This is a genomic window from Pantoea sp. alder81 (genome assembly GCF_020179835.1).
Lineage (GTDB): Bacteria > Pseudomonadota > Gammaproteobacteria > Enterobacterales > Enterobacteriaceae > Pantoea.
On record NZ_JAIUDA010000007.1, the window covers coordinates 230111 to 284958 of the forward strand.

Consider the following 54848-nt stretch of genomic DNA (forward strand, 5'->3'; position numbering starts at 1 on the left):
CTCCGTTTCGCTCGCAAGCGTAAGGGAGACGGCTGTTAATGAAAGTGATGCGGATCTCAGCACTCGGGAAAAAACGGAAGTAAACAAAAGTGAATGCAGATGTTTTTCAAGGGAAAAGAAGATTGTCAGGCGGATAACAAAATAAGGGGAATAAAAACCCTTCCCGGTTGGGAAGGGTTGAGGTGACAAATCAGATATCGATGTTAGCGGCTTTCAGCGCATTCTCTTCGATGAAGGCACGGCGCGGTTCAACCGCATCGCCCATCAGCGTAGTGAACAGCTGGTCAGCAGCGATGGCGTCTTTAATGGTGACGCGCAGCATGCGGCGGCTGTCTGGATCCATGGTGGTTTCCCACAGCTGCTCTGGGTTCATCTCACCCAGACCTTTATAGCGCTGAACTGACAGACCACGGCGCGACTCTTTCACCAGCCACTCGATAGCTTGCTCGAAGCTGGTCACTGGCTGACGGCGCTCGCCACGTTCGATGAATGCATCTTCTTCGATCAGGCCGCGCAGCTGCTCGCCCAGAGCACAGATCTTGCGGTATTCCGGCCCATCGATGAACTCGCTGTCCATCGGATAGTCGGTGTCCACACCGTGCGTACGCACACGCAATACCGGTTCGAAAACGTTCAGTTCGCTGTTGGTGCGCACGTGCGCCATGTAGCTGCTGCCGTGCGCTTCGCGCTCGGTCAGGTACGCGACTAAGCCATCAATCCAGCTCTTAACGGTGGCCTCATCATTGAGGTCGCTCAGAGTCGGATGGTAAATCAGGCCACGCAGCATCGCCAGAGGGAAACGACGTTCCATACGCTTGATCATGCGCTGAGTGCTGTTGAAATCACCTACCAGATTTTCCAGCGGCTGGCCGCCAAGCGCTGGTGCACTGGCGTTGGTGTGCAGCGTAGCACCATCAAGCGCGATAGCGATCTGATACTGATCCATCGCTTCGTCATCTTTAATATACTGTTCTTGCTTGCCTTTCTTCACTTTGTACAGTGGCGGCTGAGCAATGTAGACATGGCCACGTTCCACGATTTCCGGCATCTGACGGTAGAAGAAGGTCAACAGCAGCGTACGGATATGCGAGCCATCGACGTCAGCATCGGTCATGATGATGATGCTGTGATAACGCAGTTTGTCCGGGTTGTATTCGTCACGACCGATACCACAGCCCAGTGCGGTGATCAGGGTGGCCACTTCCTGAGAAGCGAGCATCTTGTCGAAACGCGCTTTCTCTACGTTGAGGATTTTACCTTTCAACGGCAGGATCGCCTGGTTCTTACGGTTACGTCCCTGCTTGGCAGAGCCGCCCGCTGAGTCCCCTTCCACTAAGTAGATTTCAGACAGTGCAGGGTCACGTTCCTGGCAATCCGCCAGTTTGCCCGGTAGGCCGGCCAAATCCAGCGCGCCTTTACGACGGGTCATTTCACGGGCGCGACGAGCCGCTTCACGTGCACGAGCCGCATCGATAATTTTACCGACTACGATTTTCGCGTCTGACGGGTTTTCCAGCAGGTATTCGCTCAGCAGTTCGTTCATCTGCTGCTCAACCGCGGACTTCACCTCTGAAGAAACCAGCTTGTCTTTGGTCTGTGAGGAGAACTTTGGATCCGGCACTTTCACCGAGACAACCGCAATCAGGCCTTCACGCGCATCATCACCGGTGGCGCTGACTTTGGCTTTTTTGCTGTAGCCTTCTTTATCCATGTAGGCATTCAGCGTACGCGTCATTGCCGCACGGAAACCGGCCAGGTGCGTACCGCCGTCGCGCTGTGGAATGTTGTTGGTGAAGCAGTAGATGTTTTCCTGGAAACCATCGTTCCACTGCAGCGCCACTTCCACGCCAATACCGTCTTTCTCGGTAGAGAAATAGAACACGGTTGGATGAATCGGGGTTTTGTTCTTGTTGAGGTACTCAACGAATGCCTTGATGCCGCCTTCATAGTGGAAGTGGTCGGCTTTGCCGTCACGTTTGTCTTCCAGACGGATCGAAACACCTGAGTTCAGGAACGACAGCTCGCGCAGGCGTTTCGCCAGGATTTCGTACTCAAACTCAATCACGTTAGTGAAGGTTTCGTAGCTCGGCCAGAAGCGAACGCGTGTACCGGTTGCTTCGGTATCACCCGATACCGCCAGCGGAGCCTGCGGCACGCCGTGCTGATAAACCTGCTGATGCACCTTGCCTTCACGACGAATGGTCAGCTCCAGCTTCTGCGACAGGGCGTTAACCACTGACACACCCACGCCGTGCAGACCACCGGACACTTTATAAGAGTTATCGTCGAACTTACCGCCGGCGTGCAGCACGGTCATGATCACTTCCGCCGCAGATACACCCTCTTCCGGGTGAATGCCGGTCGGAATACCACGGCCATCATCCTGAACAGACACAGAATTGTCCGCATGGATGGTGACGACGATGTCACTACAGTGACCCGCGAGCGCTTCGTCGATTGCGTTATCCACGACCTCGAATACCATGTGATGCAGACCGGTGCCGTCATCGGTATCACCGATATACATACCCGGGCGTTTGCGTACCGCATCAAGCCCTTTAAGGACTTTGATACTTGAGGAGTCATAAGAATTCGACATCAACGTTTCTCGCTCATTTAATCTTCAGGTTGAACCGCTATTTTACCCTGTTCCACGCGGAACATCTTGCCCTTTTCGTCACTCATATCGATTACATGCTCGACACCAATGGCACTGACAAATACCTGAGCCTGCGTGGCTTTCAGGCGCTCGGCAAGCAACCGACGACGGGTGTCATCCAGCTCCGAAGCGAAGTCATCAATCAGGTACAAACAGCGACGTCCGCTACTGCGTGTCAGATATTCACCCTGCGCTAAACGCAGTGCACACATCAGCAGCTTTAATTGACCGCGTGAGAGTAAATCTTCCACCGGCGTACCTTCTGCACGAATGCGAAAATCCGCTTTATGCGGGCCGCTGGCGGTGTAGGTGAGCGCGCGATCGCGCTCAAAATTGCGTTCCAGCAGTTCGCCGTAGTCGCTCTCTTTATCCCAGCCGCGCTGGAAGGAAAACGACAACTCAAACTCTGGTAAAAATTGACCACAGGTGGCGATGATCTCCTTCGAGATCGCCGCACTGTACTCGGCGCGCCACTGGCTGATCTGTTCGGCCAATGGCACCAGTTCCTGATCCCATGGGCGGATCTGGCTGTAGCGTGAAACTTGTCGCAGTGCAGCATTACGCTGTTTCATCAATCGACGCAGATTATTCCACGCGTTGAAGAAGCCGGGCGCAGAGTGAAAACAGCCCCAATCAACATAGGCTCTACGGTATTTGGGGCCGCCGTTGAGCAAAGTAAACCCTTCAGGGGTGATCAGTTGCATTGGCAGCAATTGCGCCAGCTCCGCGACTTTATGGCCGTCACTGCCATCAATGCGTACTTTGCTGTCGCCCGCGCGATTCTTGGTAAGGCCGACCGCCAACTCTCGCTCGTTGCCTTCAATACGCCCATGCAGCACAAAGGCGTCCTGATCGTGGCGGATAACACGTCCGGCCTGCAAACTGCGGAATGCGCGACCGTGTCCGAGGGTATAGATCGCTTCGAGCACGCTGGTTTTACCGCTGCCGTTAGCGCCCACAAGGAAATTGAAGCCCGGCGCTAGCGTGAGATCGGCTTGCTCGATATTGCGGAAATCTTTAATCAGGAGGCGGGTTAAAGCCATGAATCATTCCAGCCAGAAGGGGGTTGCCTAACATTAACAATCCAGGCCGTCGGCGGCGCAGGCAGTCTGGTCACGGCCAGCGCGCAGGCCCTGGGAGCATACTGAAGTATGTGACCAGGGACGAGCACTGCCCGGACCCAGAATGGCAAGCAAGCCAGGCCGATATTTTCTACTACAAGCGCATAGGCATAACGACGTAGGCCGCTGCTGGGCTGGCGACATCTTCAATCTGCACACTGGAAACCGAATCGGTCAGCAGCAAACGCACGTTCTCACACTTCAGCGCATTCAGCACATCCAGCACGTAACTGACGTTAAAACCAATTTCCAGTTCGGTGCCGCTGTACGACACATCCAGCATCTCTTCCGCTTCTTCCTGTTCAGGGTTATTAGCGGTGATCTTGAGCTGATTTTCAGTGATATAGATGCGAACGCCGCGGAACTTCTCATTAGAGAGGATTGCTGCGCGGGCAAATGCCTGCTTCAGCAGATCGCAACCCGCTTCCAGCGCTTTATCTGGGTTCTTCGGCAGTACGCGGCGATAATCCGGGAAACGGCCATCAACCAGCTTAGAAGTGAAGATAAAGTCACCGACGTGCGCGCGAATGTTGCTGCTGCCGATCTGCACCTGCAGTGGGGTTTCGCCACCGTCGAGCAAACGCACCAGCTCAATCACACCTTTGCGCGGCACGATCACCGAATGGTTAGGCAACGCCTGACCAATCGGCATGGAGCATACCGCCAGACGGTGACCATCGGTGGCGACGGTGCGTAACTCCTCACCTTCTGTCTCAAACAGCATGCCGTTAAGGTAGTAACGTACATCCTGATGTGCCATCGAGAACTGCGTTGCTTCGATCAGTCGTTTCAGCGTGGCCTGCGGCAAGGTGAACTCCACCTCGCTCTGCCAGTCATCCAGATTAGGGAAGTCAGTCGCGGGCAGCGTCGATAATGAGAAACGGCTGCGGCCAGAACGCACCAGCATTCTGTCACCTTCCAGCGTCAGGCTGATTTCAGCCCCCTCTGGCAAACCGCGGCAAATATCGAGGAATTTACGCGCGGGCACGGTGGTTGCGCCCGGTTCGTGGGGCTGCGTTAGCGCAACGCGGGCCACCATCTCCATTTCCAAATCAGTGCCGGTCAGACGCAGTACGCCTTCACTGACCTGCAACAGTAAATTTCCGAGGATCGGTAAGGTCGGGCGTCCACCAAGCGGGCCGCTAACCTGTTGCAGTGGTTTCAGCAACTGCTCACGTTCTACAATAAATTTCATATGCGTCAGGAAGATAATGTTCGAATGAGGTTAGAGAAATCTTCTTTGATGTCGTGGCTCTCTTCACGCAACTGCTCAATCTTACGGCAGGCATGGAGCACGGTGGTATGGTCACGGCCACCAAACGCATCGCCAATTTCCGGCAGGCTATGGTTGGTCAGCTCTTTCGCCATCGCCATCGCCATCTGACGCGGACGAGCCACCGAACGCGAACGGCGCTTCGACAGCAAATCCGCTACTTTGATTTTGTAGTACTCGGCCACCGTTTTCTGGATGTTATCGATGGTGACCAGCTTTTCCTGCAACGCCAGCAGATCGCGCAGCGCTTCGCGCACGAAATCGATGGTAATGGCGCGACCGGTGAAGTTGGCATTCGCGATAACGCGATTCAGCGCCCCTTCCAGCTCACGCACATTAGAGCGCAGGCGTTTAGCAATAAAGAAGGCGACTTCACCCGGCAGACGAATATCATTCTCGTCGGCTTTCTTCATCAGGATCGCCACGCGTGTTTCCAGCTCAGGCGGCTCGATCGCGACAGTTAATCCCCAGCCAAAACGCGATTTCAGGCGATCTTCTACGCCGTTGATCTCTTTTGGATAACGATCCGAGGTCAAAATGATCTGCTGATTACCTTCCAACAATGCATTGAAGGTATGGAAAAACTCTTCCTGCGAGCGCTCTTTATTAGCAAAGAACTGAATGTCATCGATCAACAGTGCATCGACGGAACGGTAATAACGCTTAAATTCTTCAATGGCGTTGTTTTGCAGCGCTTTTACCATGTCCTGCACAAAACGTTCGGAGTGCATGTAAACCACTTTGGCATTTGGCTTACGCGCAATAATGCCATTCCCCACCGCATGCAACAGGTGAGTTTTACCTAAACCGGTGCCGCCATAAAGGAAGAGAGGGTTATAGGCGCCGCCAGGATTATCCGCCACCTGACGTGCCGCCGCGCGCGCCAGTTGGTTAGATTTACCTTCAACGAAGTTATCGAAGTTATGGCGGTTATTCACATTTGAACGATAGGTCACGTCTGCAGGTGCTGGCACCGAATCCCAGCTTGGACGCAAAATTTGCGCCGGAGCAGGACGATTTTCAACGGGAGCACGTGTGCTGTAAGCCGCCATTGCAGGCTGGCTGGTCGTTACTTGCGCAGCCGGGCGCGTGCCCACTTCGAAACGCAGCAAAGGCACGTTCGGGCCGCAGAATTCATTCAGCAGCCCATTAATACTATTGAGGTATTTATCCCGAACCCAGTCGAGTACAAACCGATTTGGTGCATACAAGGTCAGCGTATTGTCGTTTAATTCAGCCTGCAGCGGACGAATCCACATGCTGAATTCGGTGGCAGGAAGCTCATCCTGCAAACGGGCAAGACACTGTTGCCAAAGCGTAAGTGACACGGCGGACTCCACTCGTACAAAATCGATAAGAATTTCAGGCGCTAATAATAGAAACTGTCTTTTTTGACACAGGCGGTCAGAAAGCGCCTGCGACCGCTGTTCGCGGTAGTCATCCCCCGGCGATCTCATTGAGGATCGTCAGCGGAAGGGCGGATCATAGCGCAAAGCGGCACAGAGATCTTCCCTTTCTACACAGTTTTGATCCAATTTATCCACAGGCTGATGAAGCGCTAATGAGTTTACGCTTTCTGCGGAAAAAGCGAGCGGTGATCTCGCTGAAAGAGGCAATTTTTCTGGTCGCCTCTCGTTTCCGCGCAATAAATCTGCAAATTGATCGCAAGAAGATCCTGCGCGATCCTTGCGCTTTACCCTATAGCCCGTATAATTCCCCACCCGGCATTATTGCGTGAAGCCTTGATGTACGGAATCAGCGGGCTGTATCTGGTTTCCAGGTGCCGCGAACTGCGAAGTAAATTGACTCTGGACTGTACAATTATTACAATCCCGCCTCTTTATTAAAGACACATTGAGGCGTCGGTCGATTTACTGGCCCGAAAACGCGTCACCCAGTGAAAATTTTCAAGTTTAGGTAGAAATCGCCATGAAACGCACTTTTCAACCGTCCGTACTGAAGCGCAACCGTTCACACGGTTTCCGTGCTCGTATGGCAACAAAAAATGGTCGTCAGGTTCTGGCACGTCGTCGTGCTAAAGGCCGTTCTCGTCTGACCGTTTCTAAGTAATAAAGCTAACCCTAGTGGTTAAGCTCGCATTTCCCAGGGAGTTACGTTTGTTAACTCCCACTCATTTCACTTTCGTCTTCCAGCAGCCACAAAGAGCCGGTACGCCGCAAATCACCATCCTCGGCCGACTTAATTCGCTGGGGCATCCCCGCATCGGTCTTACCGTCGCTAAAAAGCATGTGAAACGCGCCCATGAACGCAACCGGATCAAGCGATTGACCCGCGAAAGCTTTCGTCTGCGCCAACATGAGCTGCCTGCGATGGATTTTGTCATCGTGGCGAAAAAAGGGATTGCTGACCTCGATAACCGTGCGTTAACGGAAGCGTTGGAGAAACTATGGCGTCGTCACTGTCGCCTGGCTCGCGGCTCCTGATTGCCCTGATACGCGTTTATCAACGCGCCATCAGCCCACTGCTTGGACCTCATTGTCGGTTCCATCCCACCTGCTCGCAGTATGGGATTGAGGCCTTACGTCGCTTCGGCGTCGTAAAAGGTAGTTGGTTGACGATTAAACGCGTATTAAAATGCCACCCTTTGAACCCGGGTGGTGACGATCCTGTGCCGCCAAAAACCTTTGATACCAGAGAACATTAACGATGGATTCGCAACGCAATCTCTTTCTCATCGCTTTTCTGTTCGTGTCTTTTATGATCTGGCAAGCCTGGCAGACGGACCACGCTCCGCAGCCACAGCAGACTCAGACCACGCAAAACACAAGCAGCGCAGCGGGTGATGCCGCCACTACCGGCGTCCCGGCTAGCGGTCAGGGCCAAACGATCACCGTTAAGACTGATGTCCTGTCACTCAGCATCAATACTCGCGGTGGCGATATTGAGCAGGCACTGCTGCTGACTTACCCTGATAAACTGGGTTCAGACGCACCGTTCCAGCTGCTGGAAACCACTCCTGCTTTCGTTTATCAGGCACAAAGTGGCTTAACCGGTCGTAATGGTCCGGACAACCCGAACAATGGCGCACGTCCACTGTTCACCACCTCACAAGGTCACTTCGAGATGGCCGATGGCCAGACCGAGCTGCGTGTGCCACTGACCTGGACCGACGAAAAAGGTGTGGTTTACACCAAAACCTTCGTGTTCAAGCGTGGCGACTTCGCGGTTAACGTTGACTACAACATTAATAACGCCTCACAGCAGCCGCTGGAAGTGTCGATGTTTGGTCAGCTGAAGCAGACGATTGATCTGCCGAAGCATCGTGATACCGGCAGCAACAACTTTGCCCTGCACACCTTCCGTGGCGCAGCGTACTCGACCAGCGAAGCGAAATACGAAAAATACAAATTCGATACTATCGCGGATAACGAGAACCTGAATGCGACCACCAGCAATGGTTGGGTGGCGATGCTGCAGCAGTACTTTGCCACCGCTTGGGTGCCACGTACTCAGGGTAACAACACCCTGTATACCAGCAACCTCGGTAACGGCATTGCGGCAATCGGTTATAAATCTTCACCGGTGACCGTGGCTGCAGGCGCACAGCAAGACCTGGGCGCAACTTTGTGGTTAGGCCCGGAAATTCAGGACAAGATGGCCGCTATCGCGCCTCACCTGGATCTGACCGTAGATTACGGTTGGTTGTGGTTCATCTCTCAGCCACTGTTTAAGCTGCTGAAATTCCTGCACAGCTTTATCGGTAACTGGGGCTTCTCGATTATTGTTATCACCTTCATCGTTCGTGGCATCATGTACCCGCTGACCAAAGCGCAGTACACCTCCATGGCGAAGATGCGTATGCTGCAGCCGAAGATTCAGGCGATGCGTGAGCGTCTGGGCGATGACAAGCAGAAGCAGAGCCAGGAAATGATGGCGCTGTATAAAGCAGAGAAAGTGAACCCGTTGGGTGGCTGCTTGCCTCTGGTTATCCAGATGCCTATCTTCCTGGCCTTGTACTACATGCTGTCAGGTTCGATTGAGCTGCGTCATGCACCGTTCATTCTGTGGATTCATGACCTGTCCGCACAGGACCCGTATTACATTCTGCCGGTTATCATGGGTATCACCATGTTCTTCATCCAGAAGATGTCACCGACCACCGTGACCGATCCGATGCAGCAGAAGATCATGACCTACATGCCGGTTATCTTTACCGTGTTCTTCCTGTGGTTCCCTGCGGGTCTGGTGCTGTACTACATCGTCAGCAACCTCGTGACCATTCTCCAGCAGCAGCTGATCTATCGCGGCCTGGAAAAACGTGGTCTGCATAGCCGCGACAAGAAGAAAGCGTAACGTCTGACTGCAACAGCAGCAGCGTATACTCAAGGGGCGGCATTTATGTCGCCCTGTTTTTTTATGTGAAAAGTGAGAAAGACATGAGCCACAGCGACACTATTGTTGCCCAGGCGACGCCTCCCGGCCGTGGCGGCGTCGGCATTCTGCGTATTTCCGGTGCCAAAGCCGCTGACGTCGCGCAAGCCGTGCTCGGCAAGTTGCCGAAACCGCGCTATGCCGACTATTTGCCGTTCAACGATGCGGATGGCAGCGTGCTGGATCAGGGCATTGCGCTGTGGTTTCCTGGACCAAATTCTTTCACCGGCGAAGATGTACTGGAGCTGCAAGGGCACGGCGGCCCGGTCATTCTGGATCTGTTGCTGAAACGCATCGTCGCGCTGTCGGGTGTGCGTATCGCCCAGCCGGGTGAATTCTCCGAACGCGCCTTCCTCAATGACAAACTCGATCTGGCGCAGGCGGAAGCCATTGCCGACCTGATCGACGCCAGCTCAGAGCAGGCCGCACGCTCCGCCGTGAACTCATTGCAGGGCGCGTTTTCACTGCGCATCAATACCCTTGTGGAAGCACTCACTCACCTGCGTATCTATGTGGAGGCTGCTATCGACTTCCCGGATGAGGAGATCGATTTTCTGTCTGACGGCAAAATCGAAGGTCAACTCAATGTGGTGATCGGCGACCTTGATAACGTGCGCGCCGAAGCGCGTCAGGGCAGCCTGCTGCGTGAAGGGATGAAAGTGGTGATTGCCGGTCGCCCTAATGCCGGTAAATCCAGCCTGTTGAATGCCCTCGCCGGCCGCGAAGCCGCGATTGTCACCGATATCGCCGGTACCACGCGTGACGTGCTGCGTGAGCATATTCATATTGACGGTATGCCGCTGCACATCATCGATACTGCAGGATTGCGTGAAGCCAGCGATGAAGTTGAGCGCATCGGGATTGAACGCGCCTGGCAGGAAATCGAGCAAGCCGATCGCGTGCTGTTTATGGTAGATGGCACCACCACCGATGCCACTGAAGCCGCTGCTATCTGGCCTGATTTCGTCGCACGTTTACCGGCACAACTGCCGATCACCGTGGTGCGTAACAAAGCCGATATGACCGGTGAAGTGCTGGGCCTGACAGAAGTGAACGATCACTCACTGATTCGCCTCTCTGCGCGCACTGGCGAAGGCGTGGATGCACTGCGCGATCATTTGAAACAAAGCATGGGCTTCTCCGGCAATATGGAAGGCGGATTCCTGGCGCGTCGACGCCATCTGCAGGCATTGGAGTTGGCGGCTACTCACTTACAGCAGGGCAAAGACCAGCTGCTGGGTGCATGGGCGGGTGAACTGCTGGCGGAAGAACTGCGTCTGGCACAGCAGGCACTGAGCGAAATCACCGGTGAGTTTACCTCCGACGATCTGCTTGGCCGGATTTTCTCCAGCTTCTGTATTGGTAAGTAGTCTTTCCCCTGTTTCCCCCATCACTGTTTGGTTGGGGGAAACATGCGTCTTTGTTATTTGGCTCACTCTCTCCTTTACAGTATAACGATCGCTGGCCTGTGCTAAAGCGCACCGGCCGCATTCACTATTCATGCTAAAAATCAGGCGCTGATGGCGGCCTGAACAGGAGAGAAACATGAGTACACCGCTCGACAGCGTGGCGCTGAACGCGCTGTTCAATGACGCTCGCACCCACAGCTACTGGCAGGACAAACCGATTTCTCATGATGTATTGCAGCAGCTCTACAACCTGACCGCGCTCGGCCCGACTTCAGCTAACTGTTCACCAGGACGCTTCGTGTTTGTCACCTCACAGGAAGGCAAAGAGAAGCTGAAACCTGCGCTCTCCTCCGGCAATGTGGATAAAACCATGGCGGCACCGGCAACGGTGATTGTGGCGTGGGATCCGGAATTTTATGAAGCACTGCCAAAACTGTTCCCGCATGGCGATGCACGTAGCTGGTTCACCAGCAGTCCGGATCTGGCGAAAGAGACGGCCTTCCGCAACAGCAGCCTGCAGGCGGGTTATTTGATTCTGGCGGCACGTTCGCTGGGGCTGGATGCCGGCCCGATGTCCGGTTTTGACCCGTCGAAAGTCAATGAAGCCTTCTTCAGCGAAAGCAAATGGCAGGTGAACTTACTGATTAATCTGGGCTACGGCGAAGCCAGCAAACTGCATGCGCGCTTGCCGCGCCTCGGCTTTGATGAAGCGAGCAAATTTGCCTGATTGAGCGTAGGCGTCGCAATCAATGCGACGCCCACTTTTCATATTTAGCCCAGCGAGTGAAAACCGCTGTTGAAGTAGACCATCGGTTCAGCCGCTTCACCTGGCAGTGAAATGCCGACAATACGCGCCAGCAGCACGCTGTGCGTATTCCACTCCACCACCTTCTCCAGCTGGCAGTCAAAACTCACCAATGCATCAGCCAGCACCGGCGCACCGGTGTTCAGCGTTTGCCACTCACCGCTCTGGAAGCGTTCTGCACGACGTGCAGACTGACTGAACTGCGCACACAAATCGTCATGCTGTTCACGCAGGACGTTGACGGCAAAGTGGCCTGCATTTACAAATGCATCATGGCTGGATGCGCTACGATTCACACACACCAGCAGACTTGGCGGCTCGGCAGCCAGTGAGCTAACGGAAGTCGCAATCAATCCCAGCTTTTCGCCCTGAAACTCGGTGGTCACTAAAGAAACGCCTGCGGTCAGGCGGCGCATACCATGACGAAATTCATCAAGTGAGATTGATTCCTGGCGAGTAAGTGAGGTTACTGACATAAAAAAACTCCGACGTGCCTCTGTTTGCGATGAGCACGATGACTTGAGGTGGATTGTTTGCGCACTTCGATGTGCTGTTTTGCTGCCCAAATCCTACACCACATCACGCTTTGCATCACCCTATCTGAGCGAATTCAGCAAAAGCGTTATATGCAAAGTCGCAGAATGGGAATGTCCGCCGCTTCGGTCTTATCTGATTTTTGGTCATTAGATGTTATGCCGGATGCAAACCACTGAGAAAATTCCTACAATAGCCCTGATGATTATCTGACCATTTTCACGGAGCGACAGATGGCTAGTCATTTTGTACGTTGGATGGGTAACTCGCCGCTCTCTTCAGAGCTGTTGCGGGTTCCACAGGATGTGATTAACAGCGCCGAGCGCTTCCCTGACAAGCGCCGTAGCCGTTTTCTTGCCGCACGCGAATTGCTGGCTCAGCTGATGCTGCGCGTCTACGGCATTCGTGAACTGCCACCGCTCGTCACCACCAGCAGCGGGCGCCCTTGCTTTGCCGATCCTAACCTCCCTGACTTCAGCATTGCGTATGCCGGTAATATGGTCGGTGTGCTGCTTGCCGAAGAAGGTGGACGTGCAGGGTTGGATATGGAGATTGTACGCGCCCACAGCCGGCAGACGCAGGACACGCTCACGCAGGATCTCTCATCAGGTGAGAAGGCGTGGATCAACGCGCAGCAGGATTTCATGGAAGCGGTGACGCAAATCTGGACGCTGCGCCAGAGCATCCTCAAATTAACCGGTGAAAGTGAGAACGGTGCCGGTTCGCTGCAGCTGCATCCTGCTGCCGGTCGTCTGCGCTCTAGCGTATTTCCGGATATTCAGGCGGTGTGTGATGCCGAGCCGATGCTGGTGTGGTCGTGCGCGCTCTCTCCCGGCACTGAGCGCTTATGCCTGTGGGAGATTGATGCGCAACAGCAGTGGCAGCCGCTGCGCGATGTTGAAATGAGCAAACCGAATATTGGCCCGCGCTCGCTGCGCCTCACCAGCCTCACTCCCACGCTGCAAGAAATTGGACACCTGTCATAAAACAGGCCGCAATTGCGGCCTGTTTTTTTAGTGCGCGTCGATAAACGCGATTTTCAGTACAAACAGTAGCGCCACCACCACCACGCACGGGCTGATTTCACGCCAGCGGCCGGTCCCAAGTTTCATCACGCAGTAAGAGATAAAGCCCAGCGCGATACCTTCGGTGATCGAGAAGCTAAATGGCATCATCGCGGCGGTTACAAACGCGGGCACCGCTTCAGTGAGATCGTCCCAGCGCACGCGTGACAGCGACGCCGTCATCAACACGCCAACATAAATCAACGCACCTGCCGCCGCATAGGATGGCACCATCGCGGCCAGCGGTGACAGGAACATCACCAGCAGGAACAGAATCCCGGTGACGACCGCCATCAAGCCGGTACGGCCACCAATCGCCACGCCGGAAGAGCTTTCGATATACGCCGTCACCGAAGAGGTGCCGATTAGCGAACCGGTTACCGAGCTGATGCTGTCGACATACAGCGCCTGCTTCATACGCGGGAATGTGCCTTTCTCATCGGTCAGTCCGGCTTTATCGGTGACACCGATCAGCGTGCCGGAGGAGTCGAACAGATTGACCAGCATAAAGGAGAAGATCACCCCTGCCATGCCGATGTTAAAGGCACCTTTGATATCGACCTGACCCACGACCGAAGTCACCGCTGGCGGCGCTGCAAACACGCCGCTGAACTGCACATCGCCAATCGCCAGGCCGATCGCGGTGGTCACCACAATCGACACCAGCACTGCCGCATGAATATTGCGTGAGGCCAAAATCGCGATGATAAAGAAGCCCAGCGCACCCAGCAGCACGCTGTGTGAGGTAAGATTACCCACCGTCACGATGGTATCGGCATTTGGCACGATAATACCGGCGTTCTTCAGGCCCATCATGGCGATAAACAGGCCGATCCCGGCGGTGATGCCGACACGCAGGCTCATTGGGATATTCGCAATCATCCAGTAGCGCACACGCAGCAGCGTCAGGATCAATAGACCCAGTGCGCCCCAGAAGATAGCACCCATGCCAACCTGCCACGAATAACCCATGGCGCCTACCACCACAAACGCGAAGAAGGCGTTTAATCCCATCGCCGGTGCCAGCGCGACCGGCAAATTCGCCACCAGCCCCATCAGGATGCTGCCAAAGGCGGCGATCAAACAGGTGGTGACAAAGACGGCCTGGGTATCCATGCCCGCAACACCCAAAATCTGCGGGTTAACAAAGACGATGTACACCATCGTCAGGAAAGTCGTGAAACCGGCGATCACTTCGGTGCGCGCGGTTGTGCCGTGTTCCTGCAGCTTAAAGATGCGCTGCAACAAGCCCTGATTGTTCATTCAACTGTCCCGAAAAAAAATTTATCGCCGCGTATCCTATAGAGTTTAGCTATGCAAAACACTGATTATTCGCAAACGGTTGCCGGGGTCGCTTTCTGCGCTCAGTGCGCTAGAGTGTCAGCTGGTTGTTTAATAAAAGGATGATGTGCGATGTCAGTTGAATGTGTGTTTTTCGATTGCGACGGTACGCTGGTCGACAGTGAAGTGATCTGTACGCAATCTTACGTCAACACCTTTGCCCAATACGGTATTGAGCTCTCTTTGCAGCAGATGTTTGAGCAGTACAAAGGGGTGAAGCTCTATGACATCGTGCGGGATGTACTGGCGCAGCATCAAAAAGCAGTGCCCATCGAAGAATTTGAAACTGCCTATCGCGCTGACGTCGCCCGCCTGTTTGACCTCGACCTGAAACCCATTGCCGGAGCTAAGGCGCTGGTGGAGAGCGTCAAAGTACCGATGTGTGTGGTCTCCAACGGTACAGTGAAAAAGATGCAGCACTCGCTGGGCTTAACCGGCATGCTGCCGTACCTCGAAGGCCGCCTGTACAGCGGATACGACATCAACCACTGGAAGCCCGATCCGGAATTGATGTATCACGCGGCGGAACAGATGCAGGTGCCGATTGAGAAGTGCATTCTGGTGGATGATTCAGAGGCCGGTGCGCGTGCGGGGATCGCTGCGGGGATTCCGGTATTTTATTACTGTGCCGATGCGCATAATCCGGAGTTGGATCATCCACTGGTGACACGCTTCGACGATATGGCGCAGCTGCCGGCGTTGTGGCGCGCAAGAGGCTGGGATTTGGTGTAAGCCAGGGCGGCATAAATGCCGCCCCTGCAGAGACCTGCGCATTATGCGCCGGGTAGTAAAGATAATACCCGCATCGACTGACCACAAAAGTGTTACCCATGTGGTCAGTCGTATCTGATACCTGTGTGGTCAGACTGAACGGTTACCTACGTGCCCGGTTGTACCTTTCTGTGCATCCGGCAACCGATACGCCTTAACCAATCGCGCCCAGCGAATCCTCGTTGCTCTGCTGCTTCGGCAGCAGGAACAGCGTGGCAACGATATCCAGCAGATAAATCAGCGCCAGCAGGGTGATCGCCGCCGTGAATGAGATTTTCGCGGCCAGCAGGCCGATCACCAGCGGACCAAAGCCGCCTACACCACGCCCAAGGTTAAACAATACGTTTTGCGCGGTGGCACGCGCCTGTGGCGGGAAGGTGTCCGAGATCAGCGCGCCATAGCCGCCAATCATGCCATTCACAAACATCCCCATGATCGCGCCAGTGAACAGCATCACAGTAGGATCACGCAGCTGCGCATACACCACCACCATCACCACCGCACCAAACTGGTACAGCAGGAAAATCTTCCAGCGCGCGAAGCGATCGGCCAATACGCCGAACAGCCAGATACCAAAGGTCATGCCGACCACGGTGACAGCTGTCCACAAGCCGGACTTAGTGAGACTGAAGCCAAAATTCGATGACAGATAGCTCGGCATCCAGATCATCAGTCCGTAGTAACCGAAGTTCTGCACTGAGCAGAGGATGAAAATCCCGAGGCTGGCTTTGCTGGTGGCACGGTCGGCGAACAGCAATTTGATGCGCGCGGCAAATGACAATTGCGGTGTTTTTTCCACATGCTGAGTAAAGCCTTCAGGCTCGCCCATGCTACGACGGATCACAAACGACACCAGCGCCGGCAGCAGTCCCACCAGGAACATGCCGCGCCAGCCAATCACGCTTAACAGCGGTGGAGTAATAAACGCCGCCAGCAATACACCCAGCTGCCAGCCAATGCCAACCCACGCCGAGGCACGATTACGCTTCTCTTTTGGCCAGGCTTCCGCAATCAGCGCCATGCCGATACCAAACTCACCGCCTAAGCCGACGCCCGCTAGCGTGCGATAGGCCAGCAGATCCCAGTAACCCTGCGCCACGGCGCACAGTCCGGTGAACACCGAAAACATCAAAATAGTGACGGTGAGAATGCGGATACGACCATAGCGATCGCTGAGATGGCCAAACACGATGCCACCGATCACCGCGCCAATCAGCGTCCAGGTGACCAGCGAACCCGCCTGAGAAGGATCGAGCGCCAGCGACACGCTGATAGCGGGTAACATAAAGCCCAGAATTAATAGATCGAAGCCGTCCATCGCGTAGCCACTAATGGCGGCGAGCATGGCTTTCGCCGGAGTAACGGCGTTCTTTTTCGTTATTGGGGAAGACATTTAACAGCACCTGGCAGAAAAAAGTGCGCCAAGTATAAAGAGAGGGGTTCGCGGAGACCAATCAGAAATGAAGATGGCTGCCTGTCAGCCACAGTGGCAACAGGCAGCCGAAACGGCAATTAAGAGGGTTTATTGCTGCCGTCGTCGCCTGACAGCAGTTCATCCAGCTTGTCGCCGCCAACGTGACGGAAATCCTGACCTTTGACGAAATAGAAAATAATTTCGCAGATGTTCTGGCAACGGTCACCGATACGCTCGATGGCGCGGGCACAGAACAGGGCCGTCAGTACGCTTGGGATGGTGCGTGGATCTTCCATCATGTAGGTCATCAGCTGACGCACAATGCCTTCGTACTCTTTATCGACTTTCTTGTCTTCACGATAGATCTTAATGGCTTCATTAAGGTCCATGCGCGCGAAGGCATCCAGCACGTCGTGCAGCATCTGCACGGTGTGGCGGCCAAGAGACTCCAGGCTCACCAGCAGAGGCAGGTGCTGCTGGCTGAACTTCTCCAGCGCCGTGCGGCTGATTTTCTCTGCAACATCACCGATACGTTCCAGCTCAGAGATGGTCTTGATGATCGCCATGACCAGACGCAAATCAATCGCGGTAGGCTGACGTTTGGCGATGATGCGCACGCAGGCTTCATCAATCTCCACTTCCATCATGTTGACCTTCTGGTCACCGTCGATGACGCGACGTGCCAGCTCGCCATCCTGGTTGTGCATCGCGGTAATGGCGTCGGTGAGCTGCTGCTCAACCATGCCACCCATGATCATCACCTGAGTGCGAATGTGCTCCAGCTCCGCGTTGAACTGACCGGAGATGTGTTTATTCAGATTCAAATTATCCATGTGCGTCTCCTGAATCAGCCGTAACGACCGGTGATGTAATCTTCGGTCTGCTTCTGTGCGGGCTTGGTAAACAGTGTATCGGTGTCGCTGAACTCAATCAGCTCGCCCAGATACATGAAAGCGGTATGATCAGAACAACGCGCGGCCTGCTGCATGTTGTGCGTCACGATCACCACGGTGTAATCCTGCTTCAGCTCGGTGATCAGCTCTTCGATACGACCAGTGGAGATCGGGTCAAGTGCTGAGCATGGCTCATCCAACAACAATACTTCCGGGCGAATCGCGATGCCGCGTGCGATACACAGACGCTGCTGCTGTCCACCTGAGAGACTGTAACCGCTCTGATGCAGCTTGTCTTTGGTTTCATTCCACAGTGCGGCTTTGGTCAGCGCCCACTGCACACGCTCGTCCATATCTGCACGTGACAGCTTTTCAAACAGACGCACGCCAAACGCGATGTTGTCATAAATCGACATTGGGAACGGCGTTGGCTTCTGGAACACCATGCCGACGCGTGCGCGCAGCAGGGCGATATCCTGATGGGAAGCCAGAATATTGTCGCCATCCAGCAGAATGTCACCTTCAGCACGCTGCTCAGGGTAGAGCGAGTACATTTTGTTGAAGGTGCGCAGCAGGGTGGATTTACCACAGCCTGATGGTCCGATGAAGGCGGTGACCTGGTTCTTCGCGATATCCAGGTTAATGTTCTTCAGAGCGTGAAACTTTCCGTAATAGAAGTTCAGATTGCGAACCTGAATTTTACCGGCAGAAGTCGTTGCCATACTCATTGCTCATCTCTCTTGTGCAGCGCCGCCGAAGCCGCGCCGGGAAATTAGTGTTTGCCCTTGGCGAAAACCACTCGCGCGACAATGTTCAGCAGCAGCACACACAGGGTAATGATCAACACACCCGCCCATGCCAGGCTTTGCCATTCCGCAAACGGGCTCATGGCGAATTTGAAGATCGTCACTGGCAAGTTGGCGATTGGCTGCATCATGTCGGTGCTCCAGAACTGGTTCGACAGTGCAGTAAACAGCAGCGGTGCGGTTTCGCCGGCGATACGCGCGACGGCCAGCAGCACACCAGTGATAATCCCGGATACTGAGGCTTTCAGCGTGATGGCCGAAATCATCTTCCACTTCGGCGTACCCAGCGCATAAGCCGCTTCACGCATGCTGTCTGGTACCAGACGCAGCATGTTTTCTGAGGTACGAATCACGATCGGAATCTGCAACAGCGCCAGCGCCACCACACCCGCCCAGCCAGAGAAGTGCTGCATCTGTGCGACCACAATGGTGTAGACAAACAAGCCCACTACAATCGACGGTGCTGACAACAAGATGTCGTTGATGAAGCGAATCACTTCCGCCAGCCAGTGCTTGCGACCATATTCTGCCAGGTAAATACCCGCCATGATGCCCAGCGGCGTACCGATTACCGTTGACCACAGAATCAATAATCCACTGCCCGCCAGGGCGTTGGCCAAACCACCGCCTGCGGTATTTGGCGGCGGCGTTGATTCGGTGAACAGTGACCAGCTCAGACCATCGATGCCTTTGGTGACGGTGGTGAACAGAATCCACACCAGCCAGAACAGGCCAAAGGCCATGGTCAGCATCGACAAGGTCAGAGCGATTTTGTTTTTGGTGCTGCGCCACGCCTGCATTTTGCGGCGAGAGGCTTCCAGCTCAGCGCGAGCCTGCATTTCAATAGCTGTCATGAACGGGCTCCTTCACTCTTCGCCAGACGCAGGATCATCAGTTTAGAGATCGCCAGCACGATAAAGGTAATCACGAACAGGATCAGTCCCAGCTCCATCAGCGCGGCTACGTGCACACCTGATTCGGCTTCGGCGAACTCGTTCGCCAGTGCGGAGGTGATACTGTTGCCCGGCATAAACAACGATGCGCTGTCGAGCTGGTAGGTGTTACCGATGATAAAGGTCACCGCCATGGTTTCACCTAGTGCTCGGCCGAGTCCCAGCATCACACCACCGATCACGCCGTTTTTGGTGAATGGCAGCACGATGCGCCAGATCACTTCCCACGTGGTGCAACCGATGCCATAAGCGGACTCTTTCATCATCACCGGCGTCTGCTCAAACACATCACGCATCACCGAAGCAATGTACGGAATGATCATGATGGCGAGGATCACACCTGCGGCCAGAATACCGATACCGAAAGCCGGGCCTGAGAACAGGGTGCCCACAATCGGAATGTTCGACATGACGTTGCCGACCGGCGTCTGGAAGTACTCAGCGAACAGCGGGGCGAAGATAAACAGGCCCCACATGCCGTAAACGATACTCGGGATTGCTGCTAACAGTTCAATCGCGGTACCCAGCGGGCGACGTAGCCAGTTAGGCGACAGTTCCGTCAGGAACAGCGCAATGCCAAAGCTCACCGGCACCGCGATGACCAGAGCAATAATGGAGGTGACGAGGGTGCCGTAAATCGGTACCAGCGCACCAAATTGTTCGTTTGGCGCATCCCAGGTTTTGGTCCATAAGAAGGAAAAACCAAATTTTTGGATGCTAGGCCAGGAAGAGAAAATCAGGGAGACGATAATGCCACCCATCAACAACAACACGATAAGCGCGGAAAGTTTCACCAGCGCGCCGAAAATCATGTCACCTTGTTTACCTGGGGCTTTGAACGTCGGCTTAGTGGCAGCCATAAGTTTCTCGGTTCTCAGAGGAAGTTCAGGGCGGCATACCATGCCGCCCATCGGGTTGGTCAGTCAGGGGAGACTAACCGGGTCATTCGCTTACTTATAAATCGCTTTGCCGGAGCTGTCTTTGATGTTCGCTTTCCAGGCAGTGCGAATCTGGTTAGCAACGCTTTCTGGCAGCGCAGCGTAATCCAGTGCGGTTGCAGTTTTGCTGCCGCCTTTGTAAGCCCAGTCGAAGAACTTCATCACTTCAGCACCTTTAGCCGCATCAGCCTGCTCTTTGTAGATCAGGATGAAGGTGGTAGAAGATATTGGCCATGCATCTGCACCTTTCTGGAAGGTCAGGTCTTGAGCGAAAGATTTGCTCCAGTCTGCGCCTTTGGCAGCATTCGCAAAGCTAGCTTCGCTTGGTGCAACAGCTTTACCATCAGCATCCATCAGTTTGGTGTAGGTCAGGTTGTTCTGCTTAGCGTAAGCATACTCAACGTAACCGATTGAACCTGGCAGACGCTGAACGAAGGCTGCAACGCCGTCGTTACCTTTACCGCCCAGACCGGTTGGCCAGTTAACGGTGTTGCCTTTACCAATTTTGCTGTTCCAGTCGCTGTTGACTTTAGACAGGTAGCTGGTGAAAACGAAAGAGGTACCTGAACCATCTGCGCGGCGAACCACGTTGATGTTAGTGTCTGGCAGTTTCACGCCTGGGTTCAGTTTAGTGATCGCCGGGTCGTTCCACTTTTTGATGTTGCCCAGGTAGATGTCGCCAACGGTTTTGCCGTCCAGCGTCAGTTCACCTGATTTTACACCTGGGATGTTAACGGCCAGCACCACGCCACCGATAACGGTAGGGAACTGGAACAGACCATTTTTTTCCAAATCGGCATCAGCCATCGGCGCATCTGACGCACCGAAATCAACGGTTTTAGCGATGATCTGCTTAACGCCGCCTGAAGAACCAATACCCTGATAGTTGATTTTGCTACCGGTGGCTTGCTGGTATTCTGCTGCCCACTTGGCATAAACCGGTGCCGGGAATGTACCGCCAGCGCCAGTCAGATCGGTGGCTGCAAAAGCAGATACCGCGCTTACTGCGAAGGTGGCGGCGAGGATTCGGGCTACGGATGTACGCATCAGTGTCATGTTCCCTCCAGGGGATTCAAAAAAAATCAGGCTCAATGCCTTTTTTAGTAAGAGTCAGTGATTGCTGCTGGAGGGAAAATAGGACAGTTTGATGACAGTGAAATGTACGAAATATGACAGTTATATGACACCGATTAAAAAGCGAACGGGCCCGTTGCAGACCCGCTCTTTCTACTGATTATTCAACGGTAACTGATTTCGCCAGGTTACGCGGCTGGTCAACATCTGTACCTTTAATCAGCGCGACATGATACGAAAGCAGCTGTAATGGCACCGTATAGAAGATCGGTGCAATCACCTCTTCTACGTGTGGCAGAGAGATGATTTTCATGCCATCGCTATCGGTGAAACCGGCATCCTGATCGGCAAACACGTACAGCAGACCGCCGCGCGCACGCACCTCTTCAATGTTGGATTTCAGCTTCTCCAGCAGCTCGTTGTTCGGCGCGACCACGATAACCGGCATATCGGCATCAATCAGCGCCAGCGGGCCGTGTTTGAGCTCTCCGGCCGCGTAGGCTTCTGCGTGGATATAGGAGATCTCTTTCAGCTTCAGCGCGCCTTCCATCGCAATCGGGTACTGATCGCCACGACCAAGGAACAACGCATGATGTTTGTCAGAGAAACCTTCCGCCAGGCTTTCAATCACTTTATCCTGCGCCAGCATCTGCTCAATTCGGCTCGGTAGGGCCTGCAACGCATGCACGATTTCGTGCTCGGTTTCCGGCTTCATGCCATGCAGACGACCCAGTTTCGCCACCAGCATCAGTAGAACCGCCAGCTGGGTGGTGAAGGCTTTGGTCGAGGCCACACCAATTTCGGTGCCGGCTTTGGTCATCAGCGCCAGATCGGACTCACGCACCAGCGAAGAGCCCGCAACGTTACAGATGGCCAGCGAACCGAGATAGCCGAGTTCTTTTGACAGACGCAGCGCAGCCAGCGTATCGGCGGTTTCACCCGATTGCGACAGGGTGATCAGCAGGCTGTTTTTGCGCACCGCGGATTTGCGATAGCGGAATTCAGAGGCGATTTCCACATCACAAGGAAGGTTGGCCAGCGACTCAAACCAGTAACGCGATACCATGCCAGAGTTGTATGACGTGCCGCAGGCAATAATCTGGATGTGCTCAACCTTGCTCAGTAATTCTTCGGCATGGGGGCCCAGCTCGCTGAGATCGACCTGCCCGTGGTTAAAACGACCGGTAATGGTGTTTTTAATCGCGTTTGGCTGCTCGTAGATCTCTTTCTGCATGTAGTGGCGATAGGTACCTTTATCACCGGCATCGTATTGCGCAGTAGATTCAATTTCCGCACGTTTGGCTGGCTTGCCATCACGATCGATGATAGTGACTTCACGGCGGGTGATTTCAGCGATATCGCCCTCTTCCAGATACATAAAGCGGCGGGTCACCGGCAGCAAGGCCAGCTGATCGGAAGCGATAAAGTTCTCACCTACACCACGGCCGATCACCAGCGGGCTGCCAGAGCGGGCGGCCACCAGCACGGACGGATCGCGGCTGTCCATGATCACCATGCCATAAGCACCGCGCAGTTGCGGGATCACGCGCAGTACCACTTCGCGCAATGTGCCGCCCTGTTTCTGCTCCCAGTGCACCAGATGCGCCACCACTTCGGTGTCGGTTTCTGAGGCAAAGGTATAGCCGCGCTCAATCATCTGAGCACGCAGTGGCTCATGGTTCTCAATGATGCCGTTGTGCACAATGATGATGTGCTCAGAGACATGCGGATGCGCATTCGCTTCTGATGGCTCACCGTGGGTTGCCCAACGAGTGTGAGCGATACCGGTGCCACCAATCAGCGGCTGCTGCTCTGCGGCTTCGGCCAGATTGGCCACTTTGCCGAGACGACGCAGACGCGTCATGTGCCCCTGACGATCCACCACTGCCAGACCCGCAGAGTCATAACCGCGATACTCAAGACGACGCAGACCTTCCAGCAGAATTTCTGCGATGTCACGCTGCGCTACTGCACCAACAATTCCACACATAATAGTTTCCTGACTTCATGGCTTTCGGCCATTGCGTTGTCTTCTGACCTGATTTCCCCGAGCCTTGTAGAGAGTGGGGGATCTACCCTTCATACTTCAAATTTCAGGTGCGTTGGCTACGTGCATTCACCCCAGTCACTAACTTCAGTAAGCTCCTGAGGATTCATGCACTTGCCGCCATCCTGAAACTCGAATTATTTTGGGTATTTTTCTAACGGGCCGATCTTTGCCGGCCCTTAAAATTTATTTTTTCTTCACCGGACGCTGCCAGCCAGACTTCTGATTCTGTTCTTTACGGTTGTAGACCAAATCGGCGGCGGTGACATCTTTCATCACCGTGGTGCCTGCTGCAATGGTCGCGCCAGCTGCGATGGTGACCGGGGCCACCAGCTGGGTATCGGAACCGACAAACACATTGTCGCCGATGATAGTTTTGAATTTGTTGGCGCCATCGTAGTTGCAGGTAATGGTGCCCGCTCCAATGTTTACGCCCGCACCAATTTCAGCATCGCCGAGGTAGGAGAGATGGCCTGCTTTAGAGCCTTTGCCCAGCGTGGCTTTTTTCATCTCTACGAAATTGCCCACGTGCGCCTCTTCCGCCAACTCGCTGCCAGGACGCAAACGTGCAAACGGCCCAACGGTGCAGGCAGCGGCTAAGGTGGCATCTTCGATCACCGAATAGGGACTGATTTCACAATCATCACCAATCACGCTGTTTTTGATAATGCAGCCCGCGCCGATTTTCACGCGATCGCCCAGCGTCACCTTGCCTTCAATGATGACATTGGTATCGATCTCAACATCACGGCCGTGTGCCAGCGTACCGCGCAGATCAAAACGCGCCGGATCGCGCAGCATCACGCCTGCCAGTAGCAGCTTTTCGGCTTGCTCTGTTTGGTAAGCACGCTCCAGCGTGGCCAGTTGCAGGCGGTTATTCACGCCATCGGTTTCACTGATACGGGCAGGATGTACCGCGTTGATCACGCGACCTTCGTGATGCGCCATGGCGATGATATCGGTGATATAAAACTCGCCCTGGGCATTGTTATTGTTGAGCTGCGCCAGCCAGCGTTTGAGATCGCCGCCGTTGGCAATCAGGATGCCGGTGTTAATTTCCTGAATCTTTAGCTGTTCTGCTGAGGCATCTTTCTGCTCAATGATGCCGGTCACCGTGCCGTTTTCACGCACGATGCGGCCATAGCCGGTAGGATTGTCTAACACCACGGTGAGCAAACCGATTCCACCTTCAGGTTTCGCTTCACGCAGACGCTGTAAAGTGGCTTGCGAGATCAGCGGCACATCGCCATACAGCATCAGGATGTCTTCGTCATCGGCAAAGAAAGGCGCTGCCTGCTGCATTGCATGGCCAGTACCGAGCTGTTCAGCTTGCAGTACCCAGTTCAGGGTGTTGTAGGCCAGTTTCTCTTGCAGCAGATCGCCGCCGTGACCGTACACCAGATGCACCTGCTGGGCGCCAAGGCCGGTCGCCGCATCAATCACATGCTGAACCATCGGTTTGCCTGCCAGGGTGTGCAGTACTTTGGGCAGATCGGAATACATACGGGTGCCTTTGCCAGCGGCTAAAATCACCACACTCATTGCGCTTGTAGACATAACTATCCTGACTCAATTTATCTTTCGAAAGTGTAAGGTTTACCCCTGAGATTACTACATTTTTCTCGGACCGAAATTAGCGGATAGCGATGAAAGGGTGATCGGGGATAAAACCTGTGCTGACCCAGCCATCGTCGATGCATTGTGCCGATGCAATCGGTCGGCTTAGCACGACAAAATCGTACTAAGTCGTCGCGGCGAGATTTATCGCAGACAAAAAAAATGCCAACCCGAGGGCTGGCATTTCGTGACGCATAAAGCCTGATTACATCGCTTTTTTGGTCAGCTCGATTACACGCAGTTTCGCGATAGCTTTCGCCAGCTCCGCAGAGGCCTGAGCATAGTCCACGTCACCGTGGCTGCTGTTCATGTGCTCTTCTGCTTTGCGTTTCGCTTCCAGCGCGCGCGCTTCGTCAAGGTCTTCACCGCGAATTGCAGTGTCGGCCAGAACGGTAGTGCTACCCGGCTGTACTTCCAGCACGCCGCCAGAGAGGTAAATATACTCCTCTTCGCCGTGCTGTTTCACGATGCGAATCATACCAGGCTTGATGGCTGTCAGCAGCGGGGCGTGGCCAGGGTAAATACCCAGCTCACCTTCGCTACCTGACACCTGGATACGCTCAACCAGACCGGAGAACATTTGCTGCTCCGCGCTGACAACGTCCAGATGATAAGTCATAGCCATACTATTCCTCCTGGGAAACCGTTATTACAGTTTCTTCGCTTTTTCTACGGCTTCTTCGATAGCGCCGACCATGTAGAACGCCTGCTCTGGCAGGTGGTCGAATTCGCCTTCCATGATGCCTTTGAAGCCACGAATCGTGTCTTTCAGGGTCACGTACTTACCTGGAGAACCGGTGAAGACTTCAGCAACGAAGAACGGCTGAGACAGGAAGCGCTGAATCTTACGCGCACGTGCCACCAACAGTTTGTCTTCTTCAGACAGCTCGTCCATACCAAGGATGGCGATGATGTCTTTCAGTTCCTGGTAACGCTGCAGCAGAGACTGCACGCCACGCGCAACGTCATAGTGCTCCTGACCCACGATCAGTGGATCCAGCTGACGGCTGGTAGAATCCAGCGGGTCAACAGCTGGGTAGATACCCAGAGAGGCGATCTGACGGCTCAGCGTAACGGTTGAGTCTAAGTGAGCAAAGGTGGTTGCTGGTGACGGGTCAGTCAAGTCATCCGCAGGCACGTAAACGGCCTGAACAGAGGTGATTGAACCGGATTTGGTGGAGGTAATACGCTCCTGCAACACACCCATCTCTTCTGCCAGCGTTGGCTGATAGCCTACCGCAGATGGCATACGACCCAGCAGTGCTGATACTTCAGTACCGGCCAGGGTGTAACGATAGATGTTGTCGATGAACAGCAGAACGTCACGGCCTTCATCACGGAATTTCTCCGCCATGGTCAGACCGGTCAGTGCTACGCGCAGACGGTTACCCGGCGGCTCGTTCATCTGGCCATACACCAGCGCTACTTTATCGATAACGTTGGAGTCAGTCATTTCGTGGTAGAAGTCGTTACCCTCACGAGTACGCTCACCCACACCAGCAAATACCGAGTAACCTGAGTGCTCAGCCGCAATGTTACGGATCAGCTCCATCATGTTTACGGTTTTACCCACGCCCGCACCACCGAACAGACCGACTTTACCGCCCTTAGCGAACGGACACATCAGGTCGATAACCTTGATGCCGGTTTCCAGCAGCTCTTGCGAGTTAGCCTGATCTTCATAAGAAGGCGCAGCACGGTGAATAGAGGAAACCTCTACTGTGGTGCCGTCGTCATTCTGCAGGTCGCCTTTCATGTCGATTGGTTCGCCCAATACGTTCATGATACGGCCGAGGGTTGCTTTACCAACCGGTACCTGGATAGGTTTTTTCAGGTCGGTGACTTCCAGACCGCGCTTCAGGCCGTCAGAAGTACCCATGGCGATGGTACGCACCACGCCACCACCCAGCTGCTGCTGAACTTCCAGCACCAGACGAGCATCACCATTTTTTACCTCGAGAGCGCTATATACCTGCGGTACCGCGTCCTGAGGGAATTCGACGTCAACTACGGCGCCGATAATCTGGACAATCTTTCCAGCTGCCATCTTGAATCCTCTACCTAATTCGTAACCTGGTTAAACCGCGGAGGCTCCCGAGACGATCTCGGTAAGTTCCTGAGTGATGCTGGCCTGACGAGCTTTGTTGTAAACCAACTGCAGCTCTTTGATCAGGTTTCCGCCGTTATCGGTTGCAGCTTTCATCGCAACCATACGTGCGGCCTGCTCACTGGCCAGGTTTTCCACCACACCCTGATAAACCTGCGATTCGACATAACGACGCAGCAGGGTATCCAGCAGCGCTTTCGGATCGGGTTCGTACAGGTAATCCCAGGTCTTCGCCTTCATCTCTTCTTCACCTTCCGCTGGCGGTAACGGCAGCAGTTGGGTGATGGTCGGAGTCTGAGACATGGTGTTATTAAATTTGTTGCCGACGATATACAGCTTGTCGATGCGACCTTCATCATAGGCCTGCAACATCACTTTTACCGGGCCGATAAGATCAGACAGTGCAGGCTTATCGCCCATACCAGTGACCTGTGCCACGATGTTGCCACCGACAGAGCCGAAGAATGAATTACCTTTAGAACCGATAATCGCCAGATCGCTCTGCACGCCTTTATCGGACCAGGCCTTCATATCTGCCAGCAATTTTTTGAACAGGTTAATGTTCAAACCACCACAAAGCCCGCGGTCAGTCGAAACGACCAGGTAGCCGACGCGCTTAACGTCACGCTCATCCAGGTAAGGGTGCTTGTATTCCAGATTACCGAGAGCAAGGTGACCAATCACTTTGCGCATGGTATCTGCATACGGACGGCTGGCCGCCATGCGTTCCTGCGTTTTACGCATTTTGGAGGCGGCGACCATTTCCATCGCTTTGGTGATTTTCTGCGTATTTTTTACGCTTCCAATCTTACTACGTATTTCTTTTGCGCCGGCCATTAGCTTCTCCTCAAAGCCTTGCGGCCTGCCTTTTCAGACAAGCCGCCAGACATTACCAGGACTGGGTTGCTTTAAACGTTTCGAGCAAGCTTTTCAGCTTCGCTTCGATGTCGTTATTAAAGTTGCCCGCTTGGTTGATTTCAGCCATCAGCTCAGCGTGGTCGCGATCCGCGAACGCCAGCAGAGCGGCTTCGAAGCTGCCGATTTTCGCCAGTTCAACGTCGTTCAGGAAGCCGCGTTCAGCAGCAAACAGCACCAGACCCTGTTGCGCGACAGACATCGGCGCATACTGTTTCTGTTTCAGGAGTTCGGTCACTTTCTGACCGTGGCTCAGCTGTTTACGCGTTGCATCATCCAGATCAGATGCGAACTGAGAGAACGCAGCCAGTTCACGATACTGTGCCAGCGCGGTACGAATACCACCGGACAGTTTCTTGATGATCTTGGTTTGTGCAGCACCACCAACACGGGATACAGAGATACCCGGGTTAACGGCTGGACGAATACCGGAGTTGAACAGGTTTGATTCCAGGAAGATCTGACCATCAGTAATCGAAATTACGTTGGTCGGAACGAACGCAGAAACGTCACCCGCCTGAGTTTCGATGATTGGCAGCGCGGTCAGAGAACCGGTCTGGCCTTTCACTTCACCGTTGGTGAAGCGCTCAACGTAGTCAGCGCTAACGCGTGATGCACGCTCCAGCAGACGAGAGTGGAGATAGAACACGTCGCCTGGGAATGCTTCACGACCTGGTGGACGGCGCAGCAGCAGTGAAATCTGACGGTAAGCGATAGCCTGCTTAGACAGGTCATCGTACACGATCAGCGCATCTTCACCGCGGTCACGGAAGTACTCACCCATCGCACAACCAGCGTACGGTGACAGGTACTGCAGTGCTGCAGACTCAGAAGCAGAAGCCACAACCACGATGGTGTTAGCCAGCGCGCCGTGCTCTTCCAGCTTACGTACCACGTTAGAAATGGTTGACGCTTTCTGGCCAATCGCAACGTAGACACACTTGATGCCTGAATCGCGCTGGTTGATGATGGCGTCGATTGCCATTGCGGTTTTACCGGTCTGACGGTCACCGATGATCAGCTCACGCTGGCCACGGCCGATTGGAATCATCGCATCGACAGATTTGTAACCGGTCTGAACAGGCTGGTCTACTGACTGACGGTCGATAACGCCCGGTGCAATCACTTCAACAGGCGAGAAGCCGTCGTTGTCGATTGCGCCTTTACCGTCGATCGGTGCACCCAGGGTGTTCACCACACGGCCCAGCAGGCCACGGCCAACTGGAACTTCAAGAATACGGCCAGTACATTTAACCTTCATGCCTTCGGCGAGGTCAGCGTACGGGCCCATCACTACTGCACCAACCGAGTCACGCTCGAGGTTCAGTGCGATAGCGTAACGGTTACCCGGCAGGGCAATCATCTCACCCTGCATGACATCGGCCAGGCCGTGTACGCGGATGATACCGTCACTTACAGAAACAATAGTACCTTCGTTGTGAGCTTCGCTCACCACATTGAACTGAGCAATGCGCTGCTTGATCAGTTCGCTGATTTCGGTGGAATTCAGTTGCATATGCTCCAGTCCCCTTAAGACTGCAAGACGTCTGCCAGACGATCAAGACGGCCGCGTACGCTGCCATCTATCACAAGGTCACCCGCACGGATAACCACACCTGCCATTACAGACTTGTCAATTTTGCAATTCAGCTTAACTTTGCGTGACAGACGTTTTTCCATCGCGGCGCTGATTTTACTCAGCTGGCTGTCACTCAGGGTACTGGCAGAAATCACATCCACTTCGGCGGTCGCTTCATAAGCGTCACGCAGTTGGATGTACTGTTCCAGTACCGCTGGAAGTGCTGTCAAACGTCCGTTTTCCGCCATTACCTTAATCAGGTTCTGAGCGGGTTCATCAAGTTGATCGCCACAAACCGCGTTGAAAGAGGCAGACAAAGCTTCCGGCGCGATTGCACCGGAAAGAAGATCTGCCATCTGTTCGTTACGAGCCACTTCTGCGGCGAACGCCAGCATACTCTGCCAGCGATCGATACTTTGATGCTCAACAGCAAAGTCAAAAGCTGCTTTGGCGTAGGGGCGAGCTACAGTAATCAGATCAGACATCAGCCCCTCCCTCCTTACAGTTCAGCGACCAGTTTATCAACGATGTCGCTGTTAGCAGCTTCATCCACGGAACGTTCGATGATTTTCTCGGCGCCAGCTAATGCCAGCAACGCGACTTGCTTACGCAGCTCTTCACGGGCACGTGAACGCTCGGCTTCGATTTCTGCCTGCGCTTGTGCCACGATGCGGTTACGTTCAGTCTCAGCTTCGGTTTTCGCTTCGTCCAGAATCTGGGCACGGCGTTTGTTCGCCTGCTCGATAATGACCTGAGCGTCTTCTTTCGCTTTTTTCAGCTGGTCGGTCGCATTGGCCTGCGCGAGATCTAAATCTTTCTTCGCGCGCTCAGCAGAAGCAAGGCCATCAGCAATTTCTTTCTGGCGCTTCTCGATGGCAGCCATAATCGGCGGCCATACGTACTTCATGCAGAACGCGACAAACAGAATGAACGCGATGGCCTGGCCGAGGATTGTTGCATTAATGTTCACAGCACAATGCCTCTTATTAAGTTAACTTGCTCTGCCGCTATCAGCGATAAACGGCAGAATCCGTCCCTCATCACACCAGGTGCCATGAGTGAACAAGGCTACCAGGTTTAGGCGACAGCAAACATCACGTAGAGACCCAGACCTACAGCGATCATTGGGATTGCATCCACCAGACCCATTACAACAAAGAACTGCGTACGCAGCAGAGGAATCAGATCCGGTTGACGCGCAGCGCCTTCCAGGAATTTGCCTCCGAGGATGCCGATACCGATCGCAGCACCGATTGCCGCCAGGCCCATCATCACAGCGGCAGCCATGTACAGCAGATCCATATTCAGGTTTTCCATGACAGTCTCCAGTTTGTTTCAGTTAAAAGCTTAGTGTTGAGATAAAAAAATCAATGTTCTTCAGATGCCATCGACAGATAGACAATCGTGAGGACCATGAAAATGAAAGCCTGCAGCGAAATGATCAGGATGTGGAAAATGGCCCATGGCACATTCAACAACCACTGCGACCACCACGGCAGCAAGCCGGCAATCAGGATAAAGATCAGCTCACCCGCATACATGTTGCCGAACAGTCGCAGACCGAGTGAAACCGGTTTAGACAGCAGGCTAACACCTTCAAGAATCAGGTTGATTGGGATGAAGATCGGGTGATTAAAAGGCTGCAGCGTCAGTTCTTTGGTGAAGCCGCCAATGCCTTTCATTTTGATGCTGTAGAACAGAATCAAAATAAAGACGCCCAACGCCATAGACAGCGTGATGTTCACATCTGCAGACGGCACAACGCGCAGCGCTGGCAGGCCTAAATAGTGCTCACCGATAAACGGCAGCAAATCAATAGGCAGCAGATCCATGAAGTTCATCAGGAAGACCCAGACAAAAATCGTCAGAGCCAGCGGGGCGATAAGTTTGCTTTTACCGTGGTACATGTCGCGCACGTTGTTATCAACGAAACCGACAACCAGTTCGATAGCCGCTTGTAGTTTCCCTGGCACACCGCTGGTGGCGCTTTTTGCCACTTTACGGAACACAACCAGGAAAAGCAGTCCCAGTACCACAGAGAAAAACATGGAATCGATATTTAATACCCAGAACGTCGCAGGAGCGTCGTGCGGATTCACCAACTCGAAAGTACGCAGGTCCAACTGAAGGTTATTCAGGTGGTGACCTATGTATTCTTGCGGAGTAGAGATTTCTCCAGCAGCCATGATGCCTCTTACCCTTTGTTGTTAATTACAGCCGGCGCGACGATCTGCACCACCAGCACCGATAACCACGTGATTGCGAGAGGCCAGAAGACCGCTCCAAGCACACCTAACGCCACCATGAGAAGAATGACCGTCATGAAGACCTTGAACACCTCACCGAAGGCGAAGCTCCAGGCTACACGACCTTTGGCAGGCGTTTGATCCTGCAGGCGCCAGGCTAAAAACATAAACAACACATTCGGCAGCCAGGCTGCCGCTCCACCGGCGATGGCGGAAGCGCCCCAGGTAACATCTTTCAGAGCAAAGAGCGCGCCGATGATGACAAACGTCACCAGCTGGATAACCAGCACGGTTCGGGCTAATTTCGCACTGTAAAGAGACACTGACATGGCGTTGAACTCTCCTGCCCCCGAACGGGGTATGTCGCGTGTCGTATAAGACTGCCTTTACTCATTTGAGTCAAGCAGCAAAAGCCGTGCAAATTATACGGGCGTCACCTGCGATTTCAATCGGTAAGTAGCGAAAAGGTGAACAATTATTTAAATTTCTTTCTGGAGGGCTATTTTTCAAAACATCACCTTCCACTATGGCTCAGCTAAATCTCTGAAATTGCCGAGTTGGCTTGCTTTTAAAGCGTGCTTCAGATCACATTATAGGCAATGCACTGGTGGATGAATTTGTTTTAAGCATGAATTTTCAGATTTCAAAAGTGACTAAAGCTGTTTTTTATCATCATGATATAAATATCCATCCAGCATCAGGTTATGATTTTCGATAAAAACACTCTATTGACATCATACGCCGCAATAAAAACGTAAAACTGATATTACGCACGCCGATTTATTGCAGAGTTATATTTTCCGGCGTGACTATTTGCGCAAGTAAATACAGCCAATAAAGTGATCTAAGTGATAATGAAATGTGAAATGTTCGTTAAATGTAACAGAGCTTTTCGGATAATTTCCGTGGCGGTTGTTAACCGACTCACCCTGCCCTACCGAATTAAAGCTTTTGACTAAAAGTGTTCAACTGCTGCTTTTTTATTCAGCAAAATTTCACTGACTAAAGGTGCGGCGGGGGTTAAATCCGCACCTTTAATGTGGCTACTGGCGGGACAACACCACTAAATGACGCTCGCCATCCAGTTCTGGCACATGCAGTGATTCAATCTTCTCCACCACAAAGCCCGCTGGCAAGGCTGTAATTTCATCATCCGGACGCACACCTTTCAGCGCGTAGAAGCGACCTGAGGTGCCAGGCAAGTGGTGACACCAGTTCAGCATGTCTTCCAGTGAAGCAAAAGCACGGCTGATAACGCCATCGAACGGTGGCTCTGCGGGGAAATCTTCCACACGGCTCTGCACCGGAGTGATGTTAGTGAGTCCTAACTCATGCTGTACCTGACGCAGGAATCGAATGCGTTTACCCAGGCTATCCAGCAGCGTGAAATGCGATTCTGGACGCACAATTGCCAGTGGAATTCCCGGTAATCCAGGCCCAGTCCCTACATCAATAAAGCGCTCGCCCTGTAAATGCGGTTCTACCACGACGCTATCCAGAATATGGCGCACCAGCATCTGTTGGGGATCGCGTACCGAAGTCAGGTTATAAGCCTTGTTCCACTTGTGCAGCAATTCAACATAGCCAACCAGCTGCTGTTTTTGTTGATCGGTAAGGGAAATATTTGCCGCGTCGAGCAGCCGGGAGAGTTTGTTAATCACAAGGAAAATTCCATTAACGGGGGCGAGTGACCTCGCCCCAGGGTCGATCAGGCACTTTTACGCAGCAGGCCCTGTTTTTTCAGGTAAATCAGCAGAATGGAGATCGCTGCTGGGGTAATACCTGAAATACGCGAGGCCTGCCCGATGGAGGTAGGTTTATGATCGTTAAGTTTGGCGATCACTTCATTCGACAAGCCATTAACCTGACGATAGTCGAGATCGGTGGGCAGCAAGGTGTTTTCATTGCGCTGCTGGCGATCAATCTCTTCCTGCTGGCGTGCAATATAACCTTCATACTTCACCTGAATCTCAACCTGCTCTGCAGATTGCTCATCAGCTAATGCCGGGCCATAACTCGGCAACGTCATCAGTAGTTCGTAGGTCATTTCCGGGCGGCGCAGCAGATCTTCAGCGCTGGCTTCTTTGGTGAGCGGCGCACTGATCACGCTATTCACTTCATCCACGTTGTCTGATTTCGGGTGTACCCACAGTTCACGCAGGCGCTGACGCTCTTGTTCAATCGCTTCCAGCTTCTGGTTATAACGCGCCCAACGGGCGTCATCGACCAGACCCAGCTCGCGGCCTTTTTCTGTTAAACGCAGATCGGCGTTATCTTCACGCAGCATCAAACGGTATTCCGCGCGTGAGGTGAACATGCGGTACGGTTCTTTGGTGCCGAGCGTACAGAGATCGTCAACCAGCACACCCAGATAGGCTTGATCGCGACGTGGCGCCCAACCTTCTTTGTCCGCCGAAGCGCGTGCGGCGTTCAAACCGGCCAACAGACCTTGCGCCGCGGCCTCTTCATAACCGGTGGTGCCGTTGATCTGGCCGGCAAAGAACAGGCCGTGGATAAATTTGCTTTCCAGCGTTGGCTTCAGATCGCGTGGATCGAAGAAATCGTACTCGATGGCATAGCCAGGACGGATAATCTTCGCGTTCTCCAGCCCTTTCATCGAGCGGACGATCTGCATCTGCACGTCAAACGGCAGGCTGGTAGAGATACCGTTCGGGTAAATTTCATTGCTGGTCAGCCCTTCCGGTTCAAGGAAGATCTGATGAGCATTACGATCGGCAAAGCGCATCACTTTGTCTTCGATCGATGGGCAGTAACGTGGTCCGATCCCTTCGATGATCCCGGCATACATTGGGCTACGATCGAGGTTATTGCGGATCACATCATGCGTTTGTTCGTTGGTATGGGTGATCCAGCACGGCACTTGTTGCGGGTGCTGTGAAACATTGCCCATAAACGAGAACACTGGCATTGGCGTATCGCCATGCTGCGGTGACAACACCGAAAAATCGATGGTGCGTGCGTCAATACGCGGTGGCGTCCCGGTTTTTAGGCGATTTACACGCAGCGGCAAAGCACGCAGACGTTTAGCCAATGGAATGGATGGCGGATCGCCTGCACGACCACCGCTGTAGTTATCCAGACCAATATGGATTTTGCCGTCGAGGAATGTCCCGACCGTCAGCACCACGGTTTTTGCACGGAACTTCAGCCCCATCTGGGTCACAGCACCGACCACGCGATCGTTTTCCACAATCAGATCGTCAACCGCCTGCTGGAAGATCATCAGGTTCGGCTGGTTCTCCAACGCGGTGCGTACCGCCTGGCGATACAGTACACGGTCTGCCTGAGCACGGGTTGCTCGCACGGCAGGGCCTTTGCTTGCGTTTAGTATCCTAAACTGAATGCCGGCCTGGTCAATTGCGGTAGCCATCAGGCCGCCTAAGGCATCCACTTCCTTCACCAGATGTCCCTTGCCGATACCACCGATCGCCGGGTTGCAGGACATTTGTCCAAGCGTATCAATGTTATGGGTGAGTAACAGCGTTTGCTGACCCATTCGAGCAGCGGCCATCGCGGCTTCTGTGCCCGCATGACCACCACCAATTACGATGACGTCAAAAGGATCTGGATAAAACATGAAGTGGGTCCTCGTTAGTGTTCGGACAGGGATCGTTGCCCTGGGCGGTGGATTCTACTGAAATTCTGTGAGCGGCGATAGTCGCGGGATCCGATGGTTTAAAAGAAAGGATCTTTATTCTTTTATATGATCTTCCTATTAGATCTCTTATTAGGATCGCGATGATCTGTTGATAACCCTGAAAAGCCGTGTAATTACAGAAGATTAATGAGGATCATTAGCTGTTAGTGATCGGTGATCCTGATCCGTATAAGCTGGGATCAAAATGGCTACTTATGCACAGGTGAAAAAAGCATCACGGGTTGTTATTGGGATAACTACCGGTTATACGCACGTTTGAGGCTATGTTATCCACAGATAGCCGCGTAAAAAAAACAATAAAACAGCGTAATAAACTGGGGATCGTTCACTTTTCCCGATCCCCAACCGGCAAAGATCGTCTTAAATCTGCGTTTTCCAGGTCTCGACCCAGACTTCTGCCGGATCTTCAGGAATCTCATGTTCGAGAACGTCGATCTCAAGGCGATCGCCAATACGTTTGGCACCTAACTGGTTAAGTTGATCTTCCAGCAGCTTAATGGCCCCGCAGAAAAGGTCGTATTCATGGTTGCCGATACCCACTGCGCCATAGCGCACACCGGAAAGGTCCGGCTGCGTCTCCTGCAATGCTTCATATAAAGGAAGCAGATTGTCTGGCAGTTCGCCGGCACCGTGCGTGGAAGTCACAATCAGCCAGATGCCTTCCTGCGGCAGCTCTTCCAGCTCTGGCCCGTGCAGCACCTCGGTTGAAAAGCCCGCTTCCTGCAGTTTTGCTTCCAGATGTTCGGCGACGTATTCGGCGCTGCCAAGGGTACTGCCACTGATTAAGGTAATATCGGCCATGATGCTCTCCCGCACTAAAGGCGAGCATTGTACGCTGTGATCAAGCCGTGATCCACCTGTGGAAAACAGGGTTAATAACAGAAAGCATCAGGCGACAAGGCGCATCACTGGTGTGATCCGCCTGGGATAAGGTTGTGCACAGGAATGGGGAGAACTACGGCTTGATCGTGCGCATGATCGGGTTTTGCAACGAGATCAGCGTTTCGGTGGATTGGATTTCATCAATAGTCTGGATCTTATTGATCAACACCTGTTGCAGCGCATCGATGGATCGACACATCACCTTAATAAAGATGCTGTAATGGCCGGTGGTGTACCAGGCTTCCACCACTTCATCCAGTGCCTCCAACTTGCTGAGGGCTGCGGGATAATCACGCGCGCTTTTCAGAATGATGCCGATAAAGCAGCACACATCAAAGCCCAACTGACGCGGATCGATTTCCACGCGGGTGCCCAAAATAATGCCCGCCTGGCGCATTTTCTCCACGCGAACGTGAATGGTGCCGGGGCTGACATTGAACTGTTTGGCGAGCTCAGCATACGCGGTGCGCGCGTTTTCCAGCAGCGCATTGAGAATGCCGCGATCAAGGTTATCCAGTTGCAGTTGTTCCGCCATCATCCATCCTCTTTGAGTTCTTCTTCTATGAACAGTGGAGAATGTGCAGCAAATTAGCAGTGCAGGCAAGGTGCAGACCGCGTGCGAGCCGCAGTCTGCACGCTTTTTTTATCGCTTACGCCAGATTGTGAGCTGCGCTTCAGTATGTTGATACTTGCGCGCCGTCTCGCGGATCACGAACGGCACATCCTGCGGCGGCACCACTTCTTCAAAGGCATCACGCAATAAACGCTGCAAAGCCTGATAGGTTGTCAGTGCTTCACCGTTCTCACGCACGCCACCCAGCCAGTTCTCCTTCGGCGTGAAGTCTTCCAGCCAGGTATAAGGCGATGAGAGCACCAGCAGCCCACCAGAGCGGATCATCGGGATGACGTCCTGCAGGAAACGCTGTGGCTGACGCAGTCTATCAATCAGGTTTGATGCCAGCACCAGATCGTAGCGATCCGGCTGCGGTTTCAGGTTACAGGCATCGCCTTGTACAAACTGAATGCGTGCGGCTTGCTCGTCACTGAGGTTAATGTCCTTCAGGCGCACCTGGCGATATTCCACCAGCTCACCCTCTTCCGGCACCACATAGCGGAAGTCTTCACCAGAGGTGAGCTGCAACGCCACATCAATGAAGCGCGCCGAATAATCCATGCCAGTGACCGACGTGAAATGGCGTGCCAGTTCAAAACTGGCGCGGCCGGTGGCGCAGCCGAGATCCAGTGCCACACCTCGTTGCTTGCAGTGAGGCAGCAGTTTTTCCACCAGCGCCACGGCGTAATTCGGTACATCGTAGTAGCCTGGCCCGTACTGGAAATCGAGATACTGCGACACCATGCTGTCGGTTTCATATGGGTTGAGCGCCATGGTCTCTTCATGCGAGGAGACCACATAGCGGAAACCGGCATGCTGGAAGAAATGGCGGCGGAAAGCATAGCGAGCCGATTTCAACGCCTCGTTGCCGGTAGAAATCCAGCTGCCACCTTTAATCAGCGCGTGTTTGCCATCAAAGGTCGGCGTTGAGAAATCGTCATACAGCGGATGAACTTTGAAACCTTCGAAACCGTTGGTTGGCGTGGTGGTCCACTGCCAGACATTGCCGACGATGTCGAAAAACTCGCCCTGCGCAAAGCGATCCACCGGGCTGGATGAAGCCCAGTAAGCCAGATTGATATTGCCGGGCACGTCGATCCATTCAGGCTGATCGCCGCTGACTTGCTCACGCAGCTGCACCCATTCGGCTTCACAAGGTAGCTGTATCGATTTGCCGGTTTCTTCCGCCATCCAGCGGCAGAACGCGGCAGCTTCAAGCTGATTCACTTCCGCCGGCCAGTCCCACGGCATCGCCACTTCTTCAGCCATTAAACGCAGTTTAAGCTGATCGGGCTGCGATATGTCGCCCACCCAGAAGGTGGGCATCTGCGCGCCAGAGAATTCACGCCAGCCCCAGCCTTCCTCATCCCACCAGCGCTGATCCAGATAGCCGTTAGCGGCGATAAAGCGATAAAACTCGGCGTTGCTGACCAGCATTTTACTGGCCTTAAAGGGTTTGAGCTCCGTTACCTGACTGCCGTATTCGTTATCCCAGCCGTAAGTATCATCCGTTTTGCCTTGCTGCACGCGGCCACCAGGCATCGCTATCAGCGAGTTCTCCGGAACCGATGCGCGATCGTGGCGTGCCTGCGGACAAACCGGCCAATGCGCCTGCGGATTTACCCATTCTATCGGTAGCTGACGGATCAGCACGCTGGAGGTTTCCAGATGGATACGCTCGTGTTCAATGCCCATCAGCACCACCCAGGCCGGCCTTTCCCACGTAATCGGCAGTTCGAGCGGCATGGTGCGGATAAATTCGCTCACCAGGTTTTTAACTTTGCCGCGATAGTCACGCACCTCTTCCACCGTTGGCCAGGCGTAATGGCTGTCATTGAGATCGTCCCAGCTCATCTCATCCACACCGATCGCCATCATCGCTTCAATGCGATCGTCCACACGGTCATCCAGATAGCGGCCTGCCATCAGCTTATTCATATAGAAAGTGGCGGTGTGACCAAAGTAGAAGATCAGCGGATGGCGCAACGAGATCGCTTTGTTGAAATAGGCGCGTTCGTCGGCAAGGCAATCAAACAGGCTTTCGTACAGATCCCAGGTTTGGGTGAAATACGCCAGCAGCTCGCTCCGTTTTTGTTCGGCGTTTTGGCCGGAGAGCTGCAAAGTGCGGGTCGGTGCAGGAAGTTGGGCGGTAGTCACAAGATGCTCCAGATGCTCAGTGTGCGAACTAATCACTATAGCAAATAAGCATTTCTGTCAGATGAATTAGCGTTTCCAGCGGCGCAGCAGGCGGCTTTTCAGTCCGGTGTCGAAGCGCCAGATGTGATCGAAGATGCGCAGAATGCCCGGTTTACCGTGGAGCGACATCGCCACCGCATGAAAACGTTGTTGATGCTGGCGCTGGCGTTGCTTGATAGCGTTGATGGTGTCATCCGGTAAACGCTGGGCGATAAAATCTGACACGATCACCGCATCGGCTTCATCCCAGATACTGCCTTCCATGCGTTTTACGACTGCAGTAAGGCAAGCCGCCAGATCGGTGCCGCCGCGAAAGCGCTGGCTGAGGAAGCGGATGGCCTGTTCGATGCCGCTGTCGGCAGTGAGTTCATAACCGATCACCTCATGGGCGAACAGCATGATGTAGCAGCGACGTTTATCGGCCAGCGCGACTTTCAGCAGAGCCAGGCAGAAGGCCTTGGCGCAGCGCTCATTGAATCCGCCCATTGAGCCCGAAGTATCCACGCAGACGATAAAGGGGCCGCGCGGCTGCGCTTCATGTTGCTGATGGCTGACCGGGCGCAGCGTGACTTTCTCGTGCCAGGCATCGCCCTGCAGTTGGTAAGTCAGCAGGCGTTTTTCCACCAGGCGGCGATAAAATTCCAGCTCCAGTTCGCTAATACTCAAGGCAGCCAGTTCGGGCGGCAGCAAGCGCAACACATCGTCGCTCTGATGAATGCCGCTGACCTCTTCCGGCACATGATCTGGCTCGCGCACCATTTGGTGAAATTCTTCCAGCGGCGCATCCTGTGACGGGACCGATTTGGCTTCGCGACTGCGGCCCAACTGCTGCGCCAGTTTCATTAATTCCGGCTGCTGCGCGAGAAAATCGCCATATTGCACGATCAATTCATAATCGCCGTGCTGTAACGGGGCTTTGCTCATATCCCACAGGCGACCCGCGGCGGCTTCATCATCATCGGTAAGAATCGGTGCCAGCTGGCCGCTGATCGCCATACGCTGTTGCAGTTCGGCCATCAGGCGTTCGCGCTGCTCTTCCAGGATAGTTTCGTTCAGCGTCAGGGTCTGCAGCGTCAGGCTGAGTCGCCAGCGTTGCAAAAATAGCGTGTGCTGCGCATTGCTGAGCTGCTCATTTTCGTTGTGCAGCAGCAGCTTGCTGGCCTCTTCGATAAACGGCGAGGGCAGGCTTTTTAGCTGCGACATGATGTGGGGAAGCTGGTGGGTGAAATCCTGGGTGCTAAGTAACTGCATCTGCTGAAACAGTTGAAACTCCTGCGCCAGTGCTTCCGGCACCGGGGTGGTTTTCATCTGCTCAGCGATCTCGGTACGCCAGCGTGGTAAATCGCGCATTAAGGCTTGTTTCATACGCGGAAACTTTTCAAAAAATAGCGCCAGCTGTGGCGACGCGAGCAGGGCCAGAATCAACTCTTCGATTAACTCAGTCTCGCCAATCGATAGCAGCGTGCTCAGCGTCTCCAGTGAGATCATTTACGCGCCTGTTTCAGCTGTTCCGCCACATCCTGCAGGCTGGTTTCAATGCGTGCCAGCCAGTCATCGCTAATAAACAGGCAGCGCTGGTGCTGGCTGAACAGCGTGCGCTGGGCGCGCAATTGCGTATCCAGCGCATCGTACTCATCCAGAATCTCCTGCGGCATGTCGCTGCTGCTGCTGGCTCCGGGAAGCGTTAAGCGCGTGGATTGCAAACTCACATCGCGCAGTGTCAGGCAGTGATGCGCATCCACCAGCAGATCAAGTGTCTGACCAAAGCCGATGCCGTTCAGCTTTCCGCGGATTTCACCGCCTTTCAGCAACCACTGATCAAGCGCCTCATGGCCAATAAGCACATGCGTCACCTGCATATCGTGCAGCGTCAGCGGCTGTTGCAGCATCAGAGTCAGTTGTTCGTCGGTGATGGCAGCAGGCAGTTCGTAATGCGGTTTGCGGCTGAACATGCCGCTGTGTTTTTCCAGGGTCAGTGCTTGCGCCACGCTCTGCTGCTGTTGCAGTGCCAGACGACGGCCTTTGATCTGCTGCAGCTTGTGCAGCAACGGCTGCTGCTGCCAGGCGTGTTGCGTCATCAGCACATCGATTTCACGATCTAATAGCTTCATCGAGGTGACGTCGTGCCACAGGCAATCTTTCAACAAGATGATATCAATTGGCGCAATCGTCACGCGGCCACTGTAAAACGCACTGGCTTGCAGTAGGTGGATGGCTTTTTTCCAGCGACGGTCGGAAATGTACGGCGCATCAGGCAGCGTTTCCAGCTGCTGGCGTAACTGATAAATCAGTTCAAACACATGATCGGGCAAGCTGACCTGACTGATGCCTTTCTGCCACTGATGATACTCTTCATCGCTAATGCGCAGCGCTTCTGTCACCGGATTATCGTTTTCGTCCTGCTGGTGGGTGAGCATGCTGCGGAAGTTTTGTTTCTCGTGCACGTTGTCCAGCCACAGCCGGATCAACATGCGGTCATACAGCGCTTCCAGCCCGCTGTCCGCTTCCGGCAACTCGTTGGACGCGGTGACCAGCAGGCGCATCGGGATCTTTTCTTCACTGTCGCCGTTACGGAAGCGGCGTTCGTTGATGGCGGTCAGCAGAGTGTTCAGAATCGCCGGGCCGGCTTTCCAGATTTCATCGAGGAAGACGATTTCCGCATCCGGCAGATAGCCTTTGGTTAATCGCTGATAGCGACCTTCATCTTTCAATGCCTGGATAGACAAGGGACCAAAGACTTCTTCAGGCGTGGAAAAGCGGGTCATCAGGTATTCAAAGGCGCGGGCGTTTTGGAAGGCGTATTTCAGGCGGCGGGCAATCAGACTCTTAGCAATACCCGGCGGCCCCAGCAAAAATACGCTCTCGCCACTCAATGCCGCCAGTAAGCACAGGCGGATCGCATGATGCCGCTCATACAGCCCTTTCTCCAGGGCGTTGCTCAGGCGAGAAATTCTTTCTGCCAAAAGATGGGGTTGAGCCATAATCACATCATTGTCCTTCTGATCCTGGAGCCGTCATATTCTGGCGAGCGCAATACTCTACTGGTTATCATGCTTGATTGCGTTGATAGCCGTCAGCTTTTTTGTTTCAGAAGGTTGAGGCGAGAGAACTCGCTGCTTCAGGCGGTTTTTAGCACCTAATTTCGGCGAAAAACCGCCTCGCTGACGTCATGATGACATGTTGTAAGAGTAGGTTTTTTTGGGAATATGTGCATACTGTGCGCTTTTTGATGGCTTGAGCGGTAGGCAAGTGCCTCATCGGCTCCAACAAAAGACAACTTATGAGCTCGGATAAGAAGCAGTCCCTTGGCGCAGTGACACTCGCCGCGATTGGCGTGGTGTATGGCGATATCGGTACCAGCCCGCTCTATACTTTGCGTGAATGTCTCTCTGGTCAGTTCGGCTTTGGCGTGGAACGCGAAGCGGTATTTGGCTTTCTCTCGCTGATCTTCTGGCTGCTGATTTTAGTGGTATCACTGAAATACATCAGTTACGTGATGCGGGCCGATAACGCCGGTGAAGGCGGGATCCTGACATTGATGTCACTGGCCGGGCGCCATACCGGTGCCAGAGCCACGGCTGTGCTGGTTATCATGGGTCTGATTGGCGGCAGCTTCTTCTATGGTGAAGTGGTGATCACGCCCGCGGTGTCGGTGTTATCCGCGATTGAAGGCCTGGAGATCGCCGCGCCTAATCTGGATACTTATATCGTTCCGCTGGCGATTGCGGTGCTGACGCTGCTGTTTGTGATTCAAAAGCACGGTACTGGCATTGTCGGAAAGCTGTTCGCGCCGGTGATGTTGGTGTGGTTTATCATTCTGGCAGTGCTGGGTGCGCGCAGTATCATTGGCAATCCTGATGTGCTGCATGCCATGAACCCGTATTGGGCGATGCACTTCTTTATCCAGTACAAAACGGTGTCGTTTTTCGCCCTCGGCGCGGTGGTATTAGCGATTACCGGTGTGGAAGCGCTGTATGCGGATATGGGCCACTTCGGCAAATTCCCGATTCGTCTTGCCTGGTTTATCGTGGTGCTGCCCTCGCTGGTGCTGAACTACTTTGGTCAGGGCGCGCTGCTGCTCAAACATCCCGAAGCGATCAAAAACCCCTTCTTCCTGCTGGCGCCGGACTGGATGCTGATTCCAATGCTGATTCTGGCGACGCTGGCCACGGTTATCGCTTCTCAGGCGGTGATTTCAGGCGTGTTCTCGTTAACGCGTCAGGCGGTGCGTTTAGGCTATCTGCCACCGATGCGTATTGTGCACACCTCGGAAGAAGAGTCGGGTCAGATTTATATTCCGGTGATCAACTGGCTGCTCTACTTCTCCGTGGTGATTGTGATTGTCGGCTTTGAACACTCCAGCAACCTGGCAGCGGCTTACGGCATCGCGGTGACCGGCACCATGGTGCTGACCGCGATTCTCTGCTCCACGGTGGCGATTCAGAACTGGCACTGGAACCGTTATCTGGTGATTGTGATCTTGATCGGCATGCTGTGTATCGACGTGTCGCTGTTCTCGGCTAACCTGGTCAAAGTTTTCTCCGGCGGCTGGTTGCCACTGACGCTGGCGCTGATGATGTTTATCGTCATGACCACCTGGAAAAGCGAGCGCTTCCGCCTGCTGCGTCGTATGCATGAGCACGGCAATTCGCTTGAAGCGATGATCGCCTCGCTGGAGAAATCCCCGCCGGTGCGCGTGCCGGGCACGGCGGTGTATATGTCGCGTGCCCTGAACGTGATTCCGTTCGCTATGCTGCATAACCTTAAGCACAACAAAGTGTTGCATGAGCGTGTGGTGCTGCTAACGCTGCGTACGGAAGATGCGCCTTATGTGCACAATGTGCGTCGCGTCACCATCGAACAACTGTCGCCAACATTCTGGCGCGTGGTGGCGAGTTACGGCTGGCGTGAAACCCCGAACGTGGAAGAGATTTTCCACCGCTGCGGATTGGAAGGCCTCAACTGTCGCATGATGGAAACCTCGTTCTTCATGTCACATGAGTCGTTGATTATCGGCGATCGTCCATGGTATCTGCGTCTACGCGGCAAACTGTTCCTCGCACTGCAACGCAATGCGCTACGCGCGCCGGATCAGTTTGAAATCCCGCCTAACCGCGTGATCGAGCTGGGAACCCAGGTCGAGATCTAGGGATCGAGCGCGTCACCAGCTTAAGGTGACGCGCAAACCTTGTGGCTGAGCATGGCTGAATGCGATGCGAATGCCGTGTAGCTGTGCAATGTTCTTCACAATCGATAATCCCAATCCACTGCCCGTTTGCGTCTGCCCCGGTGGTCGCCAGAAACGTTCCCCTAAACGAGCAAGCTGTTCATTGCTCACGCCCGCCCCGTTATCCTCAAGAACAATATTCCGCGCATTTAACGTGAACTGAATCTGACTGCCCGGTGGCGCATAGCGCAGCGCGTTATCCAGTAGATTGCGCATCAACAAACTCAGCAGCAGAGGATGACCGTTCATCACCGGTTCGGCCTGCGCATGCATTTGCAGATCCATGTTCTGTGCCTCTGCCTGCGGGAAATGTTCCACCAGCAGATTTTGCAGCAGCGGTGCCAGTGGCACTGGCTGGAATTCGCTGCGTAGATCGTCCGCTTCCACCCTTGAGAGCGTTAAGAGTTGATCCACCAGCCGTGTGGCGCGCTGGATCCCGCTATCAAGCTGCTGTAATGCCCGATTGCGCATCGCTTCGTCATCTTCAGCCAGCTGAATCACTTCACTTTGTACGCGTAAGGCAGCTAACGGACTGCGCAGCTCGTGGGCGGCATCAGAGGTAAAGCGGCGTTCGCGCTGCACCAGTTGTGCCATACGGCTAAACAGCCCGTTTAATGCCGACACTAACGGCTTCACCTCCTTGGGCAAGCGCGTTTCATCGAGCGGTGTGGCGTCATCGGGTGCGCGCGACTGGAGTGATGCCGTCAGGCGTTTCAATGGGCGCAATTCGAACCACACCAATGCCAGCAGCATCAGCAGCATAAAAGGCATGGCGTAAAGCCACGGCATCAAACTCGCCAGTGCCAAATCGCGCGTTATGTCGTCGCGGTATTCCCACTCCTGACCCACCACCACACGGTACTGTTTATCCGCAGAAGTCAGCCACAGCAGCCGCCAGCTGTCATCGTCACCGCGCAGGCGACCATCGCGAAAGCCATCACGCTTATCGTCAAACTGCATATCTCGCCCGTTCTCGCCATCATTGAGTAATGGCTGGCCGTCCGCACGAAAAATGGCAAAGGCCAGTGCATCATCATCCTGATCGCCACGATGATGGCGCAAAATGGATTTGGTTTTTGGTAGAGAAGCGGCGTGCAAGCTGGTGGGATCGAGCGATAACAGGCGTTTGGCGAACAGCATTTGCTGAGTATCGAACAGCTCATTAACAGTATCACGGGTTTGTTGCCAGGCGCTGTAGCTGGCCACCCCGCCGCATAGGGCAATCAGCAGCACGAAGCCGATGGCGAGTCGCAGAAACAGGCTCATTCAGCCGCACCCAGGGTGTAACCCACGCCATGCACGGTGCGAATAAACGTCGTGCCGAGCTTTTTTCGCAGATGATGAATATGGACTTCCACCGCATTGCTGGTGACATCGTCATCCCAGTTATAGAGTTTTTCCTCCAACTGGCTGCGGGTTAACACTCGGCCGGGATTACGCAGAAACAGTTCCAGCAGCGCCAGTTCACGACTTTTTAAACTGATGGCTTCACCGTTAATCCAGACGTTGTGGCTGCCGGGCGACATCACCACTTTGCCGTGTTTTAGCTCGGGCTGCAGTTGTCCATGACGACGGCGAATCAGTGCCTGTAAGCGTGCCGCCACTTCGCTAAGGGCAAAAGGTTTACAGAGATAGTCATCAGCGCCCAGCTGTAACCCTTGCACACGTTGATCGAGCGCATCCCGTGCGGTGAGGATCAACACCGGCACGTCCGCTCCCTGCTCACGCCATTGGCGCAGGATCTCCAGTCCATCGCGCTCGGGCAATGAAAGATCCAGTACCACGGCATCCCATGGCGCAGCTGACAGGGCCTGGAATCCCGCTTCACCTGACATGAACCAGTCAACGCTGAAGCCGAGTTTCGTCAGCCCCACTTTCAGGCCGTCGCCAATTAGCGAGTCGTCCTCAATCAACAAAATGCGCATGCGATTCTCCTTATGTGCAGCGCTCGTTATACGAAGCCAACATTCGCTTGTACAGCGTCAATCGCCGCATTTTGGCTATTTTTTATGTTTTTTTACCCCTTAAGATCCTGTTAAGAACCCTGTGCTGTAATAGCTCCGTATCCCACACATTCATGGAACAGAGGTGAAGAATGAAAAAGAGTGCAGCGCTAATCGCAATTGTGATGTTGGCATCGACGCCAGTTCTGGCCGCGCAACAAGGTGGTTTTGTTGACCCGAGTGCGCCAAAGCCCCAGGTTCACGCAGGTGGCTTCCAGGCTGATAACACCAGCGTCGTCACCGTGAAACAGGCCGAAGAGATGAAAGACGATAGCTGGATCACCGTGCGCGGCTATCTTGATAAGCAAATTGGTGATGAGGACTATCTGTTCCGCGACAGCAGCGGCAACATGAAAGTGGAAATCGACCATAAGCGCTGGCATGGACAGACCATCACGCCGAAGGATCAGGTTGAACTGACCGGCGAGCTGGATAAGGACTTTAATTCCATTGAGTTGGACGTTAAACAGGTTCGCAAGCTGCCATAAAGCCTTTCAGAGCCGTTCAGGCGGCTCACATTCCCCGCCAAACTCAAATTTCCCCCGGTTCAAGCGAAACGTTTCGATGGCGATCACACTTCCGTGATGATGCCATTGAGTTGCCGCACACATTTAATACACTCCTGGTCAGCGAAACGTTTCGCTGTGGAGTGGAAGAAATGAAAAAAGGTCGCTTGTTAAACGCTGAACTCTCTCATGTTATTGCCCGCCTGGGGCACACCGACACGCTGACGATTGCTGATGCAGGCTTGCCGATTCCGGCCGGTCCACAGCGTATCGATCTGGCGTTGACGCCGGGAACGCCCGAATTTCTACAGGTGGTTGATGTTGTCACTCAGGAGATGCAAGTCGAAAGCGCCCTGATGGCGGAGGAGATTAAGCAGAACAATCCGCAGCTTCACAGCGCACTGCTCGCCGTGCTCGATGCCTTGCAACGGCACCAGGGGAATGTCATCACCATCAGTTACACCAGCCATGAACAGTTCAAACAAGAAACGCAGCGTAGTCAGGCGGTCATTCGCAGCGGAGAGTGTTCTCCGTATGCGAATGTCATCCTGAGCGCTGGCGTAACCTTCTGAGGTCGTTATGCAACCGTTATTGCAACTCAAAGGGATTGAAAAGTCGTTTCCTGGCGTGAAAGCGCTGAATGGCGCATCGCTTGCCGTTTATCCAGGCCGCGTGATGGCGCTGGTGGGCGAAAACGGCGCGGGTAAATCCACCATGATGAAAGTGCTGACTGGCATTTACAGCATGGATGCCGGCTCGCTGCAGTGGCTGGGCAAGGATGTGGCTTTTTCTGGACCTAAAGCGTCGCAGGAAGCGGGCATTGGTATTATCCATCAGGAACTTAACCTGATTCCTCAATTGACCGTCGCGGAGAATATTTTCCTCGGTCGTGAATTTGTTAACCGTTTTGGCCGCATCGAATGGAATCGGATGTACGCCGAGGCGGATGCTCTATTGCATCGCCTGAACCTGCGCTTCAACAGCCATAAGCTGGTGGGCGACTTGTCGATTGGCGATCAACAGATGGTTGAGATCGCCAAAGTGCTCAGCTTCGAGTCGCAGGTCATCATTATGGATGAACCGACCGATGCACTGACCGATACCGAAACCCTGTCGCTGTTCCGCGTGATCAATGAACTGAAAGCGCAGGGCTGCGGCATTGTTTATATCTCGCACCGCATGAAGGAGATCTTCGAGATTTGCGATGACGTCACCGTATTCCGTGACGGGCAGTTTATTGCCGAACGCGCGGTGAGCGATCTCAGCGAAGAGAGCCTGATCGAGATGATGGTCGGCCGTAAGCTGGAGGATCAATATCCGCACCTCGATCAAGCGCCGGGCGACATTCGTTTAACCGTTGAAAATCTCAGCGGACCGGGCGTGGATAACGTCAGCTTTAACCTGCGCAAAGGGGAAATCCTCGGCATTTCCGGTTTGATGGGCGCGGGACGCACGGAACTGATGAAAGTGCTGTACGGCGCACTGCCGCGTAGCAACGGCAAAGTCATGCTCAACGGCCGCGAAATTATCACCCGCTCACCTCAGGATGGTTTGGCTAACGGCATCGTCTATATCTCGGAAGACCGCAAGCGCGATGGCCTGGTGCTCGGCATGTCGGTGAAAGAGAACATGTCATTGACCGCGCTGCGCTATTTCAGCCATGCCACCGGTAATCTCAAACACAGTGAAGAACAGCTGGCGGTGGGTGACTTCATCCGTTTGTTCAACGTCAAAACCCCGTCAATGGAGCAGCCGATTGGCTTGCTGTCGGGTGGCAATCAGCAAAAAGTGGCGATTGCGCGCGGATTAATGACGCGTCCAAATGTGTTGATTTTGGATGAGCCGACGCGCGGCGTGGACGTGGGTGCGAAAAAAGAGATTTATCAGTTAATTAACCAGTTTAAAGCCGAAGGGCTGAGCATCATTTTGGTGTCGTCGGAAATGCCGGAAGTGCTGGGCATGAGCGATCGCATCCTGGTGATGCACGAAGGCCATCTGAGTGGCGAATTTTCCCGTGAGCAGGCTACCCAGGAATCCCTGATGGCGGCAGCAGTCGGTAAGCAACACAGCGAGGAGTTAGTTGTATGAGCACCCAAACCTTACCCGCCAGCCGTCGCTGGTTTAGCAAAGCCTGGCTGCTGGAGCAGAAATCGCTGATTGCGTTGATCGTGCTGATTGCCGTGGTGGCGAGCCAAAGCCCGAACTTCTTTACCGTTGCCAACATGTTCAACATCCTGCAGCAGACCTCAGTCAACGCCATTATGGCCGTCGGCATGACGCTGGTGATTCTGACGTCGGGCATTGATTTGTCAGTGGGATCGCTGCTGGCGCTCACTGGTGCGGTCGCCGCCTCGATTGTCGGACTGGAAGTGAATGCGTTGGTGGCGGTAGCGGCTTCACTGGCATTAGGCGCGGTCATTGGCGGTATCACCGGCGTGATTGTGGCGCGCGGCAAAGTGCAGGCCTTTATCGCCACGCTGGTGATGATGCTGCTGCTGCGCGGCGTGACCATGGTGTACACCAACGGTAGCCCGATCAACACCGGTTTCAGTGATAACGCCGATCTGTTCGGCTGGTTCGGCATTGGCCGTCCGCTGGGTATCCCAACGCCGGTCTGGCTGATGGTGGTGGTGTTTGCGCTGGCGTGGTACATGCTGCATCACACCCGCCTTGGTCGTTACATCTATGCGCTGGGCGGCAACGAAGCGGCTACGCGACTGTCAGGCATCAACGTTAATCGCGTCAAAATCATCGTCTATTCACTGTGTGGTCTGCTGGCGGCGCTGGCGGGCACCATCGAAGTGGCGCGTCTTTCTTCTGCCCAACCGACGGCAGGCACCGGATATGAACTGGATGCCATCGCGGCGGTGGTATTAGGCGGCACCAGCCTGGCGGGCGGCAAAGGTCGCATTATGGGCACGCTGATTGGTGCATTGATCCTTGGTTTCCTGAACAACGGCCTGAATCTGATGGGTGTTTCTTCTTACTACCAAATGATTGTTAAAGCCGTTGTCATTCTGCTGGCGGTGCTGGTGGATAACAAAAGCAGTAAGTAACTCTGACCCTCACACAGGACACTATAAATGAAAAAGTTAACTGCATTGGCCGTCATCCTTGGCGCCACCCTCAGTGCTGGCGCGATGGCAAAGGACACGATTGCGCTGGTTGTATCGACGCTGAATAATCCGTTCTTTGTGTCTCTGAAAGATGGCGCACAGAAAGAAGCCGACAAACTGGGTTATAACCTGGTGGTATTGGATTCACAGAACAACCCGGCGAAAGAGCTGGCAAACGTGCAGGATCTGACCGTGCGCGGCACCAAGCTGATGCTGATCAACCCAACGGACTCTGATGCCGTGGGTAACGCTGTGAAGATGGCCAACCAGGCCAACATTCCGGTGATCACGCTGGACCGCATGGCGGCACAGGGCACCGTGGTCAGCCACGTCGCCTCTGACAACCGTTTCGGCGGCAAAATGGCCGGTGACTTCATCGCGAAGAAACTGGGCGATGGCGCAAAAATTATCGAACTGCAGGGCATTGCCGGTACTTCTGCGGCGCGCGAGCGTGGCGAAGGCTTCAAACAGGCTGCTGATGCACATAAATTTAATATCCTGGCGAGCCAGCCTGCAGATTTCGACCGTACTAAAGGTCTGAACGTGATGCAGAACCTGCTGCAGGCGCATCCGGATGTGCAGGCGGTATTCGCGCAGAATGACGAAATGGCGCTGGGTGCACTGCGTGCGCTGCAAACTGCGGGTAAAACCGATGTGCTGGTGGTCGGTTTCGACGGCACCGCTGACGGTGTGAAAGCGGTAGAAGCCGGTAAGCTGACGGCTACCGTCGCGCAGATGCCCGATAAGATTGGCGTGATTGGTGTTGATATTGCAGATAAAGTGCTGAAAGGCGAAAAAGTGCAGGCAGTAAACCCGGTTGACCTGAAGCTGGTAACCAAATAAAAAACAAAGAAAAGCATGGCAACGCGCCACCTTACCGGTGGCGCAACTTCCTGGATCAAACCCTATGAACACAAGCGCAAAACTGGCGGTACTCGGCAGCATCAATGCCGATCACATCCTGAACCTCACCCACTTTCCACGTCCGGGTGAAACGGTGATCGGAAAACAGTATCAGATTGCTTTTGGTGGCAAAGGGGCTAACCAGGCTGTAGCGGCCGGGCGTGCCGGTGCGGATATCGCGTTTATCGCCTGTGTCGGTGCAGATGACATCGGTGAACGCATCCGCCAGCAGCTGCAGCAGGACCGTATTGATACTGCTCCGGTAGAAACCGTGGCAGAAGAAGCCACCGGTGTGGCGATGATCTTCGTGAATGGCGAAGGTGAAAATAATATCGGCATCTATTCCGGTGCTAACGCGGCGCTGACGCCAGCCTGTGTTGATCGCCATCAGCAGGTGATTGTCGATGCAGAGGCTTTGTTAATGCAACTGGAGTCGCCGCTGGAAAGCGTGTTGGCGGCAGCGAAGATTGCGCGTGCCAATGCCACGCAAGTGATTCTCAATCCAGCACCTGCCACTCATCTGTCTGACGAGTTGCTGGCACTGATTGATATCATCACACCGAACGAAACCGAGGCTGAAATTCTGACTGGGATCGCGGTGAAGAATGATGAGGATGCCGCTCGTGCCGCACAGGCGTTGCATGATAAAGGTATCTCAATCGTATTGATCACCTTAGGTCGTCGTGGCGTGTGGTTGAGCGAGCAAGGTAAAGGCGTGCGTATTCCCGGTTTCAGCGTGCAGGCTATCGACACCATCGCTGCGGGTGATACCTTTAATGGTGCCTTTATTACTGCGCGTCTGGAAGGTGTGGCGATGCATGATGCGGTGCGTTTTGCCCATGCTGCTGCCGCGATTGCGGTGACGCGTCCGGGTGCGCAACCCTCAGTGCCGTGGCGCACTGAGATCGATAACTTCCTGCAGCAACAGGGTTAAGCCTTTGCCGACCATGAAAGATGTCGCCCGCCTGGCGGGCGTCTCCACCTCCACCGTTTCTCACGTCATCAATAACAATCGTTTTGTTAGCGAACAGGTGCGGGAAAAAGTGGAACAGGCGATCCGCGAGCTGAACTACGCGCCTTCTGCATTGGCGCGCAGTCTGAAGATCAATCAGACGCGTACTATCGGCATGCTACTGACAGCCAGCAGTAACCCGTTCTATTCAGAAGTGGTGCGCGGCGTAGAAAATAGCTGCTACGAGCGCGGTTACAGTTTGATTCTGTGTAATACCGAAGGCGATGAAGAGCGCATGAATCGCAGCCTGGAAACGCTGATGCAAAAGCGTGTCGATGGCTTGCTGATGATGTGCACTGAAACGCATCTTCCCTCTGCTGAGATCCTTAATCGCTATCCATCCGTACCCATGGTGATGATGGACTGGGCGCCGTTTGAAGGGCGTGGCGACATAATTCAGGATAACGCGCTGTTGGGCGGTGAGCTGGCGACGCAGCATCTGATCGATCGTGGGTACACTCGTATCGCCTGCATTGCCGGGCCACAGGATAAAACCCCGGCGCGTTTGCGTCTGGAAGGTTTCCATAAAGCGATGACCAGCAGTGGATTACCGGTGTTGCCGGGTTATGTGGTTGACGGTGATTTCGAATTTCAGGGCGGCTTCAACGCGATGAACCAATTGCTAACGTTAGAGTTGCTGCCTGAAGCGGTTTTCACCAGTAACGATGCGATGGCTGTGGGTGTTTATCACGCACTCTTCCAGGCCGGCTTGCGCGTGCCGCAAGATATCGCGGTGATGGGCTATGACAATATAGAACTGGCTCGTTATCTCACGCCACCACTCACTACCATCCATCAGCCCAAGGATGAACTGGGTGAACTGGCAATTGATACACTCATCCACCGTATGCGCGATCCCGACGCCAGTCAGCAAACGCTGGTACTGACGCCGGAGCTGGTGGAACGCGGTTCGGTTTAAGCGGTTTTCTTCTTTTTCTCGCGATTGGCGATCAGATTGCGACCATCACCCGGACGCAGCATCAGGAAGGCAAACGCGGAGAATACGGTGATCACGCCCATCGTCAGGAAGGTGGCGTGGAATTGCTGTACGGTGCTGCTCTCGAAATCCTGATAGAAACGCAGCACCGCCGCGCTGACGGCCACGCCAAAGCTGATCGATACTTGCTGTGTTACTGCCAGCACGCTGTTTCCGCCACTGGCGTTCTCATCATTTAAATCGGCCAGCGTGATGGTGTTCATCGCGGTGAACTGTGTCGACATCGCCATGCCCAATACAAATAGCGCGGCTAATAACATCAATACGCTTTCACCCGGTGTTTGCAGCGAGAAGCTGGCGACCAGAATACCGATGATGATGGTGATACCCACTAGCGTTTTGCGATAACCGAAGCGACGAAGCACCTGTGTCACGGTTGATTTGGCCAGTAGCGAGCCAATCGCCGTCGGTCCCATCATGCATCCGGCAATCAATGCGGGATAGCCGAAGCCTACCTGTAACATCAATGGCATCAGGAACGGAATACAGCCGGTACCCAGACGTGCCGCGATGTTACCGATGATGCCAACCGAGAAGGTGCGGGTTTTAAACATCGGTAAGCTGATCAGCGGTGCGGGATGGCGGCGTGCATGCACTATATATAGAAGCAATAACGCGACACCGGCTAACAGCACCAGCACAGCCTGCCACGGAGACACAATGCGCTCGCCAAACAGTTCGATGCCTACTGAGATCAGCACCAGACCCAAACCAAACAATATAAAGCCGCCAAAATCAAAGCGACGTTTGGGCGTAGTGAAATCCGGCATAAATTTACGTGCATAGAAGATGCCCGCGATGCCAATCGGGATGTTGATGAGGAATATCCAGTGCCAGCTGGCGTAGGTGACCAATAAGCCGCCAAGCATCGGACCCAGAATCGGTCCGACTAATCCCGGCATGGTCACGAAATTGAGTACCGGCAGCAATTCACTGCGTGGATAAGCGCGTAATAGCGCCAGTCGCGCGACCGGCATCATCATCGCACCGCCGACGCCCTGAATAATGCGCGAGACAACCAGCATACTTAGTGAGCCAGACAGCGCACACGCCAATGAACCCAGCGTAAACAGAGATACGGCAATAATGAAGACTTTGCGCGTACCAAAACGATCGGCCAGCCAGCCACTGACCGGGATCAGCATCGCTACGGTAAGCGTATAGCTGATAACAGCAGATTGCATGGCGAGGGGGGAACGTTCAAGGCTGGTGGCGATAGCAGGGAGCGCAGTATTGAGGATGGTGGCATCGAGGGCTTGCATGAAAAACGCCATTGCGGCGATCCAGGGCAAGCCGGCCATACTGCGCGCGGAGCGAATCATTGAAAGTCCTTCTTTAATAATTGTTCAATCAGCAACAAAGAAAGCGGCGTTTGGCTAACAGAATAGCATTGGTATTTGAGTGCGTGACGCTGATTTGTGCCGCTCAATGGGCGCATTTGGCTGATTATTGATCGAGAAATGTCTGTTTTTAGCCTGTTCGGTTAAAAAAGTAGCGCTCAGTCAAATTTTTGCAATAAACCCTTGTCAGCCAGAATCAACTCCCTATAATGCGCATCCACTGAGACGGCAAAGCGGCAACGCAGACGACTCAGCAGGGAGTGAAGTGATTCACCCCGCCGGAGAAAAGCGCTGAAAAAAGTGTTTGACTCTGAAGGAGGAAAGCGTAATATACGCCCCTCGCAACAGCAGCCCAAGGCGCTGATTGCACCGCTCTTTAACAATTTATCAGACAATCTGTGTGGGCACTCGCAGGA

At 54.0% G+C, this 54848-nt stretch carries 49 protein-coding genes; 16 read left to right on the forward strand and 33 right to left on the reverse strand.

Features of this window, described 5'->3' with window-relative positions; all coding sequences use genetic code 11:
* Positions 1 to 190: 190 nt before the first annotated feature.
* The 4 genes from gyrB to dnaA all read right to left on the reverse strand — a co-directional run bounded on the left by gyrB (position 191) and on the right by dnaA (position 6381).
* A complete protein-coding gene (gene gyrB, locus LBW88_RS19145) occupies positions 191 to 2599 on the reverse strand; it encodes a DNA topoisomerase (ATP-hydrolyzing) subunit B (RefSeq protein ID WP_224933651.1) in 2409 nt (802 codons plus the stop codon).
* 17 nt (positions 2600 to 2616) lie between these two features.
* Positions 2617 to 3702: a DNA replication/repair protein RecF gene (gene recF, locus LBW88_RS19150; RefSeq protein WP_224933650.1), complete on the reverse strand. Its 1086-nt coding sequence runs from the start codon at positions 3700 to 3702 to the stop codon at positions 2617 to 2619.
* A 172-nt stretch (positions 3703 to 3874) separates the two neighbouring features.
* Positions 3875 to 4975, reverse strand: a complete 1101-nt coding sequence (gene dnaN, locus LBW88_RS19155; protein WP_034830010.1) for a DNA polymerase III subunit beta — start codon at positions 4973 to 4975, stop codon at positions 3875 to 3877.
* A gap of 5 nt (positions 4976 to 4980) precedes the next feature.
* Positions 4981 to 6381 carry a chromosomal replication initiator protein DnaA gene (dnaA, locus tag LBW88_RS19160; RefSeq protein WP_224933649.1) on the reverse strand — a complete coding sequence of 467 codons (1401 nt, stop codon included), beginning with the start codon at positions 6379 to 6381 and terminating at the stop codon, positions 4981 to 4983.
* 601 nt (positions 6382 to 6982) lie between these two features.
* Between dnaA and rpmH the strand changes: the two genes are divergently transcribed.
* The 6 genes from rpmH (at position 6983) to LBW88_RS19190 (ending at position 11581) form a co-directional block, all read left to right on the forward strand.
* A complete protein-coding gene (rpmH, locus tag LBW88_RS19165) occupies positions 6983 to 7123 on the forward strand; it encodes a 50S ribosomal protein L34 (RefSeq protein WP_003849659.1) in 141 nt (46 codons plus the stop codon).
* 14 nt (positions 7124 to 7137) lie between these two features.
* On the forward strand, positions 7138 to 7497 hold the full coding sequence (rnpA, locus tag LBW88_RS19170) for a ribonuclease P protein component (RefSeq protein WP_034830013.1): 360 nt from the start codon (positions 7138 to 7140) through the stop codon (positions 7495 to 7497).
* Positions 7461 to 7718 carry a membrane protein insertion efficiency factor YidD gene (gene yidD, locus LBW88_RS19175; RefSeq protein WP_007893564.1) on the forward strand — a complete coding sequence of 86 codons (258 nt, stop codon included), beginning with the start codon at positions 7461 to 7463 and terminating at the stop codon, positions 7716 to 7718. Before rnpA ends, yidD begins: the two co-directional genes overlap by 37 nt.
* Before the next feature lie 2 nt (positions 7719 to 7720).
* On the forward strand, positions 7721 to 9367 hold the full coding sequence (gene yidC, locus LBW88_RS19180; protein WP_224933648.1) for a membrane protein insertase YidC: 1647 nt from the start codon (positions 7721 to 7723) through the stop codon (positions 9365 to 9367).
* Between the two features lie 83 nt (positions 9368 to 9450).
* Complete coding sequence (mnmE, locus tag LBW88_RS19185; protein ID WP_224933647.1) at positions 9451 to 10815, forward strand: tRNA uridine-5-carboxymethylaminomethyl(34) synthesis GTPase MnmE; 1365 nt, start codon at positions 9451 to 9453, stop codon at positions 10813 to 10815.
* Between the two features lie 175 nt (positions 10816 to 10990).
* Entirely contained in the window at positions 10991 to 11581 is a 591-nt protein-coding gene (locus LBW88_RS19190) for a malonic semialdehyde reductase (protein ID WP_100701613.1), read from the forward strand.
* Between the two features lie 44 nt (positions 11582 to 11625).
* Here LBW88_RS19190 and LBW88_RS19195 read toward each other — a convergent pair whose 3' ends face one another.
* On the reverse strand, positions 11626 to 12135 hold the full coding sequence (locus LBW88_RS19195; RefSeq protein ID WP_034830017.1) for a flavin reductase family protein: 510 nt from the start codon (positions 12133 to 12135) through the stop codon (positions 11626 to 11628).
* 291 nt (positions 12136 to 12426) lie between these two features.
* On the opposite strand from LBW88_RS19195, the gene LBW88_RS19200 reads away from it, so the two are divergent.
* Complete coding sequence (locus LBW88_RS19200; protein WP_224933646.1) at positions 12427 to 13179, forward strand: 4'-phosphopantetheinyl transferase family protein; 753 nt, start codon at positions 12427 to 12429, stop codon at positions 13177 to 13179.
* 27 nt (positions 13180 to 13206) lie between these two features.
* Here the strand turns inward: LBW88_RS19200 and LBW88_RS19205 are convergent, their stop codons facing one another.
* Positions 13207 to 14520 carry an NCS2 family permease gene (locus tag LBW88_RS19205; protein ID WP_224933645.1) on the reverse strand — a complete coding sequence of 438 codons (1314 nt, stop codon included), beginning with the start codon at positions 14518 to 14520 and terminating at the stop codon, positions 13207 to 13209.
* Positions 14521 to 14670: 150 nt separating this feature from the next.
* On the opposite strand from LBW88_RS19205, the gene yieH reads away from it, so the two are divergent.
* The gene (gene yieH / locus LBW88_RS19210; RefSeq protein WP_224933644.1) at positions 14671 to 15330 is read left to right on the forward strand and encodes a 6-phosphogluconate phosphatase; all 660 of its coding nucleotides are present in this window, start codon (positions 14671 to 14673) and stop codon (positions 15328 to 15330) included.
* Positions 15331 to 15523: 193 nt separating this feature from the next.
* Here yieH and LBW88_RS19215 read toward each other — a convergent pair whose 3' ends face one another.
* From LBW88_RS19215 to ravA, 24 genes are all read right to left on the reverse strand, one after another.
* Positions 15524 to 16762: an MFS transporter gene (locus LBW88_RS19215; RefSeq protein WP_224933643.1), complete on the reverse strand. Its 1239-nt coding sequence runs from the start codon at positions 16760 to 16762 to the stop codon at positions 15524 to 15526.
* A gap of 119 nt (positions 16763 to 16881) precedes the next feature.
* Complete coding sequence (phoU, locus tag LBW88_RS19220) at positions 16882 to 17616, reverse strand: phosphate signaling complex protein PhoU (RefSeq protein WP_034830028.1); 735 nt, start codon at positions 17614 to 17616, stop codon at positions 16882 to 16884.
* A 14-nt stretch (positions 17617 to 17630) separates the two neighbouring features.
* The gene (gene pstB / locus LBW88_RS19225) at positions 17631 to 18404 is read right to left on the reverse strand and encodes a phosphate ABC transporter ATP-binding protein PstB (RefSeq protein ID WP_034830029.1); all 774 of its coding nucleotides are present in this window, start codon (positions 18402 to 18404) and stop codon (positions 17631 to 17633) included.
* 44 nt (positions 18405 to 18448) lie between these two features.
* A complete protein-coding gene (pstA, locus tag LBW88_RS19230; RefSeq protein WP_038643964.1) occupies positions 18449 to 19336 on the reverse strand; it encodes a phosphate ABC transporter permease PstA in 888 nt (295 codons plus the stop codon).
* A complete protein-coding gene (pstC, locus tag LBW88_RS19235) occupies positions 19333 to 20295 on the reverse strand; it encodes a phosphate ABC transporter permease PstC (protein WP_224933642.1) in 963 nt (320 codons plus the stop codon). Before pstC ends, pstA begins: the two co-directional genes overlap by 4 nt.
* A 90-nt stretch (positions 20296 to 20385) precedes the next feature.
* Positions 20386 to 21429, reverse strand: a complete 1044-nt coding sequence (gene pstS / locus LBW88_RS19240) for a phosphate ABC transporter substrate-binding protein PstS (protein WP_224933641.1) — start codon at positions 21427 to 21429, stop codon at positions 20386 to 20388.
* A gap of 178 nt (positions 21430 to 21607) precedes the next feature.
* On the reverse strand, positions 21608 to 23437 hold the full coding sequence (gene glmS, locus LBW88_RS19245; RefSeq protein WP_224933640.1) for a glutamine--fructose-6-phosphate transaminase (isomerizing): 1830 nt from the start codon (positions 23435 to 23437) through the stop codon (positions 21608 to 21610).
* Positions 23438 to 23680: 243 nt separating this feature from the next.
* Positions 23681 to 25051 carry a bifunctional UDP-N-acetylglucosamine diphosphorylase/glucosamine-1-phosphate N-acetyltransferase GlmU gene (gene glmU / locus LBW88_RS19250; RefSeq protein WP_224933639.1) on the reverse strand — a complete coding sequence of 457 codons (1371 nt, stop codon included), beginning with the start codon at positions 25049 to 25051 and terminating at the stop codon, positions 23681 to 23683.
* Positions 25052 to 25316: 265 nt separating this feature from the next.
* Positions 25317 to 25736, reverse strand: coding sequence for a F0F1 ATP synthase subunit epsilon (locus LBW88_RS19255; RefSeq protein WP_034830038.1), 420 nt, complete (start codon positions 25734 to 25736; stop codon positions 25317 to 25319).
* Positions 25737 to 25760: 24 nt separating this feature from the next.
* Positions 25761 to 27158: a F0F1 ATP synthase subunit beta gene (atpD, locus tag LBW88_RS19260; RefSeq protein WP_224933638.1), complete on the reverse strand. Its 1398-nt coding sequence runs from the start codon at positions 27156 to 27158 to the stop codon at positions 25761 to 25763.
* A gap of 30 nt (positions 27159 to 27188) precedes the next feature.
* A complete protein-coding gene (atpG, locus tag LBW88_RS19265) occupies positions 27189 to 28055 on the reverse strand; it encodes a F0F1 ATP synthase subunit gamma (protein WP_200573961.1) in 867 nt (288 codons plus the stop codon).
* A 52-nt stretch (positions 28056 to 28107) separates the two neighbouring features.
* A complete protein-coding gene (atpA, locus tag LBW88_RS19270; RefSeq protein ID WP_224933637.1) occupies positions 28108 to 29649 on the reverse strand; it encodes a F0F1 ATP synthase subunit alpha in 1542 nt (513 codons plus the stop codon).
* A 14-nt stretch (positions 29650 to 29663) separates the two neighbouring features.
* Complete coding sequence (gene atpH / locus LBW88_RS19275) at positions 29664 to 30197, reverse strand: F0F1 ATP synthase subunit delta (RefSeq protein WP_224933636.1); 534 nt, start codon at positions 30195 to 30197, stop codon at positions 29664 to 29666.
* A 14-nt stretch (positions 30198 to 30211) separates the two neighbouring features.
* Positions 30212 to 30682 (reverse strand): F0F1 ATP synthase subunit B, encoded by a 471-nt coding sequence (gene atpF, locus LBW88_RS19280; RefSeq protein WP_034830044.1) that lies wholly within the window; start codon positions 30680 to 30682, stop codon positions 30212 to 30214.
* Positions 30683 to 30789: 107 nt separating this feature from the next.
* Positions 30790 to 31029 (reverse strand): F0F1 ATP synthase subunit C, encoded by a 240-nt coding sequence (gene atpE, locus LBW88_RS19285; protein ID WP_003849523.1) that lies wholly within the window; start codon positions 31027 to 31029, stop codon positions 30790 to 30792.
* Positions 31030 to 31079: 50 nt separating this feature from the next.
* Positions 31080 to 31898 carry a F0F1 ATP synthase subunit A gene (atpB, locus tag LBW88_RS19290; protein WP_224933635.1) on the reverse strand — a complete coding sequence of 273 codons (819 nt, stop codon included), beginning with the start codon at positions 31896 to 31898 and terminating at the stop codon, positions 31080 to 31082.
* 8 nt (positions 31899 to 31906) lie between these two features.
* A complete protein-coding gene (atpI, locus tag LBW88_RS19295; RefSeq protein ID WP_100701633.1) occupies positions 31907 to 32287 on the reverse strand; it encodes a F0F1 ATP synthase subunit I in 381 nt (126 codons plus the stop codon).
* A gap of 714 nt (positions 32288 to 33001) precedes the next feature.
* Positions 33002 to 33619 carry a 16S rRNA (guanine(527)-N(7))-methyltransferase RsmG gene (gene rsmG / locus LBW88_RS19300; protein WP_224933634.1) on the reverse strand — a complete coding sequence of 206 codons (618 nt, stop codon included), beginning with the start codon at positions 33617 to 33619 and terminating at the stop codon, positions 33002 to 33004.
* 47 nt (positions 33620 to 33666) lie between these two features.
* Entirely contained in the window at positions 33667 to 35556 is a 1890-nt protein-coding gene (gene mnmG, locus LBW88_RS19305; protein ID WP_224933633.1) for a tRNA uridine-5-carboxymethylaminomethyl(34) synthesis enzyme MnmG, read from the reverse strand.
* Positions 35557 to 35997: 441 nt separating this feature from the next.
* The gene (mioC, locus tag LBW88_RS19310) at positions 35998 to 36438 is read right to left on the reverse strand and encodes an FMN-binding protein MioC (protein ID WP_224933632.1); all 441 of its coding nucleotides are present in this window, start codon (positions 36436 to 36438) and stop codon (positions 35998 to 36000) included.
* Between the two features lie 154 nt (positions 36439 to 36592).
* Positions 36593 to 37054, reverse strand: coding sequence for a transcriptional regulator AsnC (gene asnC / locus LBW88_RS19315; protein ID WP_034830053.1), 462 nt, complete (start codon positions 37052 to 37054; stop codon positions 36593 to 36595).
* A gap of 108 nt (positions 37055 to 37162) precedes the next feature.
* Positions 37163 to 39289: a 5-histidylcysteine sulfoxide synthase gene (ovoA, locus tag LBW88_RS19320; protein WP_224933631.1), complete on the reverse strand. Its 2127-nt coding sequence runs from the start codon at positions 39287 to 39289 to the stop codon at positions 37163 to 37165.
* Between the two features lie 66 nt (positions 39290 to 39355).
* On the reverse strand, positions 39356 to 40816 hold the full coding sequence (gene viaA, locus LBW88_RS19325; RefSeq protein ID WP_224933630.1) for an ATPase RavA stimulator ViaA: 1461 nt from the start codon (positions 40814 to 40816) through the stop codon (positions 39356 to 39358).
* Positions 40813 to 42309 (reverse strand): ATPase RavA, encoded by a 1497-nt coding sequence (gene ravA / locus LBW88_RS19330; protein WP_224933629.1) that lies wholly within the window; start codon positions 42307 to 42309, stop codon positions 40813 to 40815. Before ravA ends, viaA begins: the two co-directional genes overlap by 4 nt.
* 299 nt (positions 42310 to 42608) lie before the next feature.
* Between ravA and kup the strand changes: the two genes are divergently transcribed.
* Complete coding sequence (gene kup / locus LBW88_RS19335; protein ID WP_224933628.1) at positions 42609 to 44477, forward strand: low affinity potassium transporter Kup; 1869 nt, start codon at positions 42609 to 42611, stop codon at positions 44475 to 44477.
* 12 nt (positions 44478 to 44489) lie between these two features.
* On the opposite strand, the gene qseC is transcribed toward kup, so the two are convergent.
* Together qseC and qseB are read right to left on the reverse strand one after the other, a co-directional pair.
* Complete coding sequence (qseC, locus tag LBW88_RS19340) at positions 44490 to 45821, reverse strand: quorum sensing histidine kinase QseC (protein ID WP_224933627.1); 1332 nt, start codon at positions 45819 to 45821, stop codon at positions 44490 to 44492.
* Positions 45818 to 46480: a quorum sensing response regulator transcription factor QseB gene (qseB, locus tag LBW88_RS19345; RefSeq protein WP_224933626.1), complete on the reverse strand. Its 663-nt coding sequence runs from the start codon at positions 46478 to 46480 to the stop codon at positions 45818 to 45820. The genes qseC and qseB overlap by 4 nt, the downstream gene beginning before the upstream one ends.
* Positions 46481 to 46650: 170 nt before the next feature.
* Between qseB and LBW88_RS19350 the strand changes: the two genes are divergently transcribed.
* The 7 genes from LBW88_RS19350 to rbsR all read left to right on the forward strand — a co-directional run bounded on the left by LBW88_RS19350 (position 46651) and on the right by rbsR (position 53014).
* A complete protein-coding gene (locus LBW88_RS19350) occupies positions 46651 to 47046 on the forward strand; it encodes a YgiW/YdeI family stress tolerance OB fold protein (protein ID WP_224933625.1) in 396 nt (131 codons plus the stop codon).
* 170 nt (positions 47047 to 47216) lie between these two features.
* Complete coding sequence (gene rbsD, locus LBW88_RS19355) at positions 47217 to 47636, forward strand: D-ribose pyranase (RefSeq protein WP_224933624.1); 420 nt, start codon at positions 47217 to 47219, stop codon at positions 47634 to 47636.
* 7 nt (positions 47637 to 47643) lie between these two features.
* The gene (gene rbsA / locus LBW88_RS19360; protein ID WP_224933623.1) at positions 47644 to 49152 is read left to right on the forward strand and encodes a ribose ABC transporter ATP-binding protein RbsA; all 1509 of its coding nucleotides are present in this window, start codon (positions 47644 to 47646) and stop codon (positions 49150 to 49152) included.
* Positions 49149 to 50120 (forward strand): ribose ABC transporter permease, encoded by a 972-nt coding sequence (gene rbsC / locus LBW88_RS19365; RefSeq protein WP_224933622.1) that lies wholly within the window; start codon positions 49149 to 49151, stop codon positions 50118 to 50120. Before rbsA ends, rbsC begins: the two co-directional genes overlap by 4 nt.
* 27 nt (positions 50121 to 50147) lie before the next feature.
* Positions 50148 to 51023, forward strand: coding sequence for a ribose ABC transporter substrate-binding protein RbsB (gene rbsB, locus LBW88_RS19370; protein ID WP_084932739.1), 876 nt, complete (start codon positions 50148 to 50150; stop codon positions 51021 to 51023).
* 64 nt (positions 51024 to 51087) lie between these two features.
* Complete coding sequence (gene rbsK / locus LBW88_RS19375) at positions 51088 to 52017, forward strand: ribokinase (RefSeq protein WP_224933621.1); 930 nt, start codon at positions 51088 to 51090, stop codon at positions 52015 to 52017.
* A 13-nt stretch (positions 52018 to 52030) separates the two neighbouring features.
* A complete protein-coding gene (gene rbsR / locus LBW88_RS19380; protein ID WP_224933823.1) occupies positions 52031 to 53014 on the forward strand; it encodes a ribose operon transcriptional repressor RbsR in 984 nt (327 codons plus the stop codon).
* Here the strand turns inward: rbsR and mdtD are convergent.
* Entirely contained in the window at positions 53011 to 54414 is a 1404-nt protein-coding gene (gene mdtD, locus LBW88_RS19385; RefSeq protein ID WP_224933620.1) for a multidrug transporter subunit MdtD, read from the reverse strand. The genes rbsR and mdtD overlap by 4 nt on opposite strands.
* Between the last annotated feature and the right edge of the window lie 434 nt (positions 54415 to 54848).

Excerpts from the sequence above, each read along its gene's own strand:
- gyrB (WP_224933651.1), bottom strand. The coding sequence starts at position 2,599 with ATGTCGAATTCTTATGACTCCTCAAGTATCAAAGTCCTTAAAGGGCTT.
- recF (WP_224933650.1), bottom strand. The coding sequence starts at position 3,702 with ATGGCTTTAACCCGCCTCCTGATTAAAGATTTCCGCAATATCGAGCAA.
- dnaN (WP_034830010.1), bottom strand. The coding sequence starts at position 4,975 with ATGAAATTTATTGTAGAACGTGAGCAGTTGCTGAAACCACTGCAACAG.
- rpmH (WP_003849659.1), top strand. The coding sequence starts at position 6,983 with ATGAAACGCACTTTTCAACCGTCCGTACTGAAGCGCAACCGTTCACAC.
- yidD (WP_007893564.1), top strand. The coding sequence starts at position 7,461 with ATGGCGTCGTCACTGTCGCCTGGCTCGCGGCTCCTGATTGCCCTGATA.
- yidC (WP_224933648.1), top strand. The coding sequence starts at position 7,721 with ATGGATTCGCAACGCAATCTCTTTCTCATCGCTTTTCTGTTCGTGTCT.
- mnmE (WP_224933647.1), top strand. The coding sequence starts at position 9,451 with ATGAGCCACAGCGACACTATTGTTGCCCAGGCGACGCCTCCCGGCCGT.
- LBW88_RS19190 (WP_100701613.1), top strand. The coding sequence starts at position 10,991 with ATGAGTACACCGCTCGACAGCGTGGCGCTGAACGCGCTGTTCAATGAC.
- LBW88_RS19195 (WP_034830017.1), bottom strand. The coding sequence starts at position 12,135 with ATGTCAGTAACCTCACTTACTCGCCAGGAATCAATCTCACTTGATGAA.
- LBW88_RS19200 (WP_224933646.1), top strand. The coding sequence starts at position 12,427 with ATGGCTAGTCATTTTGTACGTTGGATGGGTAACTCGCCGCTCTCTTCA.
- LBW88_RS19205 (WP_224933645.1), bottom strand. The coding sequence starts at position 14,520 with ATGAACAATCAGGGCTTGTTGCAGCGCATCTTTAAGCTGCAGGAACAC.
- yieH (WP_224933644.1), top strand. The coding sequence starts at position 14,671 with ATGTCAGTTGAATGTGTGTTTTTCGATTGCGACGGTACGCTGGTCGAC.
- LBW88_RS19215 (WP_224933643.1), bottom strand. The coding sequence starts at position 16,762 with ATGTCTTCCCCAATAACGAAAAAGAACGCCGTTACTCCGGCGAAAGCC.
- phoU (WP_034830028.1), bottom strand. The coding sequence starts at position 17,616 with ATGGATAATTTGAATCTGAATAAACACATCTCCGGTCAGTTCAACGCG.
- pstB (WP_034830029.1), bottom strand. The coding sequence starts at position 18,404 with ATGAGTATGGCAACGACTTCTGCCGGTAAAATTCAGGTTCGCAATCTG.
- pstA (WP_038643964.1), bottom strand. The coding sequence starts at position 19,336 with ATGACAGCTATTGAAATGCAGGCTCGCGCTGAGCTGGAAGCCTCTCGC.
- pstC (WP_224933642.1), bottom strand. The coding sequence starts at position 20,295 with ATGGCTGCCACTAAGCCGACGTTCAAAGCCCCAGGTAAACAAGGTGAC.
- pstS (WP_224933641.1), bottom strand. The coding sequence starts at position 21,429 with ATGACACTGATGCGTACATCCGTAGCCCGAATCCTCGCCGCCACCTTC.
- glmS (WP_224933640.1), bottom strand. The coding sequence starts at position 23,437 with ATGTGTGGAATTGTTGGTGCAGTAGCGCAGCGTGACATCGCAGAAATT.
- glmU (WP_224933639.1), bottom strand. The coding sequence starts at position 25,051 with ATGTCTACAAGCGCAATGAGTGTGGTGATTTTAGCCGCTGGCAAAGGC.
- LBW88_RS19255 (WP_034830038.1), bottom strand. The coding sequence starts at position 25,736 with ATGGCTATGACTTATCATCTGGACGTTGTCAGCGCGGAGCAGCAAATG.
- atpD (WP_224933638.1), bottom strand. The coding sequence starts at position 27,158 with ATGGCAGCTGGAAAGATTGTCCAGATTATCGGCGCCGTAGTTGACGTC.
- atpG (WP_200573961.1), bottom strand. The coding sequence starts at position 28,055 with ATGGCCGGCGCAAAAGAAATACGTAGTAAGATTGGAAGCGTAAAAAAT.
- atpA (WP_224933637.1), bottom strand. The coding sequence starts at position 29,649 with ATGCAACTGAATTCCACCGAAATCAGCGAACTGATCAAGCAGCGCATT.
- atpH (WP_224933636.1), bottom strand. The coding sequence starts at position 30,197 with ATGTCTGATCTGATTACTGTAGCTCGCCCCTACGCCAAAGCAGCTTTT.
- atpE (WP_003849523.1), bottom strand. The coding sequence starts at position 31,029 with ATGGAAAACCTGAATATGGATCTGCTGTACATGGCTGCCGCTGTGATG.
- atpB (WP_224933635.1), bottom strand. The coding sequence starts at position 31,898 with ATGGCTGCTGGAGAAATCTCTACTCCGCAAGAATACATAGGTCACCAC.
- atpI (WP_100701633.1), bottom strand. The coding sequence starts at position 32,287 with ATGTCAGTGTCTCTTTACAGTGCGAAATTAGCCCGAACCGTGCTGGTT.
- mnmG (WP_224933633.1), bottom strand. The coding sequence starts at position 35,556 with ATGTTTTATCCAGATCCTTTTGACGTCATCGTAATTGGTGGTGGTCAT.
- mioC (WP_224933632.1), bottom strand. The coding sequence starts at position 36,438 with ATGGCCGATATTACCTTAATCAGTGGCAGTACCCTTGGCAGCGCCGAA.
- asnC (WP_034830053.1), bottom strand. The coding sequence starts at position 37,054 with ATGGCGGAACAACTGCAACTGGATAACCTTGATCGCGGCATTCTCAAT.
- viaA (WP_224933630.1), bottom strand. The coding sequence starts at position 40,816 with ATGATCTCACTGGAGACGCTGAGCACGCTGCTATCGATTGGCGAGACT.
- ravA (WP_224933629.1), bottom strand. The coding sequence starts at position 42,309 with ATGGCTCAACCCCATCTTTTGGCAGAAAGAATTTCTCGCCTGAGCAAC.
- kup (WP_224933628.1), top strand. The coding sequence starts at position 42,609 with ATGAGCTCGGATAAGAAGCAGTCCCTTGGCGCAGTGACACTCGCCGCG.
- qseC (WP_224933627.1), bottom strand. The coding sequence starts at position 45,821 with ATGAGCCTGTTTCTGCGACTCGCCATCGGCTTCGTGCTGCTGATTGCC.
- qseB (WP_224933626.1), bottom strand. The coding sequence starts at position 46,480 with ATGCGCATTTTGTTGATTGAGGACGACTCGCTAATTGGCGACGGCCTG.
- LBW88_RS19350 (WP_224933625.1), top strand. The coding sequence starts at position 46,651 with ATGAAAAAGAGTGCAGCGCTAATCGCAATTGTGATGTTGGCATCGACG.
- rbsD (WP_224933624.1), top strand. The coding sequence starts at position 47,217 with ATGAAAAAAGGTCGCTTGTTAAACGCTGAACTCTCTCATGTTATTGCC.
- rbsA (WP_224933623.1), top strand. The coding sequence starts at position 47,644 with ATGCAACCGTTATTGCAACTCAAAGGGATTGAAAAGTCGTTTCCTGGC.
- rbsC (WP_224933622.1), top strand. The coding sequence starts at position 49,149 with ATGAGCACCCAAACCTTACCCGCCAGCCGTCGCTGGTTTAGCAAAGCC.
- rbsB (WP_084932739.1), top strand. The coding sequence starts at position 50,148 with ATGAAAAAGTTAACTGCATTGGCCGTCATCCTTGGCGCCACCCTCAGT.
- rbsK (WP_224933621.1), top strand. The coding sequence starts at position 51,088 with ATGAACACAAGCGCAAAACTGGCGGTACTCGGCAGCATCAATGCCGAT.
- rbsR (WP_224933823.1), top strand. The coding sequence starts at position 52,031 with ATGAAAGATGTCGCCCGCCTGGCGGGCGTCTCCACCTCCACCGTTTCT.
- mdtD (WP_224933620.1), bottom strand. The coding sequence starts at position 54,414 with ATGATTCGCTCCGCGCGCAGTATGGCCGGCTTGCCCTGGATCGCCGCA.